The organism is Microcella alkaliphila (genome assembly GCF_002355395.1).
Taxonomy (GTDB): Bacteria; Actinomycetota; Actinomycetes; order Actinomycetales; family Microbacteriaceae; genus Microcella; species Microcella alkaliphila_A.
Genome location: NZ_AP017315.1, coordinates 2097647 through 2154074, shown reverse-complemented (window position 1 = coordinate 2154074; position 56428 = coordinate 2097647). Strand labels below are relative to the sequence as shown.

Below are 56428 nucleotides of genomic sequence, written 5' to 3'. Positions count from 1 at the left end.
TCCGAGTGCAGCACCCGCACGTCGCAACGGGCCCGGATTGCTGGGGACGAGCATCGCTTCGAGATGCAGCGACGCAGCCGAGCGCGGCACGTCAGCGTGTTCCTCTTCCGCAACCACTCGCACATCCTTTCGCGTCGTCCCGCGATCGTTATCGCGACATTCGGGAGGAATCCTTGACCCTTGAGGATATCGCGGATACCGTCCCGGATAGAACGGTGCGTTCGGCATCGAGCTCCGATCTTCTCCGTGCACATCTCGCGTAAAAACCCGGAACTAACCGTGGCTCTTGCGAGGTGATGATCGGAAGAAGATCCGGACTCACGATTTCTCGCCATCGTTTTTCGCTCTCACTCGACGAGCGATTCACCGCACGATCTCGGCGCGACGCACCGAAGCACGGAGTAGAGATGACCACCCCCCCGAATCCTCGCCGCGCTGAGCGCGTCGGCGCTCGTCCTCACCCTCGCCGCGTGTTCGCCCGGGGGCGACGGCCCGACCGAGGACGAGTTCTATTCGCCCCTCAACGAGTACCTGTCGGCAGCCTGGGGCGGTGACCTCTCGGAAGAAGACTGGATGGCACAGGCCGAAGAAGACCAGCGCATCCGCGAAGAGATCGTCGCCGAGTGCATGGCAGAGCAGGGCTTCGAGTACATCCCCGTTGTGGACATCGGGTGGGGGTCGAGTTCGGGCGACGAGTGGAATCCTGACGACCGCGAATGGGTCGCGCAATGGGGCTATGGGGCGGTGCGCTACCCGGGCATGAACGACGTGCCTGACCCTGATGAGCAGATGGTTGATCCGAACCAAGAGTACGTCGAGAGTCTCTCTGAGTCCGAGATGACGGCGTTCTACGAGGCGTTGTACGGCCCGCAGCCGACGGAGGAGGAACTCAACGAAGACGGCTCGTACGACTACAACTGGGAGACGGCGGGCTGCCAGGGCTTCGCCGAAAACGAGATTAACGGTGAGAATCCGATCGATTCTGACGAGCACAAGCCCCTGATGGACGCCATCAACGAGCTCTACATGCAGATGGAGACCAACCCGGCCTTCGCGGAGGTCGACGCAGAGTGGGTAACCTGCATGGCTGACGCCGGCTTCTCTGGTTTCAGCACGCAGCCCGACGCGCAGAACTCGGTCTACGACGAACTCAACAGCTACTACGAGGGCATGACCGAATTCATCGAGGACGACCCCGCACTCGATGAGATCGCCGACCGCGAGGTTGAACTGGCCCTCGCCGACCTCGACTGCCGCGAGTCGACCGACTACCGCGAGCGACGCCAGGCCGTCTCCGTCGAGCTCGAAGAGCAGTTCATCGCCGACAACAAGGCTGCCCTCGACGCACTCGTCGCCGACGCTGAGCAAGGTCAGGGGCAGTGACGACCCCCGCTGTCAGCGGCTGGAAGCGAGTTTTCGGGGCGAATCGCGCGGTGTGGGTGACGGCGGCGATCGCCGTGGTCGCCCTCGTCGCGGGCGTGCTGGTCGGGCGGTTTGTCGTCTCACCGGCCGATGCCTCAGCGTCGTCGGACGCGCCTGACCCCGGGCTCGTCACTGTTCCCGTCGAGTACGGCGTGCTGTCGAACGACCTCACCCTGCGGGGAGATGTCGGCTTCGCCGACTCCGTCGAGGTCACCATCGATGCGGCGTCGTTCGGTGGTGCCCCCGTCGTGACGGGAGCGGTGCCCGAGGTCGATTCGTCGCTCGAGCCGCTCTCGGTGGCGCTGGCCGTCACCGGCCGCCCGGTCATCGTGCTGCCAGGCGAGCTTCCGGCCTACCGCACCCTCGAATTCGGGATGCGCGGCCCCGACGTCGTTCAATTCAAAGAGGCGATGGCCGCCGTCGGCATCGCTGCGGGTGACCCGGCCTCCGATCTCTTCGACGCGACCGCGGCCAACGCCGTGACGGCGCTCTACGAGCGGGTCGGTTACGCCGCACCCGAGGGTGCGGAGGGCGCCGACGAGGCGCTGCGAGCCGCGCAGGACGGGGTGCGGGGCGCGCAGCAGCAGCTCGACCAGGCGCGCGCGGAACTCGCGCGAGCATCCGGAGGGCCGTCGGCCGTCGATATTCGACAGGCCGACAACGCGGTGTCGAGCGCCCAACGGGCCGTCGACGCGGCGATCGCGGCGAAGCCGCTGCCGCCGGAAGACACGGCCGCCGCCCTCGCTCAGTGGAACGCGGCAGTCGGCGACGCCCGCGACAACCTCGCTCTGGCGCAGCTGCAACGTGAGCAGCTGGGCGCGGGCGTCAACACGAGCGCCGAACGCGCCGCCGTCGACTCAGCTCAGCAGTTCGTCACCGATGCGCAGCTCGAGCTGAGCCGCGCGCAGGAGGCGACCCTGCCGCAGTTGCCGTCGGGTGAGGTGCTGTACCTCACCGATCTGCCGCGCCGCGTCGACGCCGTCAACGTTGCGCGGGGGCAGGTTCTGCAGGGCGCGGCGCTCATCGTGTCGGGTGCCGCGCTCACCATCTCGGGCGGTGTCGCGCCCGCCGACGCCGAGCTGCTGTCGGTGGGCGACCGCGCCCAGTTCGATCTCTTCGACGGCACCACGCACGAGGCGACGATCACCGAGCTGGCGGCGGGCGACAACGCGAGCGAACGCTGGTCGGTCGTGCTCGAGCCCGACCCGCTGACCAGCGAGCAATCGATGCAGTTGCAGGGCTCGAACGTCAGGGTGCTCATCGCGGTCGGTGCGACGGCAGGCGAGGTCATGCACGTACCCGTCGCGGCGCTGACCGCCGGGTCGGGCGGCGAGGCCCGCATCGAGATCGTTGACGGTGACCCGCGCGACGGCGAGCGCGCCGAGACGCGCCTCGTCGAGGTCGAGACCGGCCTCGCCGCGGGCGGCCAAGTCGAGGTGACCCCCGTTGACGGCGAGTTCAGCGAGGGCGACCTCGTGGTGGTGGGGCGGTGACGCTGATCGAGCTGCGTGATCTGACGCGCTCGTTTCCGGGCCCGCCGGAAGTGCAAGCACTGAAGGCCGTCAACCTCTCGATCGGGCGGGGTGACTACCTGTCGATCGTGGGGCCAAGCGGCTCGGGTAAGTCGACGATGCTGAATATCCTGGGCCTGCTCGACCGGCCCACGGTCGGCGAGTACCGCATCGATGGAGTGCTCACGGGGGGTCTCGATGAGGATGCGCGGGCGGGCGTCCGCGCGCAACGGATCGGCTTCGTGTTCCAGTCGTTTCACCTCATGCCGCGCCGCACGGTGTTCGAGAACGTGCTCATGCCGATGGCCTACAGCGGGGTGCCGCGCGCCGAACGCATCGACCGCGCCCGCCAGACTCTCGAACGTGTGGGGCTGGGGCATCGACTCGACTTCTTGCCAACGACGCTGTCGGGTGGCGAGCGGCAACGCGTCGCCGTCGCGCGCGCCGTGGTCAGCAAGCCGTCGATCGTGCTCGCGGACGAGCCGACGGGCAACCTCGACCAGGCCACGAGCGGCGAGGTCATGACGCTGTTCGACGAGCTGCGCGACGACGGGTTGACCCTCGTCGTCATCACGCACGACCCCGAGGTGGCCGCGCGCGCCGACCGGGTGGTGCGCATCACCGACGGCCGCCTCGAGGAGCAGCGATGATGCGGCGGATGCGCATCCGCCCGCCCTGGCGACGTCGCAACGCGGCGGCGGGCGCCGGGAGCGCCAACGGCCTGACCCTCGATGGTGGCGCTGGCACAGAGGCAGGGGCGCACAACGAGTCGGGCGCTTCGCTCGTAACCCCTGTGCCCCGCGCCGACCGCTTCACATCGCAGGACCTAGTGGTCGAGGCGATCGCCGACGTCGGGTCGCGGCCCGGCCGACTTGTTATGACGCTCGCGGGCACCGTGCTGGGCGTGGGTGCACTCGTCGCCACGCTCGGCTTCGCGCAGACCGCCGAGTACCAGATCGCCCGGCAGTTCGACGCGGTGCGCTCGACCCAGGTGGTCGTGAGCCCCGGCAGCACCGAGACGCAGTCGGGTGGTTCGGTCGCGACCGCACGCCTGCCGTGGGACTCGGTCGAGCGTGTCGAACGGCTCGCCGGTGTCGAGGCGGCCGCGACGATCAGCGAGCTGTCGCTTGATGGCGACGAGGTCACGACCGTGCCGGTCAACGACCCGTCGGCCGCGACCATCGCCGCGCCGCGGCTCATGGCCGCCGACCCCGACCTGCTCGACGTCATCGGCTCATCCATCGTCACGGGGCGGATGTTCGACTCCGGTCACGCAGACCGCGCCGACCGCGTCGTCGTCATCGGCGAGCGCGCGGCCGAACGACTGAGGCTCAACCGCATCGACCGGCAGCCCGCGGTGTTCATCGGCGACCGACCGTATGCGGTGATCGGCATTTACGGGGAGGCGCAGGCGCGCGGCGAACTCGCCGACGCGATCATCATGCCCACGGCGACGGCGCGCGATGAGCGGGCACTTGCGGCGCCATCCGAGCTGCAGATTCGCATCGCCCCCGGCGCGGGCGAGCTGGTGGGCGAGCAGGCTTCGCTGGCGCTCTTGCCGAACACACCCGAGAACCTCGACGTGTCGGCCCCGAGCGCGAGCTCAAATCTGCGGCAAAACGTGCAGTCTGACGTGAACGTCGTCTTTCTGATCCTCGGCGGCATCGTGCTGCTCGCGGGCGCACTGGGAATCGCGAATGTCACGATGCTGAACGTCTCCGAGCGCATCCCCGAAATCGGCCTGCGGCGGGCACTCGGTGCCACCCGCCGCCAGATCGGCGCGCAGTTCGTGATCGAGTCGGCCGTGATCGGCCTGCTGGGCGGGCTCATGGGAGCGGCGCTTGCCGTCGTGTCGCTCGTCGGTCTGTCGCTCGCGCGCGGCTGGACTCCCATCATCGACCCGTGGGTGACGGTCGGCGGTGTGCTGCTCGGCTCGCTCGTGGGGCTCGCCGCGGGCTGGCTGCCGGCCAGGCGTGCGTCGCGCATCGAGCCGGTGTCGGCGCTGCGCGGCGGCTAGTCACCGAGTCCGCGGCTCTAGTCGAGCCCAATCGACTCACCAACTGAGCATCTGCAGCGAGGGTGCAGAGAGGCAAACCTCGGAGAAACTGTTTTTTTCCTTGACTCACGAAGGCTCAACCAATAATCTAGCTACAGAAGCATCTGTACACCTTTTCACCCAGTCAACAGGGCGGATCTGGAATCGATCAGATGCCCATCGGGAATCAATGATGATTGCGAGGGTAAAGTAATGAAACTTCGTTCACCTTTTCGACCATGGCAGTGGTTGCGGCGATAGTTTTGGGTTCTGGTGTGCCAGCCCACGCGAACGCTGGCACTTTCACTCAACAGGACTATCAGATCGTTTTCTTCTATGACGTTTCAGCGGGCAACGCCTACAGCTTTGAGCGGGCGGGAAGAGGGTCTGAGCGTCTGAGTGTTGACGCGCCCGGCTCGACATTGCCGCAGACTGTGACAGGGGAGCTTTACCGGAAGAGTTTCTGGTCACAATCTCGCATCGTGAGCGTTACGGCACGTTACTCGGACCCGGTCCGCTTCTCGAGTTCACAGAGTCTCTCTTCTTCCAACACCTATGCGACTCGTGCCGTTTGGAACTTCTCGGGCGACCAGCCGGGTATGCCCAACGGCTTCTCCCGCAGGGGCTGAGCGCTCTGTCGATTGCATCGCTCGCGATCACTAAGGTCAGCTTTTCGTACTCAGGAACGATCGCACTTGATGAAGTGTCGTCGGAGTTCTTGTCGTCGAAAATTGCAGTTCTCGGCCCAAATGGTGCCGGTAAATCGACGCTTCTGTCCCTGATTGACACCAGTCAAAACCCCGCTTCGGGTGGAATAGTTGTTCAGGGCTTAGACGTAAAGGCTGACAGAGCAAAATACCGTGACCTCCTCGGTGTAGTACCCCAGTCGATGGCTATGCAACCTGGGATGACATGCGAGGAAACGCTGCTCTACGTCTCCTGGCTCCGTCGAGTTCCGCATGACATAGCGGGGTTGCGGGTGAGGGAGGCGCTTGCGTCGGTGGGCCTCGAAGGCTATTCACATCACCCGGTCCGGCACCTCTCCGGGGGAATGCGTCAGCGTCTTGCTCTTGCGCAAGCGCTTGTAAATCGTCCAAAAGTTTTGGTCCTTGACGAGCCCACAGTTGGCCTGGACCCTGAACAACGTGTCGCATTCAGGGCGCTTCTGAATAATCTCACGTCAACGATCGTAATTTTCGCGACGCATCTCGTTGATGATGTCGTTGCCTTGGCAGATGAAGTGATTGTAATCGCTGAAGGTCGTGTGCTGTGGGCCGGTGAAATTGCGGACTTTGCTCGCAATGAGAAGATTTCCACGGAAATTGTCGAGTCTCGATACATCGAACTGATGGCGACTGTGCGGTGAAGGGTTTCTGGGGAGAATTCCGCACTGGTTCACCTCTTGCCTCCGGTCTAATCACGATAGTAGCGGGACTTTTCATTGTTGCGCAGTTCACGCCAGGCAATCGGGCTCTTCGCCGTTGAGTGTGGGTCATGCGAATAGCCCGCCGCCGATGAGGAGCATCCGGAGGCGGTAGTTGTCTCGGTTGCGGAAGCCGCGGGCGATGCGTCGGTGGAGCTCGATCAGGCCGTTCATCGCTTCGGTGCCCCCGTTGTTCGCGCCGCCGGTGTCGAAGTAGCCGAGAAACTCGTCTCGCCAGGTTCGCAGCGTCCGGCCCAGGCGTGCGACCTCCGGGATCGGGCAGGTGAAGAACGACCTCAACACCTGTTCGGCGATCACGCGACCTTCGCGGTGACCGGCTTGGTGGTAGCAGGATCGCAGTTGTTGCGCGCAGTGCCAGGCGACCTCGACTTCAACATGCTGTTCGTCGGCGGCCCAAGCGCGGGCGAGTCTTGTGCGTTGCCGTTCGGTGAGGTGTTCCTCGCCTGCCCGCAGGAGGTTCCGGATCCCATAGAGCGGGTCACCCTTGCGCCCTCGGTGGCCGTGGAGCTGCTGCTGCACGCGGCGGCGGACATCGTCGACGACCTTGGTTCCGAGCTTGACGACGTGGAATGCGTCGAGCACGGCGCGCGCGTCGTCGAGTTGATCATCGATGGCGTTCTTGTAACCGCGAAACGGATCCAAGGTTGCGATCTTCACCCGGTCACGAAAATCGGGGCCGCGCCCCTGTAGCCATGCCCGGTAAGCCTCACCCGAGCGGCCCGGGACGAGATCCAGCAGCCTGGCGCGGGTGCGGCCCGCCGCATCACGGGTCAGGTCGACCATGCCGGTGAGCTCCTTTGGCCCCCGCCCGCCGACGTTGATCGGCTTGGTCGACACGTGATGCCAGACGTGCTCATCAACACCCAACACGGTCACGCCATCGAAGCGAGCCGGATCCGCCTCGGCGATCTGCAGCAGTGGCTTGATCGTCTCCCAAACTGTTCGCCAGCTGGTGCCCAACTGCCGGCGGATACCGTTCACCGAGGCGTGTTCGCGGCGCATCTGCTCGATCGCCCACCACGCCGCCCGAGTGGTCAGCTTTGCGCGCGGCAACGCGACGGTGTGGTCCTGCTCGAGGAACGTGACGACCTCGCATGCACCTTCCGCGCAGCGCCACCGACGCTTTCGCCAGAGCAGTTGGACCGGACGGCCCATCGCGGGTGCGTCCACCAGAGGCACCGGCGCGCGCCCGTGACCGGTCGCGAGGACACCGCAGCCTGGGCAGCCGGCCGGACCAGGTGGGGACTCGACCGTCACGGTCAGCGATCCCAGGCCGCGGCGCTCAACCGCAATCACCCGCAACCCCTCCAGGCCCAGGAGAAGATCGCAGCGGTTGCAATAGTTGCCGTCGGCTCGGCAGCACGTCGTAGGCTCGGTCATAGTCGGGGTCCTCGCGATCAGAAGAGGTAAGAGTCCTCTGATCCTCGAGGACCTCGACCCATCGCCCCAGCAGCCCCGGCTACCGGCGCGTCACCCGCCACCCACACTCAACGGCGAAGAGCCGGCAATCTGCTCCCTGGTTGTGCTGATCCACTAAATGTCGCCTTAATTGTCGCAGTTACCGTTTCTCCAGTAGCTCTTGGGGCAGCGGCTGTTCACGTGGCGAACCTCAGTTCGAGTGGATTGCTTCGCGTTGCAGGCACGTCGGTTCGGGGCCGTGGCGGAGCGTTAAGGCGAGCCTGGCTTGTGTGCGCATCTTGGCAATGGCTCGGTGTGATCGCAATTCACGCGGCAGTATATGCCAACTCGGACACCTCGGGCTTCTGCTCGATGGCGATGCTGGTGCTACCGTCGCTAGCGTTTGTATTTGTTACTCTAATGAGTGCAATTGGCGTTCTCGTCGGTTCTTTTTTCCCCCACTGGGCGGCGGGAGTGATCACCACGATCGCCTCGTTCATCGTGGTACTGGGGGCCCAACAACTGGAAGGCGATCTGGGGCGGTTGGTGCCAACGTCCATATTTACCTTTTATCAGCCGTTCTTCGAGCCTAATGTTCAATTGCACCTCGGACGTGTTGCCTTCTTCGTAACCTTGAGCACGATGATTTGGTTTGCGCTCGCAAGGGACTCTTGGCGTAGTCTTGCTGGCGCGGCCGTGGCAGCTTTTGCTTTGGTGGCTAGCCTCGGGTTGACATGGAGTGCTGATTCATCACCTGTCCAATACAGGACTCCAGCCGAAAGTGTGTGTCTTGAAGAAAATGGCGTTGAGTTTTGTACGTGGCCTGAGTCAAGCGACGCGCTCCAGGCTGGTCTAAACGCGGTCACCTCGACGCTCGGAGTCGTGGGGGGCCGTTTTCCTACCCCTGAAAGTTTCGTACAAGAGGGTCTTCGACCAATTGGTGAGGCGGGCGTCATGAGATTTGACTCGCGAGCGATTACTGACTCCGACCTAACTTTTGCGGCTGTGCGCGCGTTGGTGCCTGAACCGGGCTGTGATATCGGTCTTTCGGCCTGGTTTGACTTGATTGATTGGGTAACCTTTCAAATGTCGCCTGAATTCGCGACTCCGGAACTCGAGAGCCTGGAGGCTCGCGGTGATCGCGCGGAGCGTCAGTGGCTCATGGAGCGTTACGCCTTGGCGACAGATGCATGTGCGTAGGGGTAGTGCTTCACGAGACGTTGCCCTTTTCTTGAAATCTTGGGGCTTGCCTGCGAGTATTTCTGCGCTCGGAGTATTCCTGGTGTTGGCCTTTTCGCGCGTTTATGTACCGCTCCCGCAGTTTTTCGCTCTCGACCGCGTGAGCGTGTCCGCCAGTACGCTCGCGCTGGCGGGCTTGGTGGTCGCCTTTGTCGTGACCCTCGACGAGCCAGTGAGTCATGTGTGGCGCACCAGTAGTAGACCCGTCCGGCGCATCGCAGTTCTTCGATTCGGTTGCCTTGTCGGCATTGCGGTCCTGGTTGGAGCCTTCGCCCTGCCACCTTTGCAGGCGGGACTCAATGCGGCTGCTCTCGTGGTGCTCTCGGTAGAGGTCGTCGCGGCCCGCCGGTTATTCGGGACTCACCTGGCGTGGATTATTCCGCTGACGCATGTTGCGTTCTCCAGCGTGTTTGGAGTCGTGGGCGAAGTCCTTCAGCCGTGGGCTTGGCCGATTGCCGAGGAACTCACTGGTGAGCGGGCTGCGGCCATGATGCTTACCATGCTCGTGGGCGGCGTCATCCTCGTCGCACCACGACGCATGCTTTATGCTCGCGCTCAGCGGGCGGCGACCGGGCGAGCGAACCGCGAGCGGTAGCCCTGAACGGCGCCGCGCATCCCGATGCCACAGACGCCGACGAGCTCGTCGCCGCGGTAGTACTCGACCACGCACTCGTCCTCGAGGGTTCCGGCCACGACCTCGCTGCGATCGGCCAGGTAGGTCATGCCGAAAGCGAGCAGGTGCATGTCGTACTGGTCAGACCAGAACGACGGCAGCGGGGCGAACGGCGCCTCGACGATCGGCGCGCAGTCGTCACCGCGCAGGTGCGCCGCGAGCACCTGGCCGGCGCGCTTGCCGGTCTCGGTCGGCAGATTCCAGTGCTCGACCCGGCGCGCCACCTCGTCGAACAGCGGATTCGGGTAGCGCGCCACGTCGCCGACCGCGTAGACGTTCTCGAGCACGGTGCCGTCAGCGCGCACGGCCTGCAGGCCGCCGTTCACGAGCACGCCGTCGCTCGCGTCAAGCCCCGAACCCTCGAGCCACTCGGTGTTGGCGTCCGAGCCGATCGCCACCACGAGCACGTCGCACTCGAGCATCACGCCGCTCGTCAGAATGACGCGCTCAACGCCAGGGTCGCCGACCAGGCCGAAGAGCCCGTTCTCGCAGAAGAAGCGCACGCCGTGTGCCTCGTGGCGGCGGCGCACCTCGGCGCCGAGCAGCGGCCCGAGAGCCCGCTCGAGCGGGATGCGCGACTGCGACACAACCGACACGGTCGCCGCGCCGGCCTTCGCCGCCGTCGCCGCAATCTCGCAGCCGATGAACCCCGAGCCCAGAATCACGACGTTCGCGCCGGGGCGCAGCGCCTGACGCAGCGCCACCGCGTCGTCGAGCGTGCGCAGCACGTGGACGCCGGTGAGGCCGTGATCGTCGATCGGCAGCGGCTTCGGGCGCAGCCCCGTCGCGATCACGAGCGCCCGATACGGATGCTCGGCGCCGGTCTCGTCGACCACCACCTGCCGCTCGGTGTCGAGCGACGCGGCAGCCCTGCCGAGCACCCACTCGACGTTCTCCTCGAGCGCTGAGCGGATCGGGAAGGCCACATCCGCGTGGCCCTGCCCCTCGGTCTGCAGCAGCTCTTTCGACAGCGGCGGGCGGTTGTAGGGCGCGTGGGGTTCGGCGCCGAGAAACGTGATCGGGCCGGCGTAGCCAGCGCGGCGCAGGTTCTCGGCCGTGCGCAAGCCGGCCATCGACGCTCCGACGATCAGTACGGGGCGCGCGTCAGCATCCGTCATCGCTCGTCGTCTTTCGGCGCGTTATTCGCGGGTCAGCGTGATCGCCTGCATGGGGCAGACGTCGGCGGCGGCTTCGAGGTCGCCGAGCATCTCGTCGGGCGCCTCGGCCTGGTACTCGAGCTTGTCGTCGGCGTTCAGCTGAAACACCTCGGGCGCCTCGAACACGCACTGGCCGTAGTGCTGGCACTTGTTCATGTCGACGTCGATCTTGATCATCGGTTCTGCTCCTCGGGGGTCGATTCCTCGATGCGGGACGGGTACAGGTCTTTCGACGGGGTGCGAATGCCGCGGAACTCCCAGTCGCCGCCGAGCGCGGTCGACACGACCTCCTCGCTCGAGGTCGGCTGGGCGCCCACGTCGGTGCGAATCGGCGTCGGCCCCTCGACGATCGTGTTGGTGAGGCGGCCGAGGCCCTCAACCTCGACCTCGACGACGTCGCCCGGGTACACGGGGCGCGAGTTCGCGGGCGTGCCCGAGAAAATCAGGTCGCCGGGCACGAGCGTGATGGTGCGGGCAAGGTCGGCGACCAGGTAGTGCATGTCCCACTCCATGTTCGCCGTCGAGTCCTCCTGCTTGACCTCGCCGTTGACGATCGTGCGAATCGTCTTATTGCGGAAGTCCCAGTCGGTGACGAGCCCGGGGCCGACGGGCGCGAGCGTGTCGCTGCCCTTCACCCGCAGCATTGAGCCGGCGTCGGTGTCGCGGAAGTCGTGCAGCCCGTAGTCGTTGCCGACCGTGTAGCCGGCGATGTACTCGCCCGCTTCCGCAGGGCTCACGTTGCGGCACGTCTTGCCGATCACGATGACGATCTCGCCCTCGTAGTTCAGCCACTGGCAGCCGACCGGGCGCACGATGTCGCCGCCGTGGCTGTTCAGCGCCGTCACCGGCTTGTGGAAGTAGGTCGGCGCCGCCGGCAACTTCGTCATGAACTCGTCGGTGCGGCTCTGATAATTCAGGTGCACCGCGATGATCTTCTGGGGCTCCGTCGGGGGCAGGTGAACCGCATCCTCGATCGCGATGTCGCGGCCATCGGATGCGCGCAGCACGTCACCATCGCGCGTCACCTGAACGGGCGCGCCGCCCAGCAGGATGCGACGGTACTCGGTCACGCGGCGCCCGCCTCAACCGAGTCGTCGCGCGAGAGCGTGACGTCTTTCGGCGGCGGGAACCCGCCCTCGGGCTCGGGGAAGTACACGTGCACCTGGCCCGTGCCGATCGAGTTCTCGTACTCGGAGTACATGACGCCCTTCGCCGTGTTCGCCTCTTCACCCGTGGCGCCCGCCATCTGCAGCCAGTGGCTGAAGTTCGCCTCGGGCTTGAACTTCTTGAACTCGGGCATAGTCTCGAGGATGCGCTTGTGGTTTCCGCGCCTCATCCACTCGATGCGCTCGAGATCGGCCTCGCGCGCCTCGGCGCTGAAGATGTGGCTCGGGTCGCTCGACTCGTGGCGGCGCAGGTCCCGCAGCTTGTAGAACGTGTGCGAGAGGGCGCCCGAGGCGAGCAGCAGCACCTTGCGGTCGCTGTCACGAATCGCCTCGCCGAGGGCGCGACCGGCGCGCAGGAAGTCCTCCGTCGTCGCCGTCTGGCAGACCGACAGGCTCACCCAGCGCTTGTCGAGTCCGCGGCCCAGGTAGTGCCAGAGGTTCACCGTCGCGTAAAAGATCGGCAGGTGCGGGTCAGAGATGGGGGTGACCCAGGTGCCGTTCTTCGCGTCGTAGTTCGCCACGGCGTTCGCCAGCTCGGGGTCACCCTTGAACGCGTACGGAATCTGCGACATGCCGCGCGGCAGCTCTTCGCTCGTGAAGAGTCCCGAGCGTTCGGCGTGCGAGGTGATGACGAACTCGACAGTGGTCGCCCAGTGCGAGTCGAGCACGACGACCGTGTCGTAGTCGAGGGTCTCCATAACCTCCTCGCGCAGTCGCTTCAGCCCCGGTACGAGACTGATCTCTTTGCCGTCATTGAGGTCGTAGCGCACGTCCTGCGGCAGCATGATTGTGGGCACGTGGGCGAGCAGCGCTGCTCCAACGACTTTTCCCATGATTAGTCCTTCCATCCGGTCGGTGCGTAGACGGTGTTCTTGACGTCGGCGTAGAAGTCGAACGACCAGGTGCCGCCCTCGCGGCCGATTCCCGACTTCTTCGAGCCGCCGAAGGGGGCGGCGAGGTCGCGTACGAAGAAGCAGTTGACCCAGATGGTGCCGGCCACAAGGTTCTTCGTGAGGCGTTCGGCGCGCTCGCGGTTGCCGCAGACGACGACGGCGGCGAGCCCGAACTCGGTGTTGTTGGCAAGCTCGACGGCGTCGTCGTCGCTTGCGAACGTCTGCACCGCGAGCACCGGGCCGAATACCTCGGCGGTGAGGATCTCGCTGCCGGGCTTCGCGTCCGCGATCAGCGTTGGGCGGAAGTACAGGCCGCCGAGCTCGTCGTTCGGGCCGCCGCCGATGACGACGCGCGCGCCGTCCGCGGTCGCCCGCTCGACGAACCCCTGGATGCGCTCCAGGTGCACCCGATGGATCTGCGGCCCGATCTGGGTCGCCTCCTCGCGCGGGTCACCCTGCCGCAGCTGCTGCGCCTTCTCAGCGAACCGCGCCTGGAAGGCCTCCGCGATGTTCTCGTGCACGAGCAGGCGCGTGCCCGACAGGCACACCTGCCCCGCGTTGTCGTACTGCTCGACGGCCAGCTCGACGGCGAGGTCGAGGTCGGCATCGTCGGTGACGATCAGCGGGCTCTTGCCGCCGAGCTCGAAGCTGACCGGTGTGAGGTTGTCGGCGGCGGACCGCGCGATCGCCTTGGCGGTCGGTACGCTGCCGGTGAACGAGATGCGGGCGATGCCCGGGTGGGCGACGAGGGCGGCGCCGGCTTCCGCGCCGAAGCCCTGCACGACATTGAAGACGCCCGCGGGTACGCCTGCCTCGTCGGCGAGGTCGGCGAAGTAGCTGGCGCTCAGCGGGGTCCACTCGGCCGGCTTCAACACCACGGTGTCGCCGGCGGCGAGCGCGGGCCCGATCTTCCAGGTGGCAAGCATGAGGGGCGCGTTCCACGGGGTGATGAGCGCGGCGACCCCCGACGGATCCCACGAGACGACGTTGTCGTGGCCGCGGGTCTGCCATACGGGGTGGTGCAGCTTCTCGACGGCCCAGTCGGCGAAAAAGCGCAAGTTCATGGCGACGCGCGGCATCACGCCGCGGCGGTGGCTGCGCAGGAGCGATCCGTTGTCGAGCGTCTCAAGGTTCGCCAGCTGTTCGAGGTCGCGCTCGACGAGGTCGGCCAGGCGGTGGAGGATTTCGCGGCGCCCCTCGGCGCCGAGGTCACGCCACGCGGGGAACGCAGCGCGGGCTGCCTCCACGGCGCGGTTCACCTCGGCCGAGCCACCACGGGCCACGTGGGCGAGGGTCGCACCGTCGATGGGCGAGACCGATTCGAAGGTCTCGGTCGACGCGACGCGTTCGCCGCCGATGACGTGGCGGGTGTCGACGGTGAGGCCGGCGAGTGTCACCTGGTGCACGTGGCTGCTCCCTTGCAGTGGTATGTCATTCGTGTACGAACGATTCCTTCGATAGTAGACCACGGGCTCGGGGGAGCGGTAGGGCGCGAACCGGATGGGGGTGGCGGAAGCGGCCCGAGCATCCCGCGGCCGGCCCCGTCGTCAGCGCTCGGTGAGCCGCGTGATCTGCCGCAGCATCTCGGCCAACTCGCGTCGGCGCTCGGGGTCGAGCGTCGAGGTGGCCTGCTGCTCGTGGGCGTTGAAGGTGGGGAAGAGGGTGAGCATGAGCTCGCGCCCCGCATCGGTCATCGACACGATGACGAGCCGGCCGTCGCTGGCGCTGCGGGCGCGCGTCACGTATCCCTTCGCCTCGAGAGTGCCGAGCACGCCGGTGAGGGTCGCCTTCGAAAAGCCGCCCTCCTCCGCGATCTGGCGGGTCTCGATCGGCTCCCAGATCCAGGTGACCCAGAGAACGACGAAAGCTGTCCAGCTGAGGTCCGTCGGGGCGAGCACCGTGCGCTCGAAGTAGTTGCGGGTCGCGTTGGCTGCGCGGAACAGGTTCGAGATGACCGCCATCGCCTCAAAGTCGATCGGCAGACCGCCGAGACGCTCGGCGACCTGCTGCTCGGTCTCGGCGAGCGTGTGCGCACTGGGCATGCTGACCCTTCCGTTTAGTCAGGCACCATTCAACGCCATTCGGGGGCGAATGGCCGGGATTCCGGCTCTCGCGCCGCGTCGGGGCGGCCTGCCGCGCTGTGCGTTTCGCTGCGTCGGCCCCGCCCGTGAGGCCTCCGATCCGAGGGTCCGTCGTGCGGGGGACTCGACGGATGCGCGCAGATTCGTTAGCATCCAAACAATCGTTCCCAGAGCAAAGGCGCTGCAATGACGCACACCCTCACCCAGCCGAACCTCGCCAACCTCGACCTGTTCGCGAACGGCGCCCCCTGGTCGACCTTCGACGAACTGCGCGCGACCCCCGGACTGCACTGGTCTGACGAGGACGCACCAAACCACGGCTTCTGGTCGGTGACCCGGTACCACGACATCGTGCGCGTGCTGCGCGACACCGAAACCTTCACGTCGACAAAGTTCACGAACCTCGAAGAGGTCGACCCCGAGCTGCAAGACAAGCGGCGTTCGCTACTCGAAACCGACGGACTGCGTCATCGAGCGCTGAGGCGCATGCTCCAGGGGCAGTTCACCCCGCAGGCGGTCGCCAAGTACGAAACCTTCCTGCGCGGCATCACTGCGAAGACGCTCGACGCGGCCGTCGCGAAGGGGTCATTCGACTTCGTCGACGAGGTCAGTGCCGACTTCCCGATCCGGGTGCTCGCGCGCTTGCTCGACGTGCCAGACAGCGACACGGGGCAGCTCATCGAGTGGGGTAACCGCATGATCGGCAACACCGACCCCGAACACGCCGATCTGCTCATCAGCTCGGCCGACAGCGAGAAGTACAAGCACGTGCCGTTCCGCTCGCCGGCCGCGATCGAGGTGTACGAGTACGGGCGCCACATGGCGGCAGAGCGGCGAGGCAAGGGTGGCACCGATCTGGTCACCCTGCTCGCCGACGGCGTACCGTCCGACGGTCGGCCGCTGACGGAAGACGAGTTCAACACGAACTTCCTGTTGCTTGTCGTCGCCGGCAACGAGACCACGCGCCACACCATCACCCACACGATGAACAACCTGCTCAACAACCCCGAGCAGATGGAGATCCTCCGCAACGACCCCTCGCTCATCCCGTGGGCCGTCGAGGAGTTCCTGCGCTTCGCCTCGCCCGTGTACCACTTCCGCCGCACGGCGACGACCGACACCGAGTTCGCCGGCACCGACATCGCCGAGGGTGACAAGGTCGTCGTCTGGTTCGCCTCCGGCAACCGCGACGACGCCGTCTTCGACGAGCCGTACCGCTTCGACGTGCGGCGCTCGCCGAACGAGCACATGTCGTTCGGACGCGGCGGCCCGCACATGTGCCTCGGCAACGCGCTCGCCCGCATCGAACTGCGCATCATGTTCGAAGACCTGCTCACCCGCGACGTGACGTTCGAACGCACCGGCAGCGTCGACTACCTGCGCTCGAACTTCGTGCACGGCATCAAGCGCATGCCGGTACGGGTGGTCTAGTCGACCGGGCGCGGCCCGCCGTCGGGGCGCGCGACACTGTCCCCTCTCACGTGCCGGCGTGGTGCGGCCCACCGCCGCGCCGCGCCGCCGCGCCGCCGCGCTGGGCCGCGCCGCCGCTCTTGGCCCCTGCGCCGCGCTGAGCCGCGGTGCTGCGTGACGTTTCTCAGGAGTAGAGCGCGGCTCGCCCCGAAAACACGCGCTGTTTCGGCGTCGGCGCGTCTCTACTCCTGAGAAACGTCACGCTCGTCCCCACAACCCGCCATGCTGGGGGCATGAAGGCTGTCGTTGCGCGCCGCTACGGCGGTCCCGAAACCTTGCAGATCGTGGATGCGTCCCTCCCGGAGCCCGGGGAAGGTCAGGTGCGCGTGCGGATCGCCGCGAGCTCGGTGAACCCGCTCGACTGGCACGAGCTGCGCGGCACGCCGCATCTGGTTCGGCTCGCGCGCGGCATGCCGCAACCGAAAGACCCGTCACTCGGCAGCGATATCGCGGGCACGGTCGAGGCGGTCGGCCCCGGTGTGACCCGTTTTGCAGCCGGAGACGAGGTGTTCGGTTACGGCAAAGCAGCCTGGGCTGAACACACCGTCGTCGCCGAGAAGGGGCTCGCTCACCGACCAGACAGCGTGGGCGTCGAGGAGGCCGCAGGCCTCGGCATCGCCGCCGTCACCGCCCTGCAGGCCCTCCGCCGCGGCGGACTCGGCGCCCCACGAACCTGGGACGGGGCGGGCGTCGAACCCATGCCGCCCCGCGTCATGATCATCGGGGCCACCGGCGGGGTCGGCAGCATCGCCACGCAGCTCGCCGCCCACTTCGGTGCCCACGTCACGGCCGTCACGAGCGCCGGCAACCGCGAACTCGCGCTGCGCCTCGGCGCCGAGGAGGTGCTCGACTACGCCGCACAGACCCTCGATGACGGGCTCGCGCGGTACGACATCGTCGTCGAGGCGAGCGGCGCCCGTCCCACTCGCGAGCTCGCGCGGCTGCTCACCCCCGACGGTGTGCTCGCCGTCGTTGGGGCGCCCCGCGGTGATTGGATCGCGCCGGTTGCGGCCGTCGTGAAGCGGGCCGTTGCGAACCGGTTCACGACGAAGACGATTGCGAGCATCCTGGCTCGACGTGACCCCGCCGACCTGGCGAGGCTCGCGACGCTGCTCGGCGAGGGCGCGATCCGCGTGGTCGTTGGCGAGGTCTACCCGCTGGAGCGAATCGCCGACGCGGTGCGGCACAGCGAGAGCGGCCACGTGCGGGGCAAGCTCATCGTGCGCATCGCGCCGTAGTGCATTCGCCTCGCGGGGGCGTCACGCCCGGGTCGGCAGGCCTGCCACCTCGGTGAGAAACGCGTCGACGAGCGCGTTTGTGCGCTCGCGCGCGGCGGACTGCTCGGCCACGGTCTGCGCCAGCATCACGGCCGGGTCCTGCCCGTCGGCGGCGACCTTCGCGTCGCCGCCCCAGTCGAGCCAGCCCTTCAGCCCCGCCGCGTCGAGCTCGGGGTGGAACTGCACCGCGAGCGAGCGTCGAATCGTGAACGCCTGCGAGGCGACCGGGTTGCGGGCAATCTCCACGGCCCCGGGCGGCACCTCCCACCGGTCGTAGTGGAACTGAAACCACGGGCCCGGCCCCACGAGTGACGGCCGGTCGCTCCAGATGGCGGTCCAGCCGATCTCGCCCTTGGGGGCGGGCGCCACCGAGCCGCCCATCGCGCGGGCAATCAGCTGCCCGCCGAAGCAGATGCCGAGAACGGGGATGTCGTCGGTGACGACCTCGCGCATCCACTCGATTTCGGGCAGCAGCCAGTTGCCGATGCAGGCGTCGTCCCAGGCGCCCCACGGCGAGCCGAGCGGCACGATGACGTCGTAGGCGCCCGCGTCGGGAAACTCGAACGCAAGATTGGGCGAGCCGAACTGCTCTTCGGGTACGACGAGCACCGTGTCGATGTCGTAGCCGTGATCGGCGAAGCGGTCGCCGACGGGGCCGAGCGGTGAGACGTGGTCGTGCTGGATGAACAGGGCACGCATCGCGGGAACTCCTCGTTGAGATCGCGGTCGCCTCACGCGAGCGGGGGATGCTCGGATCGGCGTGGCGGCCCATCGACGCGCCGCCGCAACTACAGTATCGTTTGTTTACGAACGAATCAGTGACGATTCGCCAGGGCGCGCCCCGACAGACCACCCGAGTTGAGCGGTAGCGTCGCCCAGAAACGCCACGAGTGCCACAAGGGAGTCGCACCATGACGCACAGCCTCGCCAACCTGCAGAGCGAGCTCATCGCCGCCGAGATCGACGTGCTCCGCGTGATTTACGCCGACATTATCGGCACGATCCGCTCGAAGGATCTGCTCGTGAGCGAGCTCGACAAAATCCACCACGGTGGGCCGACTTTCTGCCAGGGCGTGTGGGTGACGACGACGCAGGGCGGCGTGCTCGACGGCGCCGACGTGCTGTCGAACGGGCTGGAGGACTTCGTCACGCAGATCGTGCCTGACTCGTGGCGCGCCCTGCCGTGGGAGCCGGGCGTCGCCTACGTCGTCGCCGGCGCGAACAACCCCGACATGACGCCGAACGAGCTGGCCCCGCGCACGCTGCTCGAGCGCATGGTGAACGAGTACAAGGCGCTCGGCCTCGTGCCGGTCGCCGGGCCCGAGCTCGAGTTCTACATTGCCGACAAGAACGAGGACGGAACCTACCGCCGCGCGATCAACCCGTCAGGCCGCGTCTACACCTCGGGCGCGACGGTCGACCCGAAGGGCACCTTCCTGCACCTATTGCGCATGCTCGACCGGCTGCGCATCGGCGTGTTCGCCGGCAACCACGAGTTCAGCCCCAGCCAGTACGAGATCAACATCTGGCACGGCGAGGCGCTCGACGCGTGCGACCGCATCTGGATGCTCAAGGCCGGCGTCAAGGACGTCATCGCCCGTCTCGGCCAGGCCGCCACCTTCTCGGGCAAGCCGTGGAGCGACGAGGGCGGCAGCGGCTTCCACCTGCACCTGTCGCTCGAAAGCCCGACGGGCGAAAACCTCATGCACGACGTGTCGGCCTCCGACGGGCTGAGCACGATGGCCCGCCACATGATCGCGGGCATCATGGAGCACGCGCCCGCCCTTGTTGCCATCTGCAACCCGACGATCAACTCGTTCCGCCGCCTCGGGCCCGACACGCTCGCGCCGTACCGCGCCAACTGGGGCTTCGACAACCGCAGCGCGATGCTGCGCATCCCGCCGGAGCGCGGGGGAGGCACCCGCCTCGAGATCCGCCTCGGCGATGGCGCCGCGAACGCCTACCTGATGACGGCGGCGCTGCTCGCCGCGGGTCTCGACGGCATCCGCCGCGAGTTGGAGCCGCCGCCCGCCGCCGTCGGCTACGCCTACGAGGACGAGTCGTTCCCGGTGCTGCCCATGACCCTCGGCGACGCCCTCGACGCCCTGCGCGCGGACGAGCGCCTGCGCGAACTGATGGGCGGCCCGCTGGTCGACGTCTTCGAGGTGATGAAGCGCGACGAGATCGAGCGCTTCACGGAGGCGGTCGGCCCCGAGATGCCCGACGAGGTCACCGAGTGGGAGGTCAAGGAGTACTTCCTCGACCTCTAGTCGAGGAGCGCCAAGCCGACACACGTAGTGGGTGTGAACCCGACGAACGACGATGTGACGATGTGATCGACCGTAATGCCGCGTACAGGCCGAGGTTGCGAGGGCCAACTCCTGCGCTCCACGCTCGTCTCTTCTTTCGAAAACGTTCCGCCGAAATCGTCGCCGGTTGACTCCCACTGGGCGGCCACGTAAGCAAGTAGTGGTCAATTTAGCTTGAGTGTGTTACTGTCCGAATCACCTACGATCGGAGACGCGGTGAAGCTAGGCGCCCTTCTAGTCATTTCTTCGCTTACTATCGGCGCGCAAGTGCCGTCATCGGAAATTGATCCAGCCGGGTATGCAGATGCGGACGCGTTCTCGAGTATGCTCGCCACAGCCTTTCCGGAAATTCTCGAAGAGTCACAGCCAAACTCCACAATCTCTCCAATTGCTTCGGACGACGGTATCACAATTGCTACTGATTCACCCTCTGAGAACGAATTACTGGACAGTGGCGCGCAGTTAGTCCCACCACCAACTGTGTACGTTGAATTCGCGACGGGTGTGATCGCGCCCGAGATTGAGGGCGTCTATCGACTAGAAGTCGAGGACAAGGATTCCGTGGCGTTTCTGCAGGAAACGCAATGGGGGTACCGCATAATCTCGACAATTGGTTCTAGTGACTCACCGACAGCGTTCTCTTACGACGTGGATCTTCCTCACGACACTCGGATGGACGAGACTGCCGACCTGATTTATATGGTGGGGCCCTCTGAAGAGGTACTTGCGACTCTCGAGGTGCCCTGGGCCAGAGACGCGAACGGTCTAGATGTGCATACATACTTCACGTGGAGTGAAGGCGTTCTAACGCAACATGTCGAACTGACTGGATCTGAGACATTTCCTGTCTTGGCGGACCCTGCATGGTCGTATTCTTACAGTTACAACACGGGAAAAACACCAGTAGCCGTCGAGCGAATTTTAAAAAGTTGCTTCAATTGTCATTTTCCTGTCGCCGGTGCGCCGCGAAATTTTCCGACCTTCAACCAATTGCTCCCACTCACTGTTGCGTTCAACAATTATGAATGCACAATGGGTCGACTGGAAAGGACTTCAACAACATTCAACTTTGGCTTCGTAGCGACACGAAATCACTTTCATGGCCAAGGTTCCACAATAAAGTTTTCGTTCCGTAGCGACAATCGCCTCTATGTGAACGCTCGGATCAACAACGGATGGATCAATAACGCGGTGTACCGCGCGGCGGCCGCGGCAAACTGGGCTGTCTTCGCAAACAATCTGAGGAACGCTTCGTGAGAACACGTCGGTTACTCGCGGGTCTCGTTAGTTGTAGCCTCGCTAGTTTGCTCTATCTAGCGACCGCTGTATCTGTTCTCGGCGGGTGGGTCCCTCTCGCTGTCTTTTACTTGCTGCTAGGGGTGTGCGTAGGAGCATTAGCGGGTATTGCGGCCTCGCTGCCGTTCTTGTTAGGCAAGTTCAATACGGGGTGGGCGCTGCTTGCCGGAAGCGGCCTTGCGCTCGCGACGGGAGTCGCCTTATCCGCACTCGCTGGGACGATCCAGCCGGTCTGGCATGGCTTCGCAATCACAGCAGGATGGCTCATGACTCAGGTGTTTCTTGTTCGCACTCACGCCAGACGCGACGCATCGACCAGCCACGATACAGTCGGATAATTCTCAGTTAAACACCTGACGACATTTGCGACGGCCGTTGGTGAAATCAGTCGTGAGCTTAGGCTGTCCACCGCGTCTTCCACGCCGTTGCCTGCGCCCGCCAAGACGAGTTCTTCCCTGTGCTCGCGAAGTTCCTGGGGGATGCCGCCGATGCCCTGCGCGCCGACGAGCGCCTCCTCGGGCTGATGGGCGGCCCGCTGGTCGACGTCTTCGAGGTGATGAAGCGCGACGAGATCGAGCGCTTCACGGAGGCGGTCGGCCCCGAGATGCCCGACGAGGTCACCGAGTGGGAGGTCAAGGAGTACTTCCTCGACCTCTAGTCGAGGAAGCGTGGGTGCTGTCTCGATCTCTAGTCGAGGAAGCGTGGGTGCCGTCTCGACCTCTAGTAGTGCGCCCGCGCCTGCAGAATCACGATGTGCTCGTCGGTGACGTAGTACACGAGCCGGTTGGTGTCGTCGATTCGGCGAGACCAGGCGCCCGACAGCACGTGCTTGAGTGGCTCGGGCTTGCCGATCCCGGCAAAAGGATCACGAAGCACGTCGGCGATCAGGGTGTTGATGCGCTTCAGCGTCTTACGATCTTGGCGCTGCCAGTAGACGTAGTCTTCCCAGCCGTGGGCGTCGAACGCCAGGGCGCGAGTCACGGGTCGACGAGGTCGTGCTGCTCGAACTCTCCGCGCCGGGCGCGCTCGATCGACGCGAGCAGCCGCTCGGCGTTGGCAGGGTTCCGCAGTAGGTGGGCGGTCTCGGCCATCGCGTCATAGTCGGCCTTCGACAGAATGACGGCGTTGCCGTGCTTCGACACCACTTCAACGGGCGCATGGTCGTCGTTCACCTGCTGGATGATCCCAAAGAGCGTCTTTCGCGCTTCGGATGCACTGATCGCGGTCATGACGGCCTCCCGAGTCGTACCACATACGGTACCACTCGGGTGTTCGTGGCGGCAGGGCATCCTGCCGCGCACACGCTAGATGCTCGGGTTCGACCGGTCGGCGACGAGCGTGCCGCCGTTGAAGGTCACGCCGATTTCGCGGTAGTAGGCACCGATTTTCTCGTGGATGGGCAGGATCGACGCGAGCTCGTCCCAGGGGGAGTCGTACAGTTCGAGCTCGAAGTCGCCGCGCCAGGTGGCACCGACCTCGGCGTCGACTCCACCCATGGTGATGAGCTGGTCGAGCGAGTTGCCGGCTCCAGGGGTGATCGACGGCATCCAGCGCGAGTGCAGCATGGGGTGGCCGTTGACGAAGCCGTTGGTGTCGCTCTCGGCTTCGAGGGTGACGACCAGCGAGGCCAGTCGGTGGTCGTAGGCGGCGAGCGAGGCGCCGATTTTCGCGCCCGGGGCGAGGCGCGGCGCGGCGCGCCCGACGTTCATGACGCGCGTGACGGCCATGCTCCCCAGCTTCTTCGGGTAGCCCTGGAACCAGCCGCGGGCGATCGCGAAGTCTTTTGTCACCCAGATGGCGACGCAGCGGGTGTAGGTCTGGCCGTCGTGCTTCACGCGCACGACGGCGAAGGTTTCGAGGTACTGCGAGCGCTGTGGGTCGAGCAGTTCCGCGCCCGACGCCGAGCACGACTGCCAGTCGGCCCAGATGAGAGCCACGGCACCGGGGTCGTCGTCGGCAAGCTCGAGGCCTTCGGGAAGGAGTGCGGCGACGTTCGCGGGGTCGGTGCGGTACTCGGCGGTGAGTAGCGTTCCGGAGTAGTACCACGGCATGTCGGGAATGATCGCGCTCTTGCCGGTGGGGGTTTGCGGGGCCATGAAGCCGGTGAGGTCAGCCATTGCCCCAGCCTAGCGATTCATTCGGAAACAAACGATAGGTATTTTTGGCGATCATCCAGGCGCTTGTGGACAGAAACTCGGATGCCCGCCCCACCCCCGCGCACAATGTCGCGCATGTCCACCCCCGTCGCCACCATCACCGACCGGGTGCGGGCCCGCGTGCGCAGCGAGCGCGTCGACCTGCACCGCGATCCCGACGCGGCCGAGCGTCTCGTGCGCGAAGAGCTGCGCGTCTACGCCGAGCGGTCGCTGTCGGGGGCGCTGCCGCGCATCCACGATGAGGTGCGCACGCACGGCGAGGTGCTCGCCGGCCTCACCGGGTATGGCGCCCTCCAGCCCTACTTCGACGACGCCGAGGTCGAAGAGATTTGGCTGAACGCGCCCGACGCGATCTTCGTCGCCCGCTCGGGTGTGACCGAGCGCGTGCCGCTCACGCTCACCGACGATCAGGTGCGCGTCATCGTCGAGCGGATGCTGCAGGCCACCGGTCGCCGGGTCGACCTGAGCTCCCCCTTCGTCGATGCGAGCCTGCCAGACGGCTCCCGCCTGCACGTCGCGATCCCCGACGTGACGCGCCGGCACTGGGCGGTGAACGTGCGCAAGTTCTCGCAGCGCATCCGCTCGCTGACGCGCCTCGTCGAACTCGGCTCGCTTACTCCCCAGGCGGCCGAGTTTCTGCGCTTGAGCGTGCTGGCGGGTTGCAACATCCTCGTCAGCGGCGCGACGCACACCGGCAAGACGACGATGCTCGGTGCGCTGTTGGCGAGCGCCCGCCCGAGCGAGCGCATCATCACGGTGGAAGAGACGTTCGAGCTTGACCTCGACGCCCCTGACGTCGTCGCGATGCAGTGCCGCAGCGCAAACCTCGAGGGCACGGGCGAGATCACCCTGCGCCGCCTCATCAAGGAGGCGCTGCGCATGCGTCCCGACCGCCTGGTCGTCGGTGAGGTACGCGAGGCCGAGTCGCTCGACCTCCTCATCGCCCTGAATAGCGGAATGCCGGGCATGTGCTCGCTGCACGCCAACAGCGCACGGGATGCCCTCATCAAGCTCTCGACGCTGCCCCTCTTGGCCGGCCGCAACATCGACTCGTCGTTCGTCGTGCCGACGGTCGCGAGCGCGATCGACATCGTCGTGCACCTCGAACTCGCTCCGGACAGGGGCCGTCGCGTGCGCGAGATCGTTGCCCCGACCGGCGCGGTCGCCGCCGACGGAATCACGGATGCGCCCCTCTTCGTCCGCGACGCTCTCGGCAATCTGGTCGCCACCGGCTCGCTTCCGCCCCGCCCGCAGAAGTTCGCCGACGCGGGGCTCGACCCGCGCCCCGTGATCGGCCACGCCGCATGACCGTCGTCGTCGCCCTGCTCCTCTCCGCGGGAGTACTGCTGGTCGCCTCGCCCTGGCTCTGGCCTCGAACCCCGAAACCGGCGGATGCTCGCCCCGGCTCCCCGGGACGCCTCGCCGACCTGCTCGCCCGCGCGGGCCTCGCCGCGGTGTCGCCCGCCGTGCTCGTCGCCGTGATGGTGGTCTTGGCGGTAATCGGCGCGGGCCTCGTCCTCCTGCTGGTCCCTGTTCTCGCCCTCGCTCCGGCGGCGGCGGCCGTATGCGCGGTGGCTCCGATCCTGCTCCTGCGCGCTCGCGCCGCCGCCCGGCGCCGCGCGCTGCGCGCCCTCTGGCCTGACGTCGTTGACCTGCTGTTGTCGAGCATCCGGGCGGGGCGTGGGCTTCCCGACGCGATCAGCGCGCTGGGCGACAGCGCGCCCGACCCGGTCCGCCCGGCATTCGTCGCGTTTCGCCGCGACTGGATGCGCACCGCCCGTTTCGATGAGAGCCTCGACACCCTGAAGCAGACCCTTGCCGACCCGGTCGCCGACCGCATCGTCGAGACGCTCCGCATGGCGCGGGAGGTGGGCGGCACGGAGCTGCCCGCCGTTCTGCGGTCGCTGTCGCACTACCTGCGTGCCGAGGTGGCGGTGCGCGGCGAGGTGGAGGCGCGCCAATCGTGGGTGCGCACGGCCGCGCGGCTCGGCGTCGCCGCGCCCTGGGTGGTGCTGCTCATGCTCGGCTCGCGCCCGGAGGCTCAGGCCGCCTACAACACGCCGGGTGGCGTTGCGCTCGTCGCCGCGGGCCTCGCGGCAACTCTGGTGGCGTACCGACTGATGGTCGCGATCGGCCGCCTGCCCGAAGAGGGGCGGTGGTTCCGGTGAATCCCGCCCTCGCGGCCGCCCTCGTCGCCGGCGGCACCCTAGGCCTCGGGCTGTGGTTGCTCGCGAGCGCCGTGCCACGCATCGGCCGCCCTCGGCTCGACCAGCGCCTCGCGCCCTACCTCGTCGATGTCAGCCCGGTCGCCGCCCAGCTTGTCGCCCCGCGGCGCTCCGACCCGTTGCCCGTGCTCGGCGCGCTGCTCGCGCCGCTTGCCGAGCGGGGTACGCGCTTTCTCGAGTCCGTCCTCGGCGGCGAGGCGACCATCCGTACGCGCCTGCGGCAGTCCGGATCGTCCGCGACGGTGGGCGGCCACCGCACCCGGCAGCTGTCCGGCGCCCTCATCGGTGCTGCTGCGGGCGCGGCGCTCGGAGTCGTCGCCGGCCGCGAGTCGCTGGCCGTCATCCCGGTCGCCATTGTCGGGATCGGCGCCGGCGCGATTGCCGGCATCGCCCTCGTGGATGCTGTGCTCGCGCGTGCGGCGAAGCGCCGCTCCCAGCGCATCGCCCAGGAATTCCCCACCGTCGTCGAGTTCTTGGCTCTGAGCGTGGCGGCGGGGGAGTCCATCGTGGAGGCGCTGCGTCGGGTTGCCCGCACGGGCAGTGGAGAGTTTGCTGGCGAACTCGACCGCGTGGTGTCTCGGCAGGCGGCTGGCCAGCCGATAGCGGAGGGCCTCGCCGAACTGCGCGACGAGTTGGCGATCCCGCCGGTGTCGCGCCTGGTCGATCAGGTGTTGGCGGCAATCGAACGGGGTACGCCCTTGACCGAGGTGCTAAGAGCCCAGGCGGCCGACGCCCGCGACGACGCCAAGCGTTCGCTGCTCGAGGCGGCGGGCACCCGCGAGGTTGCGATGCTCATCCCGCTGGTGTTCCTCATCTTGCCGGTGACCGTGCTGTTCGCGGTGTACCCGGGTTTGCTCGTCCTGCAGTTCGGCTTCTGACGCCTGTGGACAGGTCACCACTCGCCTCACTGGAACGCGCATTATTGCTCGCGTTCATCCCGCCCCCGGAAGGAATCGTCATGTCCCGTCTCCGCGCCCGACTCGCCCGCCACCTCGACGATGACCGAGGGGATGTGCCCGGCTGGGTGCTCATCACGCTCATGACCGCGGGCCTCGTCATCCTGATCTGGGCGCTCGCCGGCCCCGCCCTGTCTGGCGTCTTCCAGCAGGCGATCGACCGCGTAGCGACCTTTTAGGCGCGCGACGACAACGACAGCGACGCCCGCCCCCGCATTCGGCGCCCATGACGACTCGACGACTCGACGACGACCGCGGCTCGGCCCCGGTCGAGTTCGTGCTTGTCGGCACCCTGCTCACCCTCGTGCTGCTGGCCGTGCTGCAGCTGGCTCTCGCCCTGCACGTGCGCACCACGCTGATCGACGCCGCGGCCGAGGGTGCCCGGTTCGCGGCGCTCGCCGACAGTTCGCTCGAGGCGGGTGTCGAGCGCTCCCGCGAGCTCATCGCGACCGCGATTGGGCCGCGCTACGCCGGCGACGTGGGCGCCGGATTCGGAACGTTCGGCGAGCATCCCGTTGTCGTGGTGACGGTTCGCGCGCCGCTACCGATGGTGGGGCTGTTCGGCATTGACGGAGCCCTGGAGGTGAGCGGCCGTGCGGCGCTCGAACCGCTGCGCTGAGATTCGACGGCGGAGCGACGCCCGGCGCCGTCTCCTCGACCGCGCGGCGGCCGACGACGGCTCCGCTTCGCTCGAATTCATCACCGCCGGGATGCTCCTGCTTATTCCGCTCGTGTACCTGATCGTCGCGCTCGCTACGATCCAGTCCGCCGCGCTCGCCACCGAGGGGGCGGCCCGCCACGCAGCCCGCGTCTTCGTGCAGGCTCCCGACACCGCCGCGGGCAGCGCCGCGGCCGCGCGGGCGCTCGAGCTCGCACTCGCCGACCACGGGGTCGCTGCCGAGGCCGTCGACCTCACGATCTCGTGCCAGCCCAACCCCGCCGCCTGCCACACCCGCCGTGGCTGGGTCACGGTCGAGGTCAGCGCGCGCGTGCCGCTGCCGCTCGTCCCCGACGTGCTCGACCTGCGCACGCCGCTCGCCGTGCCCATCGATGCGGCCGCCACCCAGCAGGTCTCGCGATTCTGGGGCGCGCGATGAGGCGACGAGCGCGCGCGACGTCGCCCCGCGCATCCCGGATGCTCGCCGACGACACCGGATCCATCCTCCCGCTGATCGCCGGCTACGCCGCGCTCGGACTCGTCGTCGTGCTGCTGGTCTCGGCCGCCACCTCGCTCTACCTCGAACGCAAGCGACTGTTCACGCTGGCCGACGGGGCCGCGCTCGTCGGAGCCGAGTCGTTCGACCTTGACGCGGTGCGCGCGCCCGACGGCAGCCTGCGACCGAGGCTCGATGACGCCGGCGTCGCGCGCGACGTGGGCGCGTACCTGAGCGAGGCGCCCACGTCGGAATTCGAGGCCCTGCGCCTCGTCGCCGCCCGCACCCCCGACGGGGTCTCCGCCGAAGTGACGCTCGAGGCCGCCTGGCGCCCGCCCGTCGTCACCCTGTTCGTGCCGGAGGGGCTGACGATCGAGGTGACGGCGACCGCCCGCAGCGTGCTGCAGTAGAGGCCACGGTTCCCGCACCGCCGCGACCCGCGTCGTCAACACCCGCGCACACCAAACCTGCGCGCTCACTGAGTTTTCTGAGTGCCCCATGCACGTTCCCGGAGTGCGGCCGATACGCTCACCGCATGACCAACCTGAAGGGCGCGTCGATCATTGTCGTGGGCGCAACGGGCGGACTCGGCCGGCACATCGCGCGCCTGCTGCACGAGCGCGGCGCGAAGCTCACACTGAGCGGCCGAAACATGACCAACATCGAAGCGCTCGGCATCCCGGCGACCTTCGTGCCCGGCGACCTGGCCGACCCGAACTTCGCCCGCACCCTCGTCGCGACGGCCGTGACCGCGAACGGCAGGCTCGACGGCGTCATCAACGCAGCGGGGGTCGTCGCCTTCGGGCCGATCGCCGAACTCACCAATGACACCCTCGAACAGCTCTGGCAGGTCAACGCCGCCGGGCCCGTGCGCGTCATGCGCGCCGCCACCGACTCGCTCGCGAAGAGCGCCGAAGCCGGGGGAGAGCCCTTCGTCGTCACCCTGTCGGGCCTCGTCGCCGAGAGCCCCACGAACGGGCTCGCCGCCTACTCCGCCGTCAAGACGGCCCTGCACGCGTTCACGCAGGTCGCCGCGCGCGAGCTGCGCCGCCAGAAGATCCGCGTCCTGGATGCCCGCCCCGGCCACACCGAGACCGAGCTGTCGCGGCACCCCATCGCGGGCGAGACGCCGAAGTTCCCCACCGGGTACCTCCCCGAGGCGGTCGCCGCCCGCATCGTCGAGGCGATCGTGAATGGCGAGAAGGATCTGCCGTCGACCGCGTTCACCGACATTCCGGCGGCGCCCACCGAGACGGTTCCCGCCCCCGAGCATCCCGTCGACGCCGACATGCATCCGGCGGCGCGGATGGCCGCCGAGATGTCGCTCGAGGTCGCCACTCCGCTGAGTGCGCAGTCGGCCGCGAGCGCGCAGTCGGTGTCGAGCGTGCGCTCGGCCTCCAGCGCCCACTCCCCATCGAGCGCGGACGCGCCCGCGAACACTCGGTCGGCCGCGAGCACGCTGTCAGCGCCACCCGCGCCCGACAGCAGCACCTAGCGCGCGACGCCGGCGAACTGCAGCGCGACCGCCAGGTCGAGCAGATAGTGAATGCCCACGAGGTAAGGAAGCAGCACGGGCCTGCGCGACAGGGCGAGCGCGAGAAACACGGCGAAGGCGACGAACATCAGCGCCCGCCAGGCGATGAACGCCGGGTCAGTGCTCAACGGAAGCGCCACGTGCTGCACCGCGAGCGCGCCACCGGCGATCAGAACGGCGCTCCACTCGCCGAGGCCCCGCTCGCGCAGCTCGGGCAGCACGATGCCGAAATACAGCGGCAACTCGACCGCCGCGGTCGTCAGCGGAAACACCACGACGACCGGGATGATCGCCCACGCCGGCAGCGGCTGCACGAGCGCGGCGACCGCCAGCTGCGGATCGCCGAACAGCAGGGCGCCGAGACCGAGGCTTCCCGCGGCTCCGAGTGCCAGCGCGATCACCGTCACGAGCGCGACCAGCCCCAGCACGCGCGGCACGCGGTGCGGCTCGACGCGGTACACGTCGCGCAGGCGCCTGTCGTGGCGGTGCAGCCACCACCGCATCAGCACGAGCGAGACGACGTTCACGACGATCGCCGTGACCGGCCACCAGGCGCCGGCCGCGGCGAACGGTTCGGCGACGCCCGCGAGCGCGAAGATCACCGTGAGCAGCAGCTGACCGGCGGCGAACAGCGCGAGACGATGCGTGAGCGCGGCAGTCAGCGTGGCGGTCGACACGGGGCTCCTTTACACACATCGGGATGCACGGGGCGACGTCACTGCGATCCTAACGCTCGGGGGCGGCGCTGGTCACGCCGATAGGCTGGGGGCACAATGTTCGACCTCGATTTTTCTGAGCGCATCGCCGCCGCCCGCTCCACCTTCCGCGACATCCGCGCCGTCGTCGACGTCGACCGCCTCGCCGCGGAGATCGCCGAGCTGGGCGAGAAGGCCGCCGCCCCCGATTTGTGGGACGACGTCGACGCCGCCCAAAAAGTCACGAGCGCGCTCAGCCACAAGCAGGCCGAACTAAAGCGCATCACCGAACTCGAGCAGCGCCTCGACGACCTCGAGGTGCTTATCGAGCTCGCCCGCGAAGCCGACGACGCCGACTCAGCCGCTGAGGCCGCCGAGGAGCTTGCCGGCATCGAGAAGACGCTCGGCGATCTCGAGGTGCAGACGCTACTCGACGGCGAGTACGATGACCGCCCCGCCGTGGTCACGATTCGCTCGGGCGCCGGCGGTGTCGACGCCGCCGACTTCGCCGAGATGCTGCAGCGTATGTACCTGCGCTGGGCCGAGCAGCACGGCTACCCGGCAACCGTCATGGACACCTCGTACGCCGAAGAGGCCGGCATCAAGTCGACGACGTTCCAGATCGACGCCCCGCACGCGTTCGGGCTGCTCAGCGTCGAGGCGGGCACCCACCGACTCGTGCGCATGAGCCCCTTCGGTGCGGCCGGCAAACGCCAGACGAGCTTCGCCGCGGTCGAGGTGATTCCCCTCATGGAGGAGACCGCCGAGATCGAGATTCCCGAGTCCGACATCCGCGTCGACGTGTTTCGCTCGTCGGGCCCCGGCGGCCAGAGCGTCAACACGACCGACTCGGCCGTGCGCATCACGCACCTGCCGACCGGCACCGTGGTGTCGATGCAGAACGAGAAGAGCCAGATCCAGAACCGCGCGGCCGCCATGCGCGTGTTGCAGTCACGGCTGCTCCTGCTGCAGAAAGAGCAGGAAGCCGCGACGAAGAAAGAGCTCGCGGGCACGATCACCGCCAGCTGGGGCGATCAGATGCGCTCCTACGTGCTCGCCCCGTATCAAATGGTGAAAGACCTCCGCACCGAGCACGAAGAGGGCAACCCCTCGAAGGTGTTCGACGGCGACCTCGACGCGTTCATCGCCGCCGGCATCAAGTGGCGCAAGCAAAAGCCCACCGATTAACCCGGCGCACGTAAGGGGCGCCTGAGAGTCGAGGTGGCGCGCGCGTGGCAACCCCGCGCATCCCGCGCCCCCGCCTACGCTGACCGGCGTGATTCGATTCGATGAGGTCACCAAGGTGTACCGCGGCAACGCGAGGCCGGCGCTGAACGCCGTCGACCTCGAAATTCTCGCGGGCGAGTTCGTCTTCCTCGTGGGCGCGTCCGGCTCGGGTAAGTCGAGCTTTTTGCGCCTCGTGCTGAAGGAGGAGCGCCCCACCTCGGGGCAGATCCACGTGCTCGGGCAAGACCTCGGCCGCATCTCGAGCCGCAAGGTGCCGTACTTCCGCCGCAACCTCGGCGTCGTCTTCCAAGACTTCCGGCTTCTGCCGAACAAGACCGTGTTCGACAACGTCGCCTTCACCCTGCAGGTCATCGGCAAGTCGAAGGGATTCATCCACGAGGCCGTGCCCGACGCGCTCGCGACCGTCGGCCTCGACGGCAAGGGCGGGCGCTTCCCGCACGAGCTGTCGGGCGGCGAGCAGCAGCGCGTCGCGATCGCGCGCGCCGTCGTCAACAAGCCGTCGATCCTGCTCGCCGACGAGCCGACCGGAAACCTCGACCCCGCAACCTCCGACGGCATCATGACGCTCTTGCAGCGCATCAACGCGAACGGCACGACCGTCGTCATGGCGACCCACGACGTCGGCATCGTCGACCGGCTGCAGCGCCGCGTCGTCGAGCTCGTTGGCGGCCGCATCGTGCGCGACGAACGCGGCGGCAGCTACACGCAGGCCGTGCCGCTCGTGCGCGAGCAGTCCTTCGGCCCGGCGGAGGTCACCCCGTGAGGCTCGGACTCGTTCTCAGTGAGGTCGGGCAGGGGCTTCGCCGCAACCTCTCGATGGTCGTCTCGGTCGTGCTCGTGACCTTCATCTCGCTCACCTTCGTCGGCACCGCGATCCTCCTGCAGTCGCAGATCACGCAGATGAAGACGTATTGGTACGACCGTGCGCAGGTCGCCGTGTACTTCTGCACCGACTTCGCGACCGCCGGCAGCTGCGACCAGCAGGCCGCCACCGACGACCAGATCGCCGCCGTCGAGGCGCAACTGCAGTCGGCGACGCTCGCGCCGTTCATCGACGCGTACTACTTCGAAGACCAAGAGCTCGCGTTCCAGAACTTCCAAGACCAGTTCGCCGGCAACGCGATCGCCTCCCTCGTCACGCCCGAGCTCATGACCGAGGCGTTCTGGGTGAACCTCGTCGACCCCGAGCAGAGCCAGATCCTCTCCGACGCGCTCGCGGGCCTCGCCGGGGTCGAGTCGGTTGTCGACCAGCGCAGTTACCTCGACCAGATCTTCGCCATCCTGAACGCGTCGAGCCTCACGGCGGTGGGCATCGCCGCCCTCATGCTTGTCGCCGCCGCCCTGCTGATCGCCACCACGATCCGCCTGAGCGCCTTCTCGCGTCGACGCGAGCTCGGCATCATGCGCCTTGTCGGAGCCTCCAACCGCTTCATCCAGACCCCGTTCGTGCTCGAAGGCGTCGTCGCGGCCCTGCTCGGCTCGCTGCTCGCCGGCGGCGCCGTCATCGCGATCGTGCACTTCTTCGTACAGGGCTATCTGACGCAAACTCTCCCGGGCACGAGCTTCGTCACCGTCGACGACGCGCTCATCGTCGCGCCCGTGCTGCTCGTCGCCGGCGGGCTGCTCGCCGCGATCGCGTCGAACGTCGCAATCAGCCGGTATCTGCGCGTGTGATCGGTCGCGACCGACGCGCACCGAGCATCCAACAGAAATGGATGCTCGGGGCCGGGCTATGCTGGAGGGCTGCGCGCTGCCCCGCGCGCCCGGGCGAGAGAACTCGCAACGCTGAGCCGAGAGGAGGGGCGCCATGCCGAAAGAGCAGGGTCAGAAGGTCGTGGCGACCAACCGCAAGGCGCGTCACGACTACACGATCGAGGACACCTTCGAGGCCGGGCTCGTTCTGAGCGGCACTGAGGTGAAGTCGCTGCGGCAAGGCCGGGCGAGCCTCGTCGACGGCTACGGCTTCATCGACGGGGGAGAGGCGTGGCTCGATGCCGTGCACATCCCCGAGTACTCGCAGGGCACCTGGACCAACCACTCCCCGCGCCGCAAGCGCAAGCTTCTTCTGCACAAGCAGCAGATCATCAAGATCAGCCAAAAGACCAAAGAGGGCGGCTACACGCTGATCCCGCTGAGCATCTACTTCAGCGACGGCCGCGCGAAGGTCGAACTGGCGGTCGCGAAGGGCAAGCGCGAGTACGACAAGCGCCAGACGCTGCGCGAGAAGCAAGACAAGCGCGAGGCCGAGCGCGCGATGCGCAGCCGCAACCGCCTCGGCGAGTAGGGGAGCGCGCTCACCGGGCGCACAGCATCCCCCGGTCTATGCTCGACCCTTGTGGCAGACGGCGCGCGCGACGAGGTGACGTACTCCGACCGCACCCGTTGGCAGGCGTTCGCGATCGCCGTCGCGGTCGCTTCGCTCACGATTCTCGACCTGTCGAAGGTGAACGTCGGCATTCCGGCGATCGAGCAGTCGCTGGGCGCCGGCCCGACGGAGGTGCAGCTGATCGTCGCCGGCTACGTGCTCGCGTTCGGCGTCGTGCTCGTGCCGGCCGGCCGCTGGGGTGACCTGAACTCGCGGCGACGGATGTTCCTCGCCGGGCTCGTCGTCTTCCTGCTTGCCAGCCTGTTCTGCGCCATCGCGCCGACCGTCGAGGTGCTGATCGCCTCGCGCATCCTGCAAGGCATCTCGGCGGGGCTGCTCATGCCGCAGGTGCTCGGGCTCACCCAGCAGCTCTTCCAGGGCCCGGCGCGCGGGCGCGCGTTCGGTATCTTCGGCGCCGTCATCGGGCTGTCGACCGCGTTTGGCCCGACCCTCGGCGGCCTCTTCGTCAGCCTCGGCAGCGACGACCTCGGGTGGCGCCTCATCTTCTGGATGAACGTGCCGCTCGTGCTGCTGCTGTTGCCGTTCGCCTACAAGCTGCTGCCGCGCACCCAGCCCGCGTCCGACGGCCCAGCCGACCTCGACCTCGTCGGCACCGCGCTGCTCGGCGCGGGCGTGCTGGCGCTCATGCTGCCGTTCGTGCTGACGACCGGCAGCCCCGACGACAACCCCGCGCGCTGGTGGTTCCTTAGCGTCTTCGTCGCCATCGCCGCGCTGTTCATCGCGTGGGAGCGCCGCTACCTCGCCGCCGGGCGCACGGCGATCGTCGACTTCGCGCTGTTCCGCATCCACAGCTACCGCAACGCGACCGTGCTGGCGGTGGCCTACTTCGCCGCCATGCCGGCAACGTTCCTCACGCTCACGCTGTTCCTGCAACTCGGGCTCGATCTTCCCGCCGTCTACGCCGGAATGGTCACGATCCCGTTCGCACTGGCGAGCGCCGTGACCTCCTTCTACTCGGGGAAGGTCGTCGATCGGTACGGGCGCCTCATCGTCGTCGTCGGTCTCGTCGGTGTGCTCGCCGGTTTCGGCGGAGCGGTCGCCTCGGCCCTGCTGCTGCCGCCCATCGCCGTGCCGTGGGCGATGGCCGTCGCGATGCTCGTCGCCGGCGCGGGCGGGGGAGCGGTCATCGCCCCCAACCAGACGCTTGCTCTTGCCGAAGTGCCCGTGACCTCCGGCGGCGTCGCCGGCTCGATCGGCCAGGTCGGCCAGCGCGTCGGCACGGCCGTGGGCCTCGCCGCGGCGGTGTCGGCCTTCTACGCGACCGTCTACCGCGAGGAGGGCATGTTCTCGCAACTCGTCGTGTATCAAGACGCCTACCGGAACGCGGGTGCCGTGATCGTGCTGTTCGTGTCGATCGCCCTCATCGTCGCCCTCGTCGACCTCCGTGCTCGGCGTGCGGGCAGGGTTCCCGACGGGGTCTAGCGTGGCTATACTGAAGGGCTACGCCGCGGGTTCCGCGAGCGTGTGAGAACGCCGGTGGCCGGCCCGAACGGCAGCAGGCGACTTACGAAACTCCACAGTGCGTGACAGCGACTCGCTCGCACGAGCATCCATTCTTCTTTTCAGACGACGGGATGCCCGGTGCGAGTCCCACGGGGATGATCGGTTTCGACACTGCCTGCGAAACTGTGAGAAGCGGGTCGAGGATGCAGGGTTATCTCGTAAACGCTCCCTGTAACCAATAGGTGCCAATGCTAAGCGCACCGACTTCGCTCTCGCCGCCTAAGGCAGAGTAGATAGTCCGTCAGCCCGGGTTCGCCTCCGCCCCGGTCGCTGGCGTCATTGAGGAGGCTTGCTGTGTGGTTGCGTCTCAGGGCCACACGGGACTTTTTCTGAGGCTGGGCCCGTCGACCTAGGGGTCTGCAACAAAGGTCGGGGCCGAGCAGAACGTCTCAGCAGACTACGCCCGTAGAAGGCTCAGGCTCACAGCAGTGGACGGGGGTTCGATTCCCCCCATCTCCACCATGGGTTGTTGTCACGCACTGTTGGAGGGTTCGCGCGCCCGTGTTTGTGCGCTGCCCTGCAAGACTGGGCCTATGCGCGTCATCCTCAACGTGATCTGGCTGATTCTGTCGGGCCTGTGGCTGTTCCTCGGTTACGCGTTGGCGGCCCTGATCATGGTCGTGCTCATCGTCACGATTCCGTGGGGCATCGCCGCGTGGCGCATCGGCGTGTATTCGCTGTGGCCGTTCGGCAAGACCGTGGTCGATCGACCCACCGCCGGGGTGGGGTCCGCGCTCGGCAACATCGTGTGGGTGGTCCTCGCCGGCTGGTGGCTCGCGATCGGACACATCCTGTCGGCTCTTGTCCTCGCAATCACGATCATCGGCATCCCGTTCGCGTGGGCGAACCTGAAGATGGTGCCCGTCGCGTTGCTGCCGCTCGGCAAGCAGATCGTCGACATGTAAAAAATTATTGACACGCGTGCTGCGCGTGCCCTACCGTTCGGGTGTCAAGAATTCTTGACACCCGAACGATCGAGGGGATGCTCGCGATGAGCTTCGAACACCGCGGCGCGTGGATTCAACTGGCCGTCACCATCGGCGCCTACGCCACCTACCTGACGCTGCTCGTCCGCCGCGCAGACGGCGCTCCGTTCAGTGCAACCCCGTATGGCGACCTCATCGCGTGGATGATCGGCGGGTCGATCGTTATCGGAATCGTGCTGACGATCATCGTCGGAATGTTCGGCGGCGAGCGTGCGCGACGAACCGATGTGCGCGACCGCGCCATCAACCGGCTCTCCGATCAGGTCGGCGCATCCTTCATCATCATCGGCGCAGTCGCCGCGATGATTCTCGCCATCCTCGAGGTCGAGCACTTCTGGATCGCCAACGCGATCCTCGTCGGCTTTGTCGCCTCGGGCATCCTGTCGTCGATCGCCCGTATCGTCATGCACCGCAGGGGGGTGCCGTCGTGGTGAAGCCGACGCGTGTCACCAACCGTATTCGCGCCCTGCGGGACGAGCACGGTGGCATGACCCAGGGGCAACTTGCTGACGCGCTCGGCGTCACCCGGCAGACGGTCAACGCGATTGAACAGGGCAAGTATTCGCCCTCGCTCGAAGTCGCCTTCCAGATCGCCCGCGTCTTCGGGGTCGGCCTCGACGACGTTTTCCAGTACCCCGACGGCGCGTGAGCGCCCACCCCGAAAGGCACCCCGATGACTAGCGCGACCCCGACCGTCCGCCCGATCATCCCGACGACCATGCGCGCGCTCGTGCAGCGCCGGTACGGCACGAGCGATGTGCTCGCCGATGAGATGCGCCCCGTGCCGACACCGCGGCGTGGTGAGGTTCTCGTGCGCGTCGAGGCCATGAGCCCCGATGCGGGCACGATCCACCTCCTCGCCGGGCGACCCCTCATGGTGCGCCCCGCCGTCGGCTGGCGAACCCCTCGTCAGCGGGTCCCGGGTCTCGCCCTCGCCGGTCAGGTCGTCGCCATCGGCGAGGAGGTGACGACCATCGCCGTGGGCGACCACGTCGCGGGGTCAGGCGCCGGCGCCCTCGCCGAGTACGCCGTCGCGCCCGCACGGAAGCTCGCGCTCGCGCCCTCGGCGGTCTCGATGACGGATGCGGCGAGCATCCCGATCTCGGCCGTCACCGCCCTGCAGGCGGTGCGCGACGTCGCCCGCGTGGAGGCGGGCCAGCGCGTGCTCGTCATTGGGGCGGGTGGCGGCGTCGGCGCGTTCGCCGCGCAGTACGCGGCGCTCGCCGGGGCCGACGTGACCGCCGTGGTCAGCGCTCGCAAGTCCGACTTCGTGCGCAGCCTCGGCGTGGAGCGGCTGATCGACTACGCGCGCGAGAGTGATCCATCGCGCTGGGGCACATTCGACGTCGTGATCGATACCGCCGATGGCCGACCGCTGCACGTGCTGCGGCGGGCGCTCACCCGACGCGGCACGCTCGTCATCGTGGGGGCCGACGGGGTCGGCGGGCCGGTGTTCGAAGGCTTCGACCGGCAGCTGTTTCGGGTTCCGCTCGCCAACATGGTGGCGTCGCAGCGTATTGCGTCGGTCATGCAGAAGGAGACCGGCGACGATGTCGCCCGCGTGCTGGGCCAGGTGGCCGAGGGCAGCATCGCGTCAGCGGTGACGGAGGTGGTGCCGTTCGCAGACGCGCGCGCCGCGCTCGACAGGCTCGCCGCGAAGCAGGTCGCGGGCAAACTCGTGCTGACGCTCGGTCGCTAGCGAGCGATTCCGGCGAGCGAGCCCGTGAGTTTCTGGCCCGCCGGGTCGTAGATCACGCAGAGGATCTCGCGGTCGCCGTTCGCCCAGCTGCCTTCCGTCGGGAAGTAATAGCTGAAGTCGTAGATCGAGTCGAGGTAGGGGATACCGACGAACTCTTCGAAGCGCTCGAAGCAGGCGTCGTCGGCCTCGGCGATCACGGCGTCGTTCCCGGGAAATGAGTCGCCCGTCAAGATGATCGACGCGTAGACCTCGCTGTCGTGCGGCTCGCTGCACGGCACGAGGGGAACCTGGGTGACCTCGTCACTGGCAGACGCGTCGTTCAGGCAGTCGCCGACTCGAATGGTGAAGACGTCAGCGCTGTCATTTTGTTCGATGACCTGGCCGTCGTCGCCGCGGGGCGTCGAGTCGCCGCCGAACGTGGATCCCAGAAGCGAGCATCCGGCCAGGCTGACCGCGGCCGCAGCAGCGACGGCGAGTAGCGATAGGCGGCGGGCGAAGAGGCGAGGGCGGGTCACACGGCGAGCATAGTCAGCGATTTCTGACGATGTCGAGCACGGTGTCGTGCAGCACACCATTGGTGGCGAGCGCGCTGCCGTGCCACGGGCCTTCCTCGCCGTCGACCGAAGTGAACCGGCCACCCGCCTCCTCGATGATGGGCTGCAGCGCCGCCATATCGTAGGGCTGCAGGTCGAACTCCCCAGCCGCGTCGAGCGAGCCCTCGGCGACGAGCATGTACGACCACATGTCGCCGATGGCGCGGGCCCGCCACGCGCTCCGGGCGAACGCGATGGCCTGGTCCAGGCGCCCCGCATCGGCCCAGCCGGGCAGGCTGTTGTACGACACCACCGCGTCGGCGAGGGTCGAGACGCCGCTGACCCGCAGCCGGGTCGGATCGGCACCCGCGAGTGCTCCGGTGCGGGTCATCCATGCCCCGAGGCCTGTCGCGCCCCACCATCGACGCTCGAGCGCGGGGGAGCTGACCACGCCGACGACGGGGCGACCGTCGACAGCGAGCGCGATGAGGGTGCCCCAGATCGGCACGCCGCGCAAAAAGTTCGCGGTGCCGTCGATCGGGTCGATGATCCACTGACGCCCGGCGACCTCCGTGCGATCCGCCGCCGCCGTGAACTCTTCGCCAAAGATCGCGTCGTGGGGGCGCTCGGCGACAAGGCCCGCACGAATCGTCTCCTCGACCGCGCGGTCGGCGTCGGTGACGGGGGTGCGGTCAGGCTTCGTCGTCACCTCCAGGTCGAGCGATTGAAAGCGCGCGAGCGACACCTCGTCGGCGGCGGCGGCAAGCCTGAGGGCCAGGGCGAGGTCGTCGGCGTGGGTCGAGGCGCTGTCGGTCACAGACCGAATCTAGTAGTCCTTCGGCCGCATCAGGGTGGCGAGCAGTCGCTGCAGTGAGTCGAGCCGCGCGGCGCCCGCCTCGCCGAGCTCTCCGGCCTCCACCGCCTCGTCGAGGGCGCAGTCGGGGCTATCAGGGAGGTGCGTGCACCCCCGCGGACAGCGTTCGGCCACGGCGGCGAGGTCGGCGAAGCCCGTCAGGATGTTCGCCGGGTCGACGTGGCCGAGCCCGAACGAACGCACCCCGGGGGTGTCGATGATCCAGCCGTCACCGTCGGGCAGGCGCAGCGACACGGTCGAACTCGACGTGTGACGCCCGCGGCCCGTGACCGCGTTGACGATGCCGGTCGCGCGCCCCGCGCCCGGCACGAGCGCGTTCACGAGCGTCGACTTGCCGACCCCGGAGTGTCCGACAGCGACGGTGGTGCGGCCGTGCAGCAGTGCGCGCAGCCGATCGAGCGGCGGGTCGGATGCGGCGCTCGTCACGATCTCGACCCCCAGCGCGCTGAGCGGCGCGATCAGCTCGGCAGGATCGCGGAGATCGGTCTTCGTCACGACGACGAGCGGGGTGACGCCGGCGTCATAGGCGGCGACAAGGTAGCGGTCGATGAGGCGGGGGCGGGGCTCGGGGTCGGCGGCGGCCACCACGACCATGAGCTGGTCGGCGTTCGCGACGATCACCCGCTCGACGGCGTCGGTGTCATCAGCGCTGCGCCGCAGCAAGGTGCGCCGCTCGTGCACGCGCACGATGCGTCCGAGGCTCCCCTCGGCGCCGCTGACGTCGCCCACCACGTCGACGCGGTCGCCTGTGACGATCGCGGTGCGACGCAGCTCACGCGCGCGGGTGCTCAGGACCTCCCGCTCGGTGTCGGTGCCCTCGTCGATCAGGGTGAGATAGCGGCCGCGGTCAACCGTGACCACCCGGCCCACCACGGCGTTGTCGTGTGCCGGACGCTGTTTCGTGCGGGGTCGGTTTGCCTTCGGATTCGGCCGCTCGCGCACCGCGCTCTCGTCGTAGTCGCCCCAGGGCTCGTCGTCATCGTCGTCGACGGGAGGCAGCCAACTCATGCGAGCATGCCCTGCCACAGTTCGGGGAACTCGGGCAGTGTCTTCGCCGTCGTCGTAATGTCGTCGACCTCGACGCCCTCGACGACCAGCCCGATCATCGCGCCCGCCGTGGCCATCCGGTGGTCCTCGTACGCGCGCCACGGCCCACCCGAGAGGGTGGCGGGTTCGAGGGCGAGGCCGTCCTCGAGTTCGCGAATCGCGCCTCCGAGGGCCGTGATCTCGGCGGTGAGCGCCGCGAGCCGGTCGGTCTCGTGGCCGCGAAGGTGCCCGATGCCGGTGATGGTGCTGGGACCCGCGGCGAGCGCGGCGAGCGCGACGAGGGCCGGGGCCAGTTCGCCCCCGGTCGACAGGTCGAGGGTGACGCCGCTGATCGCGCGGCCATCGCGCAGACCTTCCCCGCCGTCGACGGTGACAGCGCCGTCGGCGTCGTGACGCACGGTGGCGCCGAAGTGCGGCAGCAGGTGGGTGAGGTCCGCGCCGACCTGCGTCGTGCGTGCAGGCCAGCCGTCGACCGTCACGGTGCCGCCGGCGATGAGGGCGGCGCCGAGGAACGGTGCAGCATTCGAGAGGTCGGGCTCGATGGTGACATCGAGTCCGGCGATCGGGGCGGGCTCGACCACCCACACGCCCGGCTCGGGACTATCGACGCGCACACCACGGTCGGCCAAGCACTGCACCGTCATCTCGATGTGCGGCATCGACGGTAAGTGTTCGCCCGTGTGGCGCAGCACAATGCCCTCCTCGAAGCGGGGGGAGGCAAGCAGCAGGCCGCTGACGAACTGGCTCGACGCGCTCGCGTCGATCGCGAGCTCGCCGCCGCGAATCGCCCCGCGACCCCAGAGACTGAAGGGCAGCGTGCCGCGACCGTCATCGTTGACGTCGACACCGAGCGCTCGCAGGGCCTCGATCGTCGTGCGCATGGGGCGCCGACGCGCCGACTCGTCGCCGTCGAACGCGACGGGGCCGAGCGCCAGCGCGGCCAGGGGAGGCACGAAGCGCATGACCGTGCCGGCCAGCCCGCAGTCGATCGACACGGATCCCGTGAGCTCGTCGGGCGGCGTGATGAGCAGATCAGGGCCGAAGGCGCCGTCGCCGTCGACCTCCTCGATGTCAACACCGAGCGAGCGCAGGGCCTCGACCATGAGTCGCGTGTCGCGCGAGTGCAGCGGGCGGCGGAGCAGCGACGGCGCGTCGGCCAGCGCCGACAACACCAGCTCGCGGTTGGTGAGCGACTTCGACCCGGGAAGCATGATGCGGGCGTTCAGGGGGCCCGCGGCGGTCGGGGCGAGCCAGCGCGTGTCCGTGGGGCCGCCGGTCGCGGCCTCGGTGCGATCTTCGTCGCCGTAGGGCGAAAAGCGGGGGCCGGAATTATTCGAGACGAGCATCGGTTATCAGGGTAGTCGGCACGCACGGGATTGAAAGGACGGTGCTCGTTGAGCGCGACGCTTGTCATGGATGCCCCGTCAGTACACTGGCGCTCGATGACTGACGAGGCCGAAACCAAGCGAGCACTGTTTCAAGAGCAGGCTCTGCCGTTCATGGACCAGCTCTATGGCGCCGCGATGCGCATGACGAAAAACCCGGCCGACGCCGCCGACCTCGTGCAAGAGACCTTCGTGAAGGCCTTCGCTGCGTTCGCGCAGTTCGAACAGGGCACGAACCTGAAGGCGTGGCTGTACCGCATCCTCACGAACACGTTCATCAACCAGTACCGCAAGAATCAGCGCAATCCCTACCAGGGTGCGCTCGAGGAGTTGGAAGACTGGCAGCTCGGCGGCGCCGAGTCCGCCACGTCGTCCACCGGTCGCTCGGCCGAGGCTGAAGCGATCGACCGGATGCCCGCGAGCGCCGTGAAGGACGCGCTGCAAGAGATCCCCGAAGACTTCCGCCTCGCGGTATATCTCGCCGACGTTGAAGGCTTCGCCTACCAAGAGATCGCCGACATCATGAAAACGCCGGTCGGAACCGTGATGAGTCGCCTCCACCGCGGTCGCCGACAGCTGCGCGAGAAGCTCGCCGACTACGCGAGAGAGCGCGGCTACGCCATCCCCGACTCGACCCCGACCACCACCAGGAGCACGACATGACCGACTGCGGCTGCGACAAAGCCAAGGCCGAGCTCGAGGAGTTCCTGCACAACGAGCTGAGCCCCCAGCAGTGCCAGGACATCCGCGACCACATGGCCGTCTGCGACGACTGCTCGGCTGAGCACCTCGTCGGCCTCACCCTGACCAACAAGGTGAAAGAGGCGTGCCAAGAGAAGGCACCCGACGAGTTGCGCGAGCTCGTCCTCGGAGCGATCTCGAACCTCGACAACCGCGCGTAGCGCGCGATCCCGAACGCACGCGGTCCGTGGATGCTCGGCCGAGCATCCACGGACCGTTCGCGTTTGCGACTAGTCGCTGAGCGCCGCGTCCATGATGGCGGCGTGCTCTTCCGCGCTGCGCTTCGACGAGCCGGTCGCGGGCGACGCGGAGGCCGGGCGCGAGACGACGCGCACGCGCTTCATGCCGCGCTTCGCGAGCTCGATCGTGAAGAACGGCCACGCGCCCTGGTTCTCGGGCTCGTCCTGCACCCAGACCAGCTCGGCGTTCGGGTAGCGGTCGATGACCGCCGCGATCTGCTCGGCCGGCAGCGGGTGGAACTGCTCGAGGCGCACCAGCGCCACGCCCTGCGTGTCGCGCTTGGCGATCTCGCTCTTCAGGTCGTAGTGGATCTTGCCCGAGTGGAACAGCACGCGCCGGACGGCCTGCGGGTCGGTCACCGTCGCATCGTCGATCACCGGCTCGAAGCGGCCCTGCGTGAAGTCGGCCACATCGCTCGTCGCTCCGCGCAGGCGCAGCATCGCCTTCGGGGTGAAGACGACGAGCGGGCGGCGCGGGCGCGCGTAGGCCTGACGGCGCAACAGGTGGAAGTACGACGCCGGCGTCGAGGGCCGGGCGATCGTCATGTTGTCTTCCGCTGACAGCTGCAGGAAGCGCTCGATGCGGGCCGACGAGTGGTCCGGTCCCTGGCCCTCGTAGCCGTGCGGAAGCAGCAGTACGACGCTCGAGCGCTGACCCCACTTCTGCTCGGCCGACGAGATGAACTCGTCGATGATCGTCTGGGCGCCGTTGGCGAAGTCGCCGAACTGGGCCTCCCAGAGAACGAGAGCGTCGGGTCGCTCGACCGAGTAGCCGTACTCGAAGCCCATGGCCGCGTACTCGCTCAGCAGTGAGTCGTAGATCCAGAACTTCGCCTGGTTCTCGCTGAGGTTCGCGAGCGGCAGCCACTCCTGGCCGTTGGCGCGATCGTGCAGCACGGCGTGCCGCTGCACGAAGGTGCCGCGACGGGAGTCTTGGCCCGCCATGCGGACGGGCGTGCCCTCCATGAGCAGCGAGCCGAGCGCGAGCAGTTCGCCGAAGCCCCAGTCGATGCCGCCGTTGCGGCTCATCTCGACGCGCTTCTTCAGCATCGCCTGCAGCTTGGTGTGCACGGTGAACCCGGCGGGCGGGTTGTCGTGAGCGTCGCCGATGTGCTGCACCACGCTGACGTCGACGCCGGTGCTCTCCGGCTCACCCGATCCCTCATCGACGGATGCGTCACCGCCGACGACAGGAATCGCACCGGTCTGCGCCGCGTGTGTCTCGGCGAAGGCGACCTCCATGCGCTCTTGGAAGTCTTTGTGGGCGTTCTCGAACTCTTCTTCGGTGATGTCGCCACGACCGACGAGCGCCTCCGTGTAGAGGGTGCGAACGCTGCGCTTGGCCTCGATGAGGTTGTACATGAGCGGTTGCGTCATCGACGGGTCGTCGCCCTCGTTGTGGCCGCGGCGACGGTAGCACACGAGGTCGATGATCACGTCGCGCTTGAACTCTTGGCGGTAGGCGAACGCGATCTCGGCGACGCGCACGACCGCTTCGGGGTCGTCGCCGTTCACGTGAAAGATCGGAGCCTGGATGGTCTTCGCGACGTCGGTCGAGTAAATCGACGACCGAGCCTCACCGGGGGGCGTGGTGAAGCCCACCTGGTTGTTGACGACGACGTGAACGGTGCCGCCGGTGCGGTAGCCGCGCAGTTGCGACAGCTGCAGGGTCTCGACGACAACACCCTGACCGGCCATGGCCGCGTCGCCGTGTACCAGCACGGGCAGCGTGCCGAACTTGCCGTCGCCCTTGCGGTCTTGCTTCGCCCGGACGATGCCCTCGAGCACGCCATTGACCGCCTCAAGGTGCGAGGGGTTCGCGGCGAGGTACACCTCGATCTCTTTGCCGCTCGCTGACGTGAAGGTGCCCTGCGTACCGAGGTGGTACTTGACGTCACCCGAGCCCTGCACGTTGCGGGGATCTTGCGTGCCCTCGAACTCGCGGAAGATCTGGCCGTAGGTCTTGCCCGCGATGTTGGCGAGCACGTTGAGGCGACCGCGGTGCGCCATGCCGATGGCGACCTCGTCGAGCTCATTGTCGGCAGCCTGCTGCACGACCTCGTCAAGCAGCGGAATCAGCGACTCGCCACCCTCGAGGCTGAAGCGCTTCTGGCCGACGTACTTCGTCTGCAGGAAGGTTTCGAACGCCTCGGCCTGGTTGAGCTTGCCCAGGATGCGTATCTGCTCATCGTGCGTCGGCTTCTGGTACGGCTTCTCGAGCCGCGTCTGGAACCAGCGTCGCTGCTCGGGGTCTTGGATGTGCATGTACTCGATGCCCACCGTGCGGCAGTACGTGTCGCGCAGCACACCGAGAATCTCGCGCAGCAACATCGTGCGCTTGCCCCCGAAGCCGCCGGTGACGAACTCGCGGTCGAGGTCCCAGAAGGTGAGGCCGTGGCTCGAGATGTCGAGGTCGGGGTGGCTGCGCTGCTGGTAGGCGAGCGGGTCGACGTCGGCCATCATGTGCCCGCGCACCCGGAACGAGTTGATCAGCTCGTGAACGCGCGCCGTCTTGTTGACCTCGTCGGCGAGGTCAACGTGAATGTCTTGCGCCCAGTGAATCGGGTCGTACGGGATGCGCAGGTCGGCGAAGATCTCTTCGTAGAAATCGCGCTGACCGATCAGCAGCTCGTGCACCTTCTTCAGGAACTCGCCGCTGCCGGCGCCCTGGATGACGCGGTGGTCGTAGGTGCTCGTCAGCGTGATCGTCTTGCCGACACCCAGCTCGGCGAGAGTCGCCTGCGACATGCCCTGGAACTCGGCGGGGTACTCGAGAGCGCCCGCGCCGATGATGGCGCCCTGGCCCTTCATGAGGCGCGGCACCGAGTGCACGGTGCCGATGCCGCCCGGGTTCGTGAGCGAGATCGTGTTGCCCTGGAAGTCGGCGGCGGCGAGCTTGTTGTCACGGGCGCGCTTGACGACGTCTTCGTAGGCGGCGTGGAACTCGCCGAACGTCATCGACTCGGTCTTCTTGATGCCGGGAACCAGCAGGGCCCGCGTGCCGTCGGGCTTCGGGATATCGATCGCGATGCCGAGGTTGATGTGGGCCGGCGTCACGACCACCGGCTTGCCGTCGTGCTCGTCGTAATAGACGTTCTGGCTCGGGAACTCGCGCAGTGCCCGCACCATGGCCCACGCGATCAGGTGGGTGAATGACACCTTGCCGCCGCGGGCACGCTTCAGGTGGTTGTTGATGACGATGCGGTTGTCGATCATCAGCTTGGCGGGGATCGTGCGAACGCTGGTTGCCGTCGGAACCGTGAGCGACGCATCCATGTTCGTCGCCAGCGTCTTCGCCATGCCGCGCAGGGCTGTGACCTCGTCCTGCTTCTCGGCCGCCTCCTCGTCGACGACGGGGGCGGGCGCCGTCGCGGGGGCCTGCGCGGGAATCGGCTGCGGCTGCGGGGCACGCGCCGTCGTCTTCGCGATCGGCTGGCTGCCCGTCACGGGCGCCGAGCCGATGCTGACCGAGCCGCCCGTCGACGCGCTGGGCAGCGCCGTCGTGGGGTCGTCGCCGGTGACCGTGGTGGCTGTCACCGGTGTGGCCTCCGCAACCGCGACAGCGGTCGGGGCGCTCGCGGTCGCGCGCTCGGTGGACGACTGCTCGTACTTTTCGAGGATCGGCCACCACGAGGGGTCGACCGACTCTTTGTTCTCGCGGTACTGCTCGTACAGCTCATCGACGAGCCATTCGTTAGCACCGAACTCACCGGAGGCGCCGCCCTCGGCACCCGTACCGGACACGTGGCTTGACACAGCCGACCGCCCACTTTCGCTTCTGCTGGAGGGTTAATTCTCGACGCGCCGCCGACGATGGCGGCACCGCTCAAGCGTAACGCCTTGCGCCGGAGCAAACGCTCGATGCCGCTGGGGCTGTGGGCGCGCATCCGCGGGCTTGTACCGTTGACGCGTGCGCTTTGCGAACGAGACCCCCGTCCATGACCTGACCTACTCCGACGTCTTCTTGACGCCGCAGCGTTCGGCTGCCGGCAGCCGGCTCAGCGTCGACCTCACTGTGGACGACCCGGCCGGGCTGAAGACTCCGATCGTCGCGGCCAACATGACGTCGGTCACCGGCTCGCGTCTCGCCGCAGCCCTCGCCCGTCGTGGCGGCCTCGGCGTGCTGCCGCAGGACCTTCCGCTGCAGGAGCTCGACGCCGCCATCCGCGAGGTCAAGGCCGCGCCCACGATGCTCGACCCGCTTATCACCGTGACCCGTGAGACGTCGGTCGCCGAGGCCCGACGGCGCGTGCCCGACACGGAGGGGGCCCTCGTCACGATCGTCGATTCCGACGGCGAGCCGACCACGTGCATCCCGGCTGCGCGCCTGCGGCACGCCTTGCCGGACGCTGTCATCGGCGATCTCGTCGGCGACCCCGTCCCGTCGATCGACGACGAAGACGTCACGGATGCGCGCACCGCCTTCGACCTGATCGATGCGGCCGGCGCTGACGCGGTCGCCGTGCGCCACCACGGGCGCATCGTCGGCTCGCTGAGTGCGCGCAGCGCCGTGCGGGCGACGCTGTACACGCCGGCGGTGGATGCTCACGGCCGTTTGCGTGTCGCCGCGGCAGTCGGGGTGAATGGTGACCCCGCCGAGCGGGCCGCCGCCCTCGTGCAGGCCGGCGTCGACGTTCTCGTGCTCGACACGGCTCACGGCCACCAGGAGCAGATGCTGAGCGCACTGCGTGCGGTCTCCGCCCGCGACCTCGGGGTGCCGATCGTCGCCGGCAACATCGTGACGGCCGACGCGGTGCGCGACCTCGTGGAGGCCGGGGCAAACATCCTCAAGGTCGGGGTGGGGCCGGGCGCCATGTGCACGACGCGCATGATGACCGCCGTCGGGCGACCTCAGTTCTCGGCCGTGCTCGAAACGGCGGCGGCCGCGCGCGAGCTGGGGGCGCGCGTCTGGGCTGACGGGGGAGTGCGCTACCCGCGGGACGTGGCCCTCGCGCTCGCCGCCGGTGCATCCGCCGTCATGATCGGCTCGTGGTTCGCCGGCACCCTTGAGGCGCCCGGCGAGATCGAAAGCGATGAGAGTGGTCGCTGGTTCAAGAGTTCGTGGGGTATGGCGTCGACGAAGGCGGTCGAGCAGCGCTTCCGACGCCTCGACGCGTTCGAGCGCGCGAAGAAGACGCTGTTTGCCGAGGGTATTTCGTCGTCACGCATCTACCTCGACCCGCAGCGCCCGAGCCTCGACGACCTGCTCGACATGATCACCTCGGGGCTGCGCAGCTCGATGACCTACGCGGGTGCCGCGACGCTGCCCGAGTTCCACGAGCGCGCGGTGGTGGGCGTGCAGTCGGCGGCCGGCTACGAAGAGGGCAAGGCGTTGCCCGTCTCCTGGTAGCTCGAGCACACCTATGCTCATCAGCACCATGGAGCCTCCGTCTACCGCCACCCTCGACGTACTGAGGGACACCCGTGGGCGCTGAGTTACTCGGCGGCGAATGGCTTCTGCTCGGCATCGGGGTCGTGCTGACCATCGGTACCGGCCTGTTCGTCGCGAGCGAGTTCGCGCTCGTCAACCTCGACCGGTCTGAGCTGGAGGCTCGCCGCGAGCGGGGCGAGACCCGGCTGGGCATGACGATCGCCGCGCTCAGGTCACCTCGACGCACCTGTCGAGCGCGCAGCTCGGCATCACGCTGACCACACTCCTGACCGGCTACACGATGGAGCCGGCCATTTCGCGGCTGCTCGCAGGCCCCCTGCTCGCGATCGGCGTTCCCGAGGGCGCCGTGCGCCCCGTCGGGTCGGTCACCGCGATCGTCATCGCGACGCTGCTGTCGATGATCGTCGGCGAATTGGTGCCGAAGAACTTCGCGCTCGCGCTGCCGCGACAGACGGCGAAGGTCGTCATCCCGTTCCAGTGGCTGTTCACGACCGTTTTCCGTCCCGCGATCCGCGTGCTCAACGGCACGGCGAACCGCATCCTGCGGGCGATGGGCATCGACCCGAAGGAAGGGCTGAGTGGTGCCCGCACCGCCGAAGAGTTGTCGTCGCTCGTGCGCCGCTCGGCGCAGCACGGCCTGCTCGAGGCGGGCACGGCGACGCTCTTGTCGCGCACCCTTGCCTTTTCGCAGTTGACAGCACAAGACGTCATGACGCCGCGCCCGCGCATCGAGAGCGTCGAGCGTGGCGACAGCGCGGTCGACATCATCGAGCTGGCGCGGCGTACCGGCCACTCGCGCTTCCCCGTCGTCGGTGAGTCGTTCGAAGAGTACGGCGGCACGGCCGGCGTCGCGACGCTCGAGGATCTCGTCGAGGATCTCGTCGAGGAGCTCGTCGGTGAGGTCGCCGACGAACACGATCGGGCGGTCGTGGACGTCGTTCGCGCCCGTGACTGGCTGACGTTTCCGGGCATCCTGCGCCCCGACGAGCTGGCCGACCGCGCTGGCGTGACCGTGCCCGAGGACGGTCCCTGGGAGACGGTAGCCGGCTGGCTCATGGCCGAACTGGGTCGCCTGCCGCGCGTCGGCGACACCGTGCAGATCGACGCCGGCGTATTCCGCGTCGAACGGCTCGACGGTCGCCGCATCGACCGCGTGCGCTTCACACCGGTCGCGGTGGACGCCCCGTCGGCGGGAGGCGCCTTGTGATCACGTCAGCGGACTGGTGGGGCCTCGTCTGGCTCGTCGTGCTCCTCGCGGGCAACGCCTTCTTCGTGGGCGCCGAGTTCGCGGTCATCTCAGCCAAGCGCTCGCAGATCGAGCCGCGCGCCGAGGCGGGCTCCCGAGCCGCGAAGACCGCGCTCTGGGCGATGGAACGCGCGACCCTCATGCTCGCGACGAGCCAGCTCGGCATCACGGTCTGCTCGCTGCTGATCTTGAACGTGTCCGAACCGGCGATCCACCACATCCTGGAGATTCCGATCAGTCTGACCGGCCTTCCGCCCGAGGTCGTATCAACGATCGCGTTCATCATCGCCCTGCTGATCGTGTCGTTCCTGCACGTCGTGCTCGGCGAAATGGTGCCGAAGAACCTGTCGTTCTCGCTGCCGACCCGGGCCGTGCTCATTCTCGCTCCGCCGCTCGTGACCGTCGCCCGCATCTTCGCCCCCGTCATCTGGAGCCTCAACGCGATCGCCAACGGCATCCTGCGCCTGTGCGGCGTCGAGCCGAAAGACGAGGCGACCAGCACCTACACGCTCGACGAGGTGGCGACGATCGTGAAGCAGTCAACCCGTGAAGGCCTGCTCACCGACGCGACGGGCACGCTCGGCGTCCCCATGGATGCTCTGGTCACCCTGCCGGAGGACGCGTCGGCCCTCGACGTCGAACGCGGCGTCGCCCAGCGCGGCTTCAGCCGCTACCCGCTCGTCGACGAGGCCGGCGAGCCGACCGGCTACCTGCACCTGAAGGACATCATCGACCTGCCCGAGGACGAGTTCGACGATCCCGTGCCGCCGAAGCGCATTCGCCGACTCGTGTCGATTCTCGCGAGCGCCGAGCTCGAAGACGCGCTCGCCCTCATGCGCCGCTCCGGCTCGCATCTCGCGCGCTCGGTCGACGCTGAGGGGCAGACCGTCGGCGTGCTCTTCCTCGAAGACATCCTCGAAGAGCTCGTCGGCGAGGTACAGGACGCCACTCGCCGCCGCCACTTCGGCTGAGCGGCGCCCTGGCGCCGCCGCCGGGGGAGGCGTAGCGTGACGTCATGACCGAGCACAACGACACGACCGCCGAACTGGCGGCGGCGATTGATCGGGCTCTCCGCGAGGCGCAGTTGCCAGCGGGCGGGGCGGTTCATGCCGAATCGGTGACGCTCATCGCCGCGCCGGAGCCCTCTGAGGCGGAGTCGGGCGCGGGGCTGTCCACTCTCGACGGTGCCGACGGCGACTAAGGGCTCGCCGAGCGCCGTGCGTCTCGCGTCCCGCGCGATCGGAACACCACAGGTTTGGTGCAACACCGCGCGTTCGAACGTGCGGGTTTGCACCTTTCGCTCAGTGTTGCGGAAGTGACGTGCAGGTGCGCTCGGGACTAGACGGACACCGGGCTGAGGGCGGCTTCGGCCATCGCGGCCAGCACCGCGCGGGTGTCGCGCGCGGCCCCGCGGGCGCTGTGCGGCGTCGAGTTCATGAGGCCGAAGGCGGCGTGGGCGCGGGTGCGCAAGAGCGGCCGGGCGTCGTTGGGGTGGAGCGCCTCGAGCACGTCGACCCACAGCTCGACGTACTGCCGCTGCAGCCCCCGCACGGTGCGCCGGTCTGTTTCCGCGAGGCTCTCCAGGTCGGCTGACTGCACGCGAATGACGTCGGGGTTCTCGACGGCGAAGGCGACGTGGAAGGCGACGAGCGCGCGCAGCGAAGCCCGCGCATCCCGGATGCTCGCCTCGCCGTCGCGGGGAAACTCGCCGTCCGCGTCCACGTCCGCGTCCGCGTCCGCGCCCGCGTCGCGTTCCGCGAGCACCGCCCGCGCGCCGTCGAGGAGGCCGGCGCTCGCGTCGACGAGCAGGGCGGCGAGCACGGCCTGCTTGCCCGCGAAGTGGCGGTAGACGGCGGGGCCGCTGACGCCCACGGCGGAGCCGAGGTCGTCGAGTGACACGCGCTCGAAGCCGCGCTCGGCGAACAGCCGGGCGGCGGCGGCGAGCAGGGCGCGGCGGCGTTCGGCCTTGGCCTGCTCGCGCGACACGACGATGCTCATGTGCGCCAGTGTAGACATTCCAGTTAGTCGTGACTAACATTTCGGTCAGTTAGTCACCGCTAACCGACCGGAATCACCGGCCCCGCCGCCACAAGCGAAATGGGCAGTCAATGACGACAGCTGAGACGTCTGCCGACCAGGCGCCGCGCGCATCCATGGCCGACCTCGTCGCCGAGCTGCGCGCGAAGCTCGCTGAGACGGCGCTCGGCGGCAGCGAGTCGTCGCGGCAGCGCCACGTGGAGCGCGGCAAGCTGCTGCCGCGCGAGCGGGTTGACCGGCTGCTCGACGAGGGCAGCCCCTTCCTCGAGATCGCGCCGCTCGCCGCCGATGGCCTCTACGACGGGCAGGCTCCCGGCGCCGGGCTGATCACGGGCATCGGGCTCGTGCACGGCAGGCCCGTCATGGTCATCGCCAACGACGCGACGGTCAAGGGCGGCACCTACTTCCCGCTGACCGTGAAGAAGCACCTGCGCGCGCAAGAGATCGCGCTCGAGAACCGGCTTCCGGCGATCGCGCTCGTCGACTCGGGTGGCGCCTTCCTTCCGTTGCAAGACGAGGTGTTTCCCGACCGCGACCATTTCGGGCGCATCTTCTTCAACCAGGCACGCGCATCCGCCGAAGGGATCGCGCAGATTGCCTGCGTCATGGGATCGTGCACGGCGGGTGGCGCATATGTGCCCGCCATGAGCGACGAGACCGTCATCGTGCGCGAGCAGGGCACCATCTTTCTCGGCGGGCCGCCGCTCGTAAAGGCCGCCATCGGTGAGGTCGTCAGCGCCGAAGAGCTCGGCGGCGGCGAGCTGCACGCGCGCACCTCCGGCGTCGTCGACCACCTCGCCGACGACGACACCCACGCGCTCGAGATCGTGCGCGACATTGTCGCGAGCCTGCCGCCGCCGCGCGCGCCCGCGTGGGCCGTCAGTGCCGCCGCCGACGAGCCGGCCCACGACCCGGCGACCCTGCTCGACGTCGTGCCCGCCGACGTGCAGACGCCCTACGACGTGCACCTCGTCATCGACCGCATCGTCGACGCCGGCTCGGTCAGCGAGTTCAAGCCCGACTACGGCACGACTCTGGTCACCGCCTTCGCGCGCATCGAGGGTCACCCGGTCGGCATCGTCGCCAACAACGGCGTGCTGTTTAGCGAGTCGGCCATGAAGGGCGCGCACTTCATCGAGCTGTGCGACCAGCGCGGCATCCCGCTCGTGTTTCTGCAGAACATTTCGGGCTTCATGGTGGGCCGCGACGCGGAGGCGGGCGGCATCGCCAAGCACGGCGCGAAGATGGTCACCGCCGTCGCCACCACGCGTGTGCCGAAGCTCACCATCGTGATCGGCGGCTCGTTCGGCGCCGGCAATTACTCGATGTGCGGGCGGGCGTACTCGCCGCGCTTCCTCTGGATGTGGCCGAACGCCCGCATCTCGGTCATGGGCGGCCAGCAGGCCGCGAAGGTGCTCTCGACCGTGCGCCGCGACCAGCTCGGCGACGACTGGCCGGCCGACGAACAGGAGGCGTTCGAGGCCCCGATCCGTGCCCAGTACGAGGCTCAGGGCAACCCCTACTACGCCACTGCCCGCCTCTGGGACGACGGAATCATCGACCCGGCCGATACCCGCCACGTGCTCGCCCTCGCCCTCGACGTCGTCAGCCGCGCGCCGCTGCCCGAGCCGCGCTTCGGCCTCTTCCGGATGTGACGCGCATGACCGACACCTCGACCGCGCCCCTGTTCGGCACCGTACTCGTCGCGAACCGCGGCGAGATCGCGTGCCGCGTGATCCGCACGCTCCGTGCGCTCGACATCCGTTCGGTCGCCGTCTACAGCGACGCCGATGCGGATGCGCGCCACGTGCGCGAGGCGGACCTCGCGGTGCGCCTCGGCCCGGCCCCCGCCGCCGAGAGCTACCTCGACATCGAGAGGGTGGTTCAGGCGGTCCTGTCCTCGGGGGCCGAGGCCGTGCATCCCGGGTACGGCTTCCTCAGTGAGAACACGGCCTTCGCGCGCCGCCTCGAAGAGCTCGGCGTCACGCTGATCGGCCCGCCCGCGAGCGCGATCGAGGCGATGGGCGACAAGATTCGTGCCCGCGAGCACGTCGCCGCCCGCGGGGTCCCGGTGACGCCCGGCGCGGGGGAGGCCGGCTGGAGCGACGCCCAGCTCATCGAGGCGGCGGACGAGGTGGGGTTCCCGCTCATCATCAAGCCGTCGGGCGGCGGCGGCGGTAAGGGGATGACCGTGGTGCGCGAGCGGGACGACCTCGCCGATGCGCTCGTCGCCTCCCGCCGGGTTGCGCGCTCGTCGTTCGGCGACGACACCCTGCTCATCGAGCGCTTCGTCGAGAGCCCCCGCCACATCGAGGTGCAGGTGCTCGCCGATGCGCACGGGACTGTCGTGCACCTGGGGGAACGGGAGTGTTCGCTGCAGCGGCGCCACCAGAAGATCATCGAGGAAGCCCCGTCGCCGCTGCTCGACGAGGCCACGCGCGCGGCGATCGGCGAGGCCGCCTGCGAGGTGGCGCGCAGCGTCGACTACCGCGGAGCCGGCACCGTCGAGTTCCTCGTCTCCGATGCGAAACCCGACGAGTTCTTCTTCATGGAGATGAACACGCGCCTGCAGGTCGAGCACCCCGTGACCGAGCTCGTGACGGGCGTCGACCTCGTCGAGCAGCAGCTGCGCATCGCGGCGGGTAAGCCGCTCGACCTGCCGCCGCTCGCGCTCAGCGGCCACGCGGTCGAGGCGCGGCTGTACGCCGAAGACCCCGGACGCGGCTTCACCCCGCAGACCGGCACCGTCGCCTTCCTCGCGGAGGCGCGCGGCCAGGGCGTGCGCGTCGACAGCGCGCTCCTCGACGGTCTCGCCGTCGGCTCGGACTACGACCCGATGCTCGCCAAGGTCATCGCGCGCGGCCCCGACCGGGCGACGGCGCTCGCCCGGCTCGATGCGGCGCTCGCCGAGACCATCGTGCTCGGGGTGCCGACGAACGCCGCCTTCCTGCGCCGACTGATCGCCGTCCCCGAGGTGCAGACGGGCGCCCTCGACACGGGGCTCATCGAGCGCAGCGAGCTGGCGGCTCCCGCCACTCCGGCGCTCGCCCGCACGATCGCCGCGCTCGTCGAACACGACCGCGCCGAGCGGGCCGCGCGGTCGGCCTGGACCCGGCCGAGCGGCTGGCGCCTCGGCCCGCACCGCGCCCCGCGCTACCTGATCGACGGGGAGGAGGTCGCGATGGACGCATCCGTCATCGACCAGCTCGCCCCGAGCATCCGCGTTCTCGGCGCCGCCACCGAGACGCTCAGCGTCACCGTCACCCACGAATCACGACGCGTAACCGCCCACATCGTGCGCGCCGAAGGCGTCACCTGGATGCACGTCGACGGCGTCACGCACCGGCTCGCGCGCCCGACGCGCGCAGAGCGCCTCGCCGAGCACCGGGCGGGCCTCACCCGCACCCCTGGCGCCGCCGACCCGACGATCCGCGCCGCCATGCCCGGCGCCGTCGTCGCCCTCGGCGCCGCCACCTCAGACACGGTCGTCGAGGGTCAGCCCCTCGTCACGATCGAGGCGATGAAGATGGAGCACACCATGCTCGCGTCCGTCGCCGGCACGGTGACCCTCGAGGTCGCCGTGGGCGACCAGGTCGCATTCGACCAGGTCGTCGCCCGCATCCACCCCGACGAGCCAGAACCCCGGCCCGACGGCGACCAAGGAGACCCCGCATGATCGACCTCACCCCGGAACAGCAGCACCTCAGCGACGAGGTGCGCGAGTTCGCCGACACCGTCGTCGCCCCCGCCGCGTACGAGTACGACACGAAGCGCGAGCTGCCGTACGACATCATCCGGCAGATGGGTGACATGGGGCTGTTCGGGCTGCCCTTCCCGAAAGAGTACGGCGGGCAGGGCAAGACCTACGTCGACCTGTGCCTCGCCGTCGAGCAACTCGCCCGCGCCGACCAGTCGATCGCCGTGACGCTCGTGGCGGGCGTCGGCCTCGGGGCGATGCCGATCTTCCGCCAGGGCACCGAGGAACAGAAACAGCAGTGGTTGCCAGACCTCGCGAGAGGCCGCGCGCTCGCAGGCTTCGGGCTCACCGAGGCGGGGGCGGGCTCAGACGCACGCGCCACCCAGACGACCGCCGAGGTGGTCGACGGCGAGTGGGTCATCAACGGCTCGAAGCAGTTCATCACGAACTCGGGCTCCGAGATCACGAGCCTCGTCACGGTCACCGCGGTCACGGGTCGCAAAGACGACGGCAACCCCGAGCTCTCGGCCATCATCGTGCCGACAGGCACTCCCGGCTTCACGGTGCACCCCGCCTACGACAAGGTTGGCTGGCACACGAGCGACACCCACCCGCTCACCTTCGACAACGTGCGGGTGCCCGAGGCGAACCTGCTCGGCGAGCGGGGCCGCGGCTACGCGAACTTCCTCGAGTACCTCGACGAGGGCCGCGTCGCCTTCGCTGCCCTCGCGACCGGGGCTGCCCAGGGCTGCCTCGAGGAGGCGCTGCGCTACGCGAAAGAACGCGTCGTCTTCGGCCGCGCGATCGGCGAGAACCAGCACGTGGCGTTCATGATCGCCCGCATGCAGTCGCGCGTGCACTCCGCCCGCCTCGCCACCTACGACGCCGCTCACCGCATCGTGGCCGGCAAGCCGTTCAAGGCCGAGGCGGCGATGGCGAAGCTCATCTCGAGCGAGGCGGCCATGGCGAACGCCCGCGACGCCAGCCACATTTTCGGCGGTTACGGCTTCATGAACGAAAACCCCGTCGCCCGGCACTACCGTGACTCGAAGGTGCTCGAGGTGGGCGAGGGCACGACGGAGGTGCAGCTGATGGTCATTGCACGCACGCTGGGGCTCAGCGCATGAGCGGCCGCCGCGTCGAGCAGCGGGGCCTGTGGTTCGACGAGTTCGAGGTGGGCACCGTCTACGCGCACGCGCCGGGTCGCACCATGACCGAGGCCGACAACGTGCTGTTCTCGACCCTCACCATGAACCCGCAGGCGCTGCACCTCGACGCGGCGTGGTCGGCCACGCAGCCGTTCGGTGAGAGGCTCGTGAACTCG

The 56428-nt window shown here is 68.1% G+C and carries 57 protein-coding genes, 1 other RNA gene and 1 pseudogene (2 of these 59 cut by a window edge); 40 read left to right on the top strand and 19 right to left on the bottom strand.

The annotated features are described in order from the left end of the window. Nucleotides 1-117: the beginning of a hypothetical protein gene (locus CPY97_RS10590; RefSeq protein WP_096422566.1), read on the bottom strand. It extends 213 nt beyond the left edge of the window; only the first 117 of its 330 coding nucleotides appear in the window; the start codon lies at nt 115-117; its stop codon lies beyond the left edge, outside the window. A 456-nt stretch (nt 118-573) separates the two neighbouring features. On the opposite strand from CPY97_RS10590, the gene CPY97_RS10585 reads away from it, so the two are divergent. The 5 genes from CPY97_RS10585 to CPY97_RS10565 all read left to right on the top strand — a co-directional run bounded on the left by CPY97_RS10585 (nt 574) and on the right by CPY97_RS10565 (nt 6334). Then, a complete protein-coding gene (locus CPY97_RS10585) occupies nt 574-1383 on the top strand; it encodes a hypothetical protein (RefSeq protein ID WP_231923926.1) in 810 nt (269 codons plus the stop codon). Beyond that, the gene (locus tag CPY97_RS10580; protein ID WP_096422562.1) at nt 1380-2915 is read left to right on the top strand and encodes a hypothetical protein; all 1536 of its coding nucleotides are present in this window, start codon (nt 1380-1382) and stop codon (nt 2913-2915) included. The genes CPY97_RS10585 and CPY97_RS10580 overlap by 4 nt, the downstream gene beginning before the upstream one ends. Beyond that, nucleotides 2912-3583, top strand: a complete 672-nt coding sequence (locus CPY97_RS10575) for an ABC transporter ATP-binding protein (protein WP_096422560.1) — start codon at nt 2912-2914, stop codon at nt 3581-3583. The genes CPY97_RS10580 and CPY97_RS10575 overlap by 4 nt, the downstream gene beginning before the upstream one ends. A gap of 8 nt (nt 3584-3591) precedes the next feature. Beyond that, the gene (locus CPY97_RS10570; RefSeq protein WP_096423611.1) at nt 3592-4950 is read left to right on the top strand and encodes an ABC transporter permease; all 1359 of its coding nucleotides are present in this window, start codon (nt 3592-3594) and stop codon (nt 4948-4950) included. A gap of 589 nt (nt 4951-5539) precedes the next feature. Beyond that, on the top strand, nt 5540-6334 hold the full coding sequence (locus tag CPY97_RS10565) for an ABC transporter ATP-binding protein (RefSeq protein ID WP_161494118.1): 795 nt from the start codon (nt 5540-5542) through the stop codon (nt 6332-6334). A gap of 126 nt (nt 6335-6460) precedes the next feature. On the opposite strand, the gene CPY97_RS10560 is transcribed toward CPY97_RS10565, so the two are convergent. After that, nucleotides 6461-7792, bottom strand: coding sequence for an ISL3 family transposase (locus CPY97_RS10560; protein WP_231923925.1), 1332 nt, complete (start codon nt 7790-7792; stop codon nt 6461-6463). Between the two features lie 333 nt (nt 7793-8125). Here CPY97_RS10560 and CPY97_RS13325 point away from each other — a divergent pair, with 333 nt between their 5' ends. Continuing rightward, nucleotides 8126-9010, top strand: coding sequence for a hypothetical protein (locus tag CPY97_RS13325; protein ID WP_150129259.1), 885 nt, complete (start codon nt 8126-8128; stop codon nt 9008-9010). A gap of 139 nt (nt 9011-9149) precedes the next feature. After that, nucleotides 9150-9644: a hypothetical protein gene (locus CPY97_RS10555; protein WP_150129258.1), complete on the top strand. Its 495-nt coding sequence runs from the start codon at nt 9150-9152 to the stop codon at nt 9642-9644. On the opposite strand, the gene CPY97_RS10550 is transcribed toward CPY97_RS10555, so the two are convergent. The 6 genes from CPY97_RS10550 to CPY97_RS10525 form a co-directional block, all read right to left on the bottom strand. Continuing rightward, the gene (locus CPY97_RS10550) at nt 9605-10840 is read right to left on the bottom strand and encodes an NAD(P)/FAD-dependent oxidoreductase (RefSeq protein ID WP_096422552.1); all 1236 of its coding nucleotides are present in this window, start codon (nt 10838-10840) and stop codon (nt 9605-9607) included. The two genes, CPY97_RS10555 and CPY97_RS10550, sit on opposite strands and share 40 nt — an antisense overlap. 21 nt (nt 10841-10861) lie before the next feature. Continuing rightward, nucleotides 10862-11056: a ferredoxin gene (locus tag CPY97_RS10545; protein ID WP_096422550.1), complete on the bottom strand. Its 195-nt coding sequence runs from the start codon at nt 11054-11056 to the stop codon at nt 10862-10864. Continuing rightward, nucleotides 11053-11949, bottom strand: coding sequence for a fumarylacetoacetate hydrolase family protein (locus tag CPY97_RS10540; RefSeq protein ID WP_096422548.1), 897 nt, complete (start codon nt 11947-11949; stop codon nt 11053-11055). Before CPY97_RS10540 ends, CPY97_RS10545 begins: the two co-directional genes overlap by 4 nt. Next, nucleotides 11946-12878: a catechol 1,2-dioxygenase gene (locus CPY97_RS10535; RefSeq protein ID WP_096422546.1), complete on the bottom strand. Its 933-nt coding sequence runs from the start codon at nt 12876-12878 to the stop codon at nt 11946-11948. Before CPY97_RS10535 ends, CPY97_RS10540 begins: the two co-directional genes overlap by 4 nt. 2 nt (nt 12879-12880) lie before the next feature. Next, entirely contained in the window at nt 12881-14344 is a 1464-nt protein-coding gene (locus tag CPY97_RS10530) for an aldehyde dehydrogenase (RefSeq protein WP_096422544.1), read from the bottom strand. Nucleotides 14345-14485: 141 nt separating this feature from the next. Further along, nucleotides 14486-14980, bottom strand: coding sequence for a MarR family winged helix-turn-helix transcriptional regulator (locus tag CPY97_RS10525; RefSeq protein WP_096422542.1), 495 nt, complete (start codon nt 14978-14980; stop codon nt 14486-14488). Between the two features lie 225 nt (nt 14981-15205). Here CPY97_RS10525 and CPY97_RS10520 point away from each other — a divergent pair, with 225 nt between their 5' ends. Together CPY97_RS10520 and CPY97_RS10515 are read left to right on the top strand one after the other, a co-directional pair. After that, entirely contained in the window at nt 15206-16450 is a 1245-nt protein-coding gene (locus CPY97_RS10520; RefSeq protein ID WP_096422540.1) for a cytochrome P450, read from the top strand. A gap of 272 nt (nt 16451-16722) precedes the next feature. Then, the gene (locus CPY97_RS10515) at nt 16723-17727 is read left to right on the top strand and encodes an NAD(P)-dependent alcohol dehydrogenase (RefSeq protein ID WP_096422538.1); all 1005 of its coding nucleotides are present in this window, start codon (nt 16723-16725) and stop codon (nt 17725-17727) included. Between the two features lie 21 nt (nt 17728-17748). Here the strand turns inward: CPY97_RS10515 and CPY97_RS10510 are convergent, their stop codons facing one another. After that, nucleotides 17749-18465, bottom strand: a complete 717-nt coding sequence (locus CPY97_RS10510; protein WP_096422536.1) for a type 1 glutamine amidotransferase — start codon at nt 18463-18465, stop codon at nt 17749-17751. Between the two features lie 212 nt (nt 18466-18677). Here CPY97_RS10510 and CPY97_RS10505 point away from each other — a divergent pair, with 212 nt between their 5' ends. The 3 genes from CPY97_RS10505 (at nt 18678) to CPY97_RS10500 (ending at nt 22029) form a co-directional block, all read left to right on the top strand. Then, nucleotides 18678-20036 carry a glutamine synthetase family protein gene (locus CPY97_RS10505; protein WP_096422534.1) on the top strand — a complete coding sequence of 453 codons (1359 nt, stop codon included), beginning with the start codon at nt 18678-18680 and terminating at the stop codon, nt 20034-20036. A gap of 219 nt (nt 20037-20255) precedes the next feature. Further along, on the top strand, nt 20256-21332 hold the full coding sequence (locus tag CPY97_RS13320; RefSeq protein ID WP_161494117.1) for a hypothetical protein: 1077 nt from the start codon (nt 20256-20258) through the stop codon (nt 21330-21332). A gap of 496 nt (nt 21333-21828) precedes the next feature. Further along, nucleotides 21829-22029 (top strand): hypothetical protein, encoded by a 201-nt coding sequence (locus tag CPY97_RS10500; RefSeq protein WP_096422532.1) that lies wholly within the window; start codon nt 21829-21831, stop codon nt 22027-22029. A 62-nt stretch (nt 22030-22091) separates the two neighbouring features. Here CPY97_RS10500 and CPY97_RS10495 read toward each other — a convergent pair whose 3' ends face one another. The 3 genes from CPY97_RS10495 to CPY97_RS10485 form a co-directional block, all read right to left on the bottom strand. Continuing rightward, nucleotides 22092-22352 carry a Txe/YoeB family addiction module toxin gene (locus tag CPY97_RS10495; protein ID WP_096422530.1) on the bottom strand — a complete coding sequence of 87 codons (261 nt, stop codon included), beginning with the start codon at nt 22350-22352 and terminating at the stop codon, nt 22092-22094. Beyond that, nucleotides 22349-22600, bottom strand: coding sequence for a type II toxin-antitoxin system Phd/YefM family antitoxin (locus CPY97_RS10490; protein WP_096422528.1), 252 nt, complete (start codon nt 22598-22600; stop codon nt 22349-22351). The genes CPY97_RS10495 and CPY97_RS10490 overlap by 4 nt, the downstream gene beginning before the upstream one ends. Before the next feature lie 75 nt (nt 22601-22675). Beyond that, nucleotides 22676-23488 (bottom strand): acetoacetate decarboxylase family protein, encoded by an 813-nt coding sequence (locus CPY97_RS10485; RefSeq protein WP_096422526.1) that lies wholly within the window; start codon nt 23486-23488, stop codon nt 22676-22678. Nucleotides 23489-23602: 114 nt separating this feature from the next. On the opposite strand from CPY97_RS10485, the gene CPY97_RS10480 reads away from it, so the two are divergent. The 8 genes from CPY97_RS10480 to CPY97_RS10450 all read left to right on the top strand — a co-directional run bounded on the left by CPY97_RS10480 (nt 23603) and on the right by CPY97_RS10450 (nt 29357). After that, on the top strand, nt 23603-24835 hold the full coding sequence (locus CPY97_RS10480; protein WP_419866105.1) for a CpaF family protein: 1233 nt from the start codon (nt 23603-23605) through the stop codon (nt 24833-24835). Continuing rightward, complete coding sequence (locus tag CPY97_RS10475; protein ID WP_096422522.1) at nt 24832-25695, top strand: type II secretion system F family protein; 864 nt, start codon at nt 24832-24834, stop codon at nt 25693-25695. Before CPY97_RS10480 ends, CPY97_RS10475 begins: the two co-directional genes overlap by 4 nt. Next, on the top strand, nt 25692-26630 hold the full coding sequence (locus CPY97_RS10470) for a type II secretion system F family protein (RefSeq protein WP_096423609.1): 939 nt from the start codon (nt 25692-25694) through the stop codon (nt 26628-26630). Before CPY97_RS10475 ends, CPY97_RS10470 begins: the two co-directional genes overlap by 4 nt. An 80-nt stretch (nt 26631-26710) precedes the next feature. Continuing rightward, nucleotides 26711-26887, top strand: a complete 177-nt coding sequence (locus tag CPY97_RS13560; RefSeq protein ID WP_173826884.1) for a hypothetical protein — start codon at nt 26711-26713, stop codon at nt 26885-26887. A gap of 47 nt (nt 26888-26934) precedes the next feature. After that, entirely contained in the window at nt 26935-27327 is a 393-nt protein-coding gene (locus CPY97_RS10465) for a TadE/TadG family type IV pilus assembly protein (protein ID WP_096422520.1), read from the top strand. After that, nucleotides 27302-27805, top strand: coding sequence for a hypothetical protein (locus tag CPY97_RS10460; RefSeq protein WP_231923924.1), 504 nt, complete (start codon nt 27302-27304; stop codon nt 27803-27805). Before CPY97_RS10465 ends, CPY97_RS10460 begins: the two co-directional genes overlap by 26 nt. Beyond that, on the top strand, nt 27802-28272 hold the full coding sequence (locus CPY97_RS10455; RefSeq protein ID WP_096422518.1) for a pilus assembly protein TadG-related protein: 471 nt from the start codon (nt 27802-27804) through the stop codon (nt 28270-28272). Before CPY97_RS10460 ends, CPY97_RS10455 begins: the two co-directional genes overlap by 4 nt. A gap of 125 nt (nt 28273-28397) precedes the next feature. Further along, nucleotides 28398-29357, top strand: coding sequence for an SDR family NAD(P)-dependent oxidoreductase (locus tag CPY97_RS10450; RefSeq protein ID WP_096422516.1), 960 nt, complete (start codon nt 28398-28400; stop codon nt 29355-29357). Here the strand turns inward: CPY97_RS10450 and CPY97_RS10445 are convergent. Beyond that, the gene (locus CPY97_RS10445; RefSeq protein ID WP_096422514.1) at nt 29354-30073 is read right to left on the bottom strand and encodes a hypothetical protein; all 720 of its coding nucleotides are present in this window, start codon (nt 30071-30073) and stop codon (nt 29354-29356) included. The two genes, CPY97_RS10450 and CPY97_RS10445, sit on opposite strands and share 4 nt — an antisense overlap. Before the next feature lie 96 nt (nt 30074-30169). Here CPY97_RS10445 and prfB point away from each other — a divergent pair, with 96 nt between their 5' ends. From prfB to CPY97_RS10395, 10 genes are all read left to right on the top strand, one after another. Next, nucleotides 30170-31279 (top strand): peptide chain release factor 2, encoded by a 1110-nt coding sequence (gene prfB / locus CPY97_RS10440; protein WP_096422512.1) that lies wholly within the window; start codon nt 30170-30172, stop codon nt 31277-31279. A gap of 88 nt (nt 31280-31367) precedes the next feature. Further along, nucleotides 31368-32102 (top strand): cell division ATP-binding protein FtsE, encoded by a 735-nt coding sequence (gene ftsE / locus CPY97_RS10435; protein ID WP_096422510.1) that lies wholly within the window; start codon nt 31368-31370, stop codon nt 32100-32102. Continuing rightward, complete coding sequence (gene ftsX / locus CPY97_RS10430) at nt 32099-33013, top strand: permease-like cell division protein FtsX (RefSeq protein WP_096422508.1); 915 nt, start codon at nt 32099-32101, stop codon at nt 33011-33013. The genes ftsE and ftsX overlap by 4 nt, the downstream gene beginning before the upstream one ends. Nucleotides 33014-33146: 133 nt before the next feature. Continuing rightward, nucleotides 33147-33623 carry an SsrA-binding protein SmpB gene (smpB, locus tag CPY97_RS10425; RefSeq protein ID WP_096422506.1) on the top strand — a complete coding sequence of 159 codons (477 nt, stop codon included), beginning with the start codon at nt 33147-33149 and terminating at the stop codon, nt 33621-33623. A 51-nt stretch (nt 33624-33674) separates the two neighbouring features. Continuing rightward, on the top strand, nt 33675-35147 hold the full coding sequence (locus CPY97_RS10420) for an MFS transporter (protein WP_096422504.1): 1473 nt from the start codon (nt 33675-33677) through the stop codon (nt 35145-35147). A 172-nt stretch (nt 35148-35319) separates the two neighbouring features. After that, nucleotides 35320-35690, top strand: a transfer-messenger RNA (tmRNA) gene (ssrA, locus tag CPY97_RS10415). 71 nt (nt 35691-35761) lie between these two features. After that, complete coding sequence (locus CPY97_RS10410) at nt 35762-36133, top strand: YccF domain-containing protein (RefSeq protein ID WP_096422502.1); 372 nt, start codon at nt 35762-35764, stop codon at nt 36131-36133. A gap of 77 nt (nt 36134-36210) precedes the next feature. Beyond that, nucleotides 36211-36648 carry a hypothetical protein gene (locus CPY97_RS10405; RefSeq protein ID WP_096422500.1) on the top strand — a complete coding sequence of 146 codons (438 nt, stop codon included), beginning with the start codon at nt 36211-36213 and terminating at the stop codon, nt 36646-36648. After that, complete coding sequence (locus tag CPY97_RS10400) at nt 36642-36863, top strand: helix-turn-helix transcriptional regulator (protein ID WP_096422498.1); 222 nt, start codon at nt 36642-36644, stop codon at nt 36861-36863. Before CPY97_RS10405 ends, CPY97_RS10400 begins: the two co-directional genes overlap by 7 nt. Before the next feature lie 24 nt (nt 36864-36887). Beyond that, a complete protein-coding gene (locus tag CPY97_RS10395) occupies nt 36888-37913 on the top strand; it encodes an NAD(P)-dependent alcohol dehydrogenase (RefSeq protein WP_096422496.1) in 1026 nt (341 codons plus the stop codon). On the opposite strand, the gene CPY97_RS10390 is transcribed toward CPY97_RS10395, so the two are convergent. Genes CPY97_RS10390 through aroA form a run of 4 tightly spaced genes read right to left on the bottom strand, consistent with a single transcriptional unit; the run spans nt 37910 to nt 41713 of the window. Next, on the bottom strand, nt 37910-38428 hold the full coding sequence (locus tag CPY97_RS10390) for a septum formation family protein (RefSeq protein ID WP_231923923.1): 519 nt from the start codon (nt 38426-38428) through the stop codon (nt 37910-37912). The two genes, CPY97_RS10395 and CPY97_RS10390, sit on opposite strands and share 4 nt — an antisense overlap. A 13-nt stretch (nt 38429-38441) precedes the next feature. Beyond that, nucleotides 38442-39263: an inositol monophosphatase family protein gene (locus CPY97_RS10385; protein WP_096422492.1), complete on the bottom strand. Its 822-nt coding sequence runs from the start codon at nt 39261-39263 to the stop codon at nt 38442-38444. Nucleotides 39264-39272: 9 nt separating this feature from the next. Then, nucleotides 39273-40328: a ribosome small subunit-dependent GTPase A gene (gene rsgA, locus CPY97_RS10380; protein ID WP_096422490.1), complete on the bottom strand. Its 1056-nt coding sequence runs from the start codon at nt 40326-40328 to the stop codon at nt 39273-39275. Next, nucleotides 40325-41713 carry a 3-phosphoshikimate 1-carboxyvinyltransferase gene (aroA, locus tag CPY97_RS10375; RefSeq protein ID WP_096422488.1) on the bottom strand — a complete coding sequence of 463 codons (1389 nt, stop codon included), beginning with the start codon at nt 41711-41713 and terminating at the stop codon, nt 40325-40327. The genes rsgA and aroA overlap by 4 nt, the downstream gene beginning before the upstream one ends. A gap of 66 nt (nt 41714-41779) precedes the next feature. On the opposite strand from aroA, the gene CPY97_RS10370 reads away from it, so the two are divergent. Together CPY97_RS10370 and CPY97_RS10365 are read left to right on the top strand one after the other, a co-directional pair. Beyond that, nucleotides 41780-42415, top strand: a complete 636-nt coding sequence (locus tag CPY97_RS10370) for a sigma-70 family RNA polymerase sigma factor (RefSeq protein ID WP_096422486.1) — start codon at nt 41780-41782, stop codon at nt 42413-42415. Next, nucleotides 42412-42654 carry a zf-HC2 domain-containing protein gene (locus CPY97_RS10365; protein WP_096422484.1) on the top strand — a complete coding sequence of 81 codons (243 nt, stop codon included), beginning with the start codon at nt 42412-42414 and terminating at the stop codon, nt 42652-42654. Before CPY97_RS10370 ends, CPY97_RS10365 begins: the two co-directional genes overlap by 4 nt. A 69-nt stretch (nt 42655-42723) precedes the next feature. Here CPY97_RS10365 and CPY97_RS10360 read toward each other — a convergent pair whose 3' ends face one another. Next, on the bottom strand, nt 42724-46488 hold the full coding sequence (locus CPY97_RS10360; RefSeq protein ID WP_096422482.1) for a multifunctional oxoglutarate decarboxylase/oxoglutarate dehydrogenase thiamine pyrophosphate-binding subunit/dihydrolipoyllysine-residue succinyltransferase subunit: 3765 nt from the start codon (nt 46486-46488) through the stop codon (nt 42724-42726). 154 nt (nt 46489-46642) lie between these two features. On the opposite strand from CPY97_RS10360, the gene CPY97_RS10355 reads away from it, so the two are divergent. The 4 genes and pseudogenes from CPY97_RS10355 to CPY97_RS10340 all read left to right on the top strand — a co-directional run bounded on the left by CPY97_RS10355 (nt 46643) and on the right by CPY97_RS10340 (nt 50571). Next, the gene (locus CPY97_RS10355) at nt 46643-48082 is read left to right on the top strand and encodes a GuaB1 family IMP dehydrogenase-related protein (RefSeq protein ID WP_096422480.1); all 1440 of its coding nucleotides are present in this window, start codon (nt 46643-46645) and stop codon (nt 48080-48082) included. Between the two features lie 107 nt (nt 48083-48189). Beyond that, a pseudogene (locus CPY97_RS10350) lies at nt 48190-49331 on the top strand (hemolysin family protein). Continuing rightward, nucleotides 49328-50341, top strand: a complete 1014-nt coding sequence (locus CPY97_RS10345; protein WP_231923922.1) for a hemolysin family protein — start codon at nt 49328-49330, stop codon at nt 50339-50341. Before CPY97_RS10350 ends, CPY97_RS10345 begins: the two are co-directional and overlap by 4 nt. A gap of 44 nt (nt 50342-50385) precedes the next feature. Then, on the top strand, nt 50386-50571 hold the full coding sequence (locus tag CPY97_RS10340) for a hypothetical protein (protein WP_096422478.1): 186 nt from the start codon (nt 50386-50388) through the stop codon (nt 50569-50571). 137 nt (nt 50572-50708) lie between these two features. Here the strand turns inward: CPY97_RS10340 and CPY97_RS10335 are convergent, their stop codons facing one another. Then, nucleotides 50709-51368 carry a TetR/AcrR family transcriptional regulator gene (locus CPY97_RS10335; RefSeq protein WP_096422476.1) on the bottom strand — a complete coding sequence of 220 codons (660 nt, stop codon included), beginning with the start codon at nt 51366-51368 and terminating at the stop codon, nt 50709-50711. 110 nt (nt 51369-51478) lie between these two features. Here CPY97_RS10335 and CPY97_RS10330 point away from each other — a divergent pair, with 110 nt between their 5' ends. The 4 genes in view from CPY97_RS10330 to CPY97_RS10315 are tightly spaced (at most 5 nt apart) and all read left to right on the top strand, a layout consistent with a single transcriptional unit that may run on beyond the window. Further along, nucleotides 51479-53062 carry a carboxyl transferase domain-containing protein gene (locus tag CPY97_RS10330; RefSeq protein WP_096422474.1) on the top strand — a complete coding sequence of 528 codons (1584 nt, stop codon included), beginning with the start codon at nt 51479-51481 and terminating at the stop codon, nt 53060-53062. 5 nt (nt 53063-53067) lie between these two features. Further along, the gene (locus tag CPY97_RS10325) at nt 53068-55083 is read left to right on the top strand and encodes a biotin carboxylase N-terminal domain-containing protein (protein ID WP_173826882.1); all 2016 of its coding nucleotides are present in this window, start codon (nt 53068-53070) and stop codon (nt 55081-55083) included. Continuing rightward, nucleotides 55080-56231, top strand: a complete 1152-nt coding sequence (locus tag CPY97_RS10320; RefSeq protein WP_096422472.1) for an acyl-CoA dehydrogenase family protein — start codon at nt 55080-55082, stop codon at nt 56229-56231. The genes CPY97_RS10325 and CPY97_RS10320 overlap by 4 nt, the downstream gene beginning before the upstream one ends. Next, a protein-coding gene (locus tag CPY97_RS10315; protein ID WP_096422470.1) for a MaoC family dehydratase crosses the window boundary here: on the top strand, nt 56228-56428 show its 5' end (the start). The gene runs 279 nt beyond the window's last position; the window shows 201 of its 480 coding nt (coding positions 1-201); its start codon is at nt 56228-56230; its stop codon lies beyond the right edge, outside the window. Before CPY97_RS10320 ends, CPY97_RS10315 begins: the two co-directional genes overlap by 4 nt.

Coding starts and splice junctions, on each gene's coding strand:
- CPY97_RS10450 (WP_096422516.1), top strand. CDS start 28,398: ATGACCAACCTGAAGGGCGCGTCGATCATTGTCGTGGGCGCAACGGGC.
- CPY97_RS10520 (WP_096422540.1), top strand. CDS start 15,206: ATGACGCACACCCTCACCCAGCCGAACCTCGCCAACCTCGACCTGTTC.
- CPY97_RS10365 (WP_096422484.1), top strand. CDS start 42,412: ATGACCGACTGCGGCTGCGACAAAGCCAAGGCCGAGCTCGAGGAGTTC.
- CPY97_RS10525 (WP_096422542.1), bottom strand. CDS start 14,980: ATGCCCAGTGCGCACACGCTCGCCGAGACCGAGCAGCAGGTCGCCGAG.
- CPY97_RS10480 (WP_419866105.1), top strand. CDS start 23,603: ATGTCCACCCCCGTCGCCACCATCACCGACCGGGTGCGGGCCCGCGTG.
- CPY97_RS10475 (WP_096422522.1), top strand. CDS start 24,832: ATGACCGTCGTCGTCGCCCTGCTCCTCTCCGCGGGAGTACTGCTGGTC.
- CPY97_RS10535 (WP_096422546.1), bottom strand. CDS start 12,878: ATGGGAAAAGTCGTTGGAGCAGCGCTGCTCGCCCACGTGCCCACAATC.
- CPY97_RS10335 (WP_096422476.1), bottom strand. CDS start 51,368: ATGAGCATCGTCGTGTCGCGCGAGCAGGCCAAGGCCGAACGCCGCCGC.
- CPY97_RS10550 (WP_096422552.1), bottom strand. CDS start 10,840: ATGACGGATGCTGACGCGCGCCCCGTACTGATCGTCGGAGCGTCGATG.
- prfB (WP_096422512.1), top strand. CDS start 30,170: ATGTTCGACCTCGATTTTTCTGAGCGCATCGCCGCCGCCCGCTCCACC.
- CPY97_RS10585 (WP_231923926.1), top strand. CDS start 574: ATGGCACAGGCCGAAGAAGACCAGCGCATCCGCGAAGAGATCGTCGCC.
- CPY97_RS10570 (WP_096423611.1), top strand. CDS start 3,592: ATGCGCATCCGCCCGCCCTGGCGACGTCGCAACGCGGCGGCGGGCGCC.
- CPY97_RS10455 (WP_096422518.1), top strand. CDS start 27,802: ATGAGGCGACGAGCGCGCGCGACGTCGCCCCGCGCATCCCGGATGCTC.
- CPY97_RS13560 (WP_173826884.1), top strand. CDS start 26,711: ATGTCCCGTCTCCGCGCCCGACTCGCCCGCCACCTCGACGATGACCGA.
- smpB (WP_096422506.1), top strand. CDS start 33,147: ATGCCGAAAGAGCAGGGTCAGAAGGTCGTGGCGACCAACCGCAAGGCG.
- CPY97_RS10320 (WP_096422472.1), top strand. CDS start 55,080: ATGATCGACCTCACCCCGGAACAGCAGCACCTCAGCGACGAGGTGCGC.
- CPY97_RS10395 (WP_096422496.1), top strand. CDS start 36,888: ATGACTAGCGCGACCCCGACCGTCCGCCCGATCATCCCGACGACCATG.
- CPY97_RS10560 (WP_231923925.1), bottom strand. CDS start 7,792: ATGACCGAGCCTACGACGTGCTGCCGAGCCGACGGCAACTATTGCAAC.
- CPY97_RS10505 (WP_096422534.1), top strand. CDS start 18,678: ATGACGCACAGCCTCGCCAACCTGCAGAGCGAGCTCATCGCCGCCGAG.
- CPY97_RS10545 (WP_096422550.1), bottom strand. CDS start 11,056: ATGATCAAGATCGACGTCGACATGAACAAGTGCCAGCACTACGGCCAG.
- CPY97_RS10465 (WP_096422520.1), top strand. CDS start 26,935: ATGACGACTCGACGACTCGACGACGACCGCGGCTCGGCCCCGGTCGAG.
- CPY97_RS10510 (WP_096422536.1), bottom strand. CDS start 18,465: ATGCGTGCCCTGTTCATCCAGCACGACCACGTCTCACCGCTCGGCCCC.
- aroA (WP_096422488.1), bottom strand. CDS start 41,713: ATGCTCGTCTCGAATAATTCCGGCCCCCGCTTTTCGCCCTACGGCGAC.
- CPY97_RS10515 (WP_096422538.1), top strand. CDS start 16,723: ATGAAGGCTGTCGTTGCGCGCCGCTACGGCGGTCCCGAAACCTTGCAG.
- CPY97_RS10485 (WP_096422526.1), bottom strand. CDS start 23,488: ATGGCTGACCTCACCGGCTTCATGGCCCCGCAAACCCCCACCGGCAAG.
- CPY97_RS10405 (WP_096422500.1), top strand. CDS start 36,211: ATGCTCGCGATGAGCTTCGAACACCGCGGCGCGTGGATTCAACTGGCC.
- rsgA (WP_096422490.1), bottom strand. CDS start 40,328: ATGAGTTGGCTGCCTCCCGTCGACGACGATGACGACGAGCCCTGGGGC.
- CPY97_RS10490 (WP_096422528.1), bottom strand. CDS start 22,600: ATGACCGCGATCAGTGCATCCGAAGCGCGAAAGACGCTCTTTGGGATC.
- CPY97_RS10410 (WP_096422502.1), top strand. CDS start 35,762: ATGCGCGTCATCCTCAACGTGATCTGGCTGATTCTGTCGGGCCTGTGG.
- CPY97_RS10370 (WP_096422486.1), top strand. CDS start 41,780: ATGGATGCCCCGTCAGTACACTGGCGCTCGATGACTGACGAGGCCGAA.
- CPY97_RS10325 (WP_173826882.1), top strand. CDS start 53,068: ATGACCGACACCTCGACCGCGCCCCTGTTCGGCACCGTACTCGTCGCG.
- CPY97_RS10330 (WP_096422474.1), top strand. CDS start 51,479: ATGACGACAGCTGAGACGTCTGCCGACCAGGCGCCGCGCGCATCCATG.
- CPY97_RS10340 (WP_096422478.1), top strand. CDS start 50,386: ATGACCGAGCACAACGACACGACCGCCGAACTGGCGGCGGCGATTGAT.